Source organism: Mycobacterium sp. DL440, from assembly GCF_011745145.1.
Lineage (GTDB): Bacteria > Actinomycetota > Actinomycetes > Mycobacteriales > Mycobacteriaceae > Mycobacterium.
Map to the genome: position 1 here is coordinate 115,070 of NZ_CP050191.1, position 57,671 is coordinate 172,740.

Below are 57,671 nucleotides of genomic sequence, written 5' to 3' on the forward strand. Positions count from 1 at the left end.
TGTCGCTCCGATCGCGCCGCCGGCCGAGGCGCAGCTCGACTACGATGCGGTTGGTGAGTAGTAACTTTTGCCGTTTGGATGCCCTGCCATGAAGCGGGACGTGCGCGCACAGCTCGACATCGACATCGACGTGCCGACGACATTGGAATTCCAGATCGCCGTTGCGCCACATCCGAACACCGAGGTGTCCGAGTCGCTGTCGTTTGTCCTTGATGGAAAACAATTGCAGTCCTTGGAGATCAGCGGTACCCACGGCAACCGCATCCACAAGTTCGATGCCGAGGTGGGCAATCTCCGCGTCGACTACACCGCGACGATCATCGGCCGGACCGATCCGGCACCGGTCACCGAATACGACCTGTCGATGTACCTACGGCCGAGCCGTTATGCCGAGGCCGACAAGTTCTATGGTTTCGCATCAACGGAATTCGGGCGCTACGTCAACTCGGCGACGCTGCTGGAGAAGGTGTCCACCTGGGTGGGCAACCGGCTTGCTTATGTCCCGGGTTCCAGTGATCCGATCGATGGCGCGGTGGACACCCTGCTCGCCGGCACCGGTGTGTGCCGAGACTTCGTGCACCTGGTCGTGGCACTGCTACGGGCAGTGAATGTGCCCGCGCGCGCCGTTTCGGTGTATGCGCCGGGTTTGAGTCCGATGGATTTCCATGCCGTCGCCGAGGCGTTCGTCGACGGGCACTGGCGGGTGGTCGACGGGACGCTGTTGGCGCCCCGGCAGAGCCTCGTGCGCATCGCCACCGGTCGCGATGCAGCCGATATCGCATTTCTCGACAACCACAAGGGTGCGATCACCTTGAACACTATGGAAGTGACCGCAGTCGTCGACGGTCAGCTGCCGGTCGATTCGGTGGACCAGCTGGTGTCGATCGGCTGATCGGGATGTCATCGGGTGCCTTCCATGAGTGACGACAGGTCGACGGCGGAGCCGCAGAATCCCGGGCGGGCTGATGCGGAGGACGCCGACCTGCGGTCCGGGATCGAAGACCTCGCGGGTCTGGTCGCGGGTAGTCAGGCGTTGCCCGAGGTATTGGCGGAGGTCGCGTCGTTCGCGGTGCGCGCGATACCGGGCGCCGACGGCGCGGGGGTGACGTTGTTGCGGACCGACCGGACGGACAACAGGATCGCCGCATCGGCGGCCAGCGATCCGTTTGTCGCCCGGATCGACGAGATCCAGTTCACGACGCTCGAGGAAGGGCCGTGCATCACGGCGGTTCTGGAACGCCGGACGGTGCGGTCCGGTTCGCTGGGTGGAGAGATGAGGTGGCCGCGCTTCGGCCCGCGGGTGGGCCGATTGGGTGTGCACAGCGTCCTGTCGCTGCCGCTGCTGGTGGCCGATCAGGTGGTCGGGGCGATCACCCTGTACGCACACCGCAAAGACATTTTCGATGACCGTGCAGTCGAACTCGGGGAACTGTTCGCCAAACCGGCGGCCGTCGCAGTGCACAACGCACTGATTCTCTCCGACGCGATTGCCTTGACCGCCCAGTTGCAGGCGGCACTGTCGACGCGCCCGGCGATCGATCAAGCAATCGGACTCATCCGTGGACGCACCGGGCGCAGCGTCGAGGAAGCATTCGCCCACCTGCGCATGATCAGCCAGACCGAACAGCGCAAACTTTCCGAAGTGGCACAGCGCCTCGTGGACGAGGCCGCTCGCCGTGCTCGGGTGCGACACAACCGGGCGGACTGACCCGGGCGCTGCTCGCACGCCGACCGGCCTCACCGCGCCGGCACCTGACCGCGGGTGTAGCGTCAAGGGTGTTGGGAATCCAGCCAGTCCGGGATGAGTCAGCTGTCCGCCGTTGATCTCACCGAGCAACCTGCTCGCGCCGGACACTCCGGTGACAAACCGTAAGTCGGGATCACCTTGTACGCTCCATCCGTTTTTGACCTCGCACCGTTCCCCGTTATGCGGCCGAGAGTCCCGGAGCCGTTGAATTTCGGATTTCTCAGCACCTACCCACCCACCCCGTGCGGTCTGGCCACGTTCAGCGTCGCCCTTGCGCGCGGCCTCGCCGCCGACGGCGCCTGGGTGAACGTCGTGCGGGTTGCCGATGGATCCACATCCACCAGCGGACACGTCGTCGGCGAACTGACCAGCGGTTCGGCGGCGTCGGTCGCGTCATCCGCAGATCTGCTCAACCAGAACCACATCGCGGTGATCCAACACGAGTACGGCATCTACGGCGGTGCCGACGGCGATGAAGTCGTGGATATTATTGGCAGACTGGATATTCCGTCGATCGTAGTTCTGCACACGGTTCTCGCCGCACCGACCCGACATCAGCGCCAGGTCCTCGAAGCGGTTGTGGCGCTGGCGGATCGGGTGATCGTGATGTCCGAGGCGGCCAAATCACGCCTGTGCGCGAACTTCTTCGTCGACCGGCGCAAGGTCCTCACCGTCCCGCACGGTGCAACCATTCCGACCCAGGCAGCGCCAAAACGCGGAGGTAGGCCAACATTGTTGACCTGGGGACTGCTGGGCCCGGGCAAGGGCCTCGAACGGGTCATCGACGCGATGGACGGCCTGCACACGCTCAACGGCAGGCCGCAGTATCTCATCGCCGGGCGGACACATCCCAAGGTTCTTGCCGCCGACGGGGAGTCATACCGCGACACTCTGGTCGAACAGGCGCGGAGCCTGGGCGTGGCGGATGCGGTGTTCTTCGACGCTGCGTATCGCGCGGTGCCCTCGCTGAACGCGCTGGTGCAGTCCGCGGCCGTGGTGGTGCTGCCGTATGACTCCACCGACCAGGTCACCTCCGGCGTACTGGTCGATGCGGTGGCCAACGGGCGACCCGTCGTCGCCACAGCGTTCCCGCACGCCGTCGAACTGCTCGGTAGCGGGGCCGGCATTGTCGTCGACCACGACGACCCGGACGCACTCATGTCCGCACTGCGCCGCGTCATCACCCAGCCACGGTTGGCCGGTGCCATGGCGGCCGAGGCCCGCCGACTCGCCCCGACGATGGCCTGGTCTGTGATCGCCGACGCGTACAAGACTGTCGCGCAGGAGATCTTGTCCGAGCGGGTGGCGTGAGGATGACGGACACTCCATCACCCCGATACGACCATCTGTTGCGGATGACCGACGGTCGCGGCACGTTCGAACATGCCCTGCTGGTAGAGCCGCGAATCGAGAATGGTTACTGCACAGATGATATGGCCCGGGTATTGGTTGTCGCCGCCCGCGAACCCGGAGCCGGTTCGGCCGTGCACCGATTGGCCGGTGTGGCGGTGCGGTTCTTGAATGAGGCGCAATCCCTCGACGGTGCCTGCCGGAACCGGATGGACAGCGCCGGCAACTGGGTCGACGAGCCGACGGTGGAAGACTGTTGGGGGCGTTGCCTGTGGGGGCTGGGAACCGCTGCGGCCCATAGCAATGTCGTCGCAGTCCGCGCCATGGCGGCCATCCAGTTCGAGCGGGCAGCCCAGCGACGGTCGCAGTGGCCGCGGGCGATGGCGTTCGCCGTACTCGGCGCCGCCGAGCTGCTCACCGTCCAGCCCGGACATGCTCTGGCCCGCGCATTGATCGACGATTACGTCTCGGGCCTGTCCGCACCGAACGGAGACCCGGCTTGGCCGTGGCCCGAGCCGCGCCTCTCGTACGCGAATGCGGTTCTGCCCGAGGCGATGATCGCCGCGGGTGTCGCGCTCGAAGACAGCGCGTTGTGCAACCGGGGTGTGGAGTTGCTGGGCTGGCTGGTGGACTGCGAGACCGGGGACGGTCATCTGTCGCCGACACCGGCGGCAGGCTGGACAACCGGTGAGCCACGGCCCGGATTCGACCAGCAGCCGATCGAAGTCGCGTCGCTCGCCGACGCGTGCGCCCGCGCCGGCGCCATCGACCCGGGTGCGATCTGGCCGGACACCGTGCGGGCCGCCGCAGCCTGGTTCCAGGGCGACAATGACGCCGGGGAGTTGATGTGGGATCCCGAGACGGGTGGGGGATTCGACGGCTTGCGCGCCGACGGGGTGAACCGCAATCAGGGCGCGGAGTCGACGCTGGCCGCGCTCTCGACGTTCCAGCAGGCTCGACGATTGCCGTAGGTAGCCAATGACATCGGTTCGAGCCGCCCTCGTCACCCGCAGCCCGCAGCGCCTGGCCGCCGACCCCGCCCGCGTCGTCTCGCGGCTGTTCGTGCCGGGCCAGGAGGGTTTCGAGATTCACGAGTCCCGGGCCGGCGCCGTCTTGGCGCGGCTCCTCGATCTGGGCGAGGCCGAGGTGCGTTCGACTCTCGACGACATCATCGCCAGGCACGGTGGGCGCCATCGCGACCTCGTCGGCACATTTCGTCGTCATGCCGCAGAACTCGCCGATCGACTGAATCCCGGTCGCGAACTTTCCGAATCGCGAATGCTGTTGCTCGGCGCGATGTTCACCAACGAGTACGCCGTTGAGGGAGCAGCGCTGTGTAACCCCAGCATCGTCGCGCACCCGGACCAGTCGGGAACCGCGGCGGGCAGCCTGAGGTTCGTGATGAGTGTGCGGGCCATCGGGGAGGGGCATCGGTCGACGATCGGGTTCCGCACCGGCACTGTCGATGCGGCCGGTGACGCGGTGATCGACGATGCGGCACCATTCGCCACGGTGGGGGTGACCGTGCCGACTCTGCTCGACGCGGCGGTGTTCCGCAGCGAGCTGGTCGGGCTGGGTGATGCGGGTGAGTCCGCCGAGTACGTCCTCGGCCGGCTCGAAGACCGTTTCACCCGCGGTGAACTGGAGACGCAACTCGACCACTTGCTGGGGCATCGCAGCACACGACGGCGCGCCCAGGAGGCCATTGCGTTGATGCGGCGAATTGCGGACCGGTCCTACGCGGTCGAATTCCCCAGGGATACAGTACTGTCCGAGCAGATACTGTGGCCTGCCACCGAATCCGAAGCGGCGGGGATGGAGGACGCGCGATTCGTCCGCTTCGTCGACGACGACGGTTCGGTCGCCTACCACGCCACGTATACGGCGTACAGCGGTTCCCGTATCAGTCAACAGATGTTGACGACCAACGACTTTCGCTCATTCACCTCGGCACCGATGGTGGGCCGGGCCGCAGCCAACAAGGGCCTGGCGTTGTTCCCGCGGCGGATCCGCGGCCGGTTCGCGGCGATGTCGAGATCCGACCGAGAGTCCAATACCGTGGCCTACAGCGACCACTTGGCGGTGTGGCCGAATTCGGTGCCATGCCAACAGCCGGTAACGGCCTGGGAAGCACTACAACTGGGAAACTGCGGTTCACCGATCGAGACCGAGGCCGGGTGGCTGGTGCTCACGCATGGTGTCGGCCCGATGCGCACCTACCGTATCGGGGCAGTCCTGCTCGACCTTGAGGATCCGACCCGGATCCTCGGCCGGCTCACCGAGCCGCTGCTGAGTCCCGGTCCGGACGAGCAGTTCGGCTATGTCCCCAACGTGGTCTACTCGTGTGGTGCGCTGGTGCACGCAGGAACTTTGGTGCTGCCATACGGGATCGGCGATGCGGCAATAGGCATTGCCACCGTTCCGCTGGCCGAGCTCATCGCCGCGTTGCTCGATGGCGAGCCGCTGGCCGCGGGTGGGTAACGGGCGGTAGCCGATCTCTGTCAACAATGTTGACGTACACTGTGGGCCCGTGCTGCGTTCTGGCGTAGGCCGGTCACTTGGAGGTTTTGCCACGATGGTCAGACAGGTATCCGCCCCCCGGCGTGGTGCGGACGGGCAGGTCAACCGATCGGTGATCCTGCAGTCCGCCCTGCGGCTGGTGGATCGTGACGGTGTCGATGGTCTGTCGATGCGCCGCCTCAGTGAGGAGGTCGGCCGGGACCCCGCGGTCCTCTACCGGCATGTGCCCAACAAGGCCGCGTTGCTCGACGGGGTCACCGAGATGGTGATCGGCCAGTTGCGCGTGGACACCGCGGATCCAGACTGGGCCACCCAGCTACGCACGGTGGCGCATGACTTTCGCCGGCTGGCTTTGGCGCACCCGAACATCGTGCCGCTGATGGTGACTCGCCCGTTGGCCACCCCGCTGGGGCAGCGTCCGCCGGGGATGCTGCGGCCACTGGAAGACGTGCTGGCGCTCCTGACAACCGCCGGCTTCTCCGGGCGTGATGCCCTGCACATCTACCGGATGTTGTTCGGCTATCTGCACGGGCACATCCTCACCGAGTTGCAGGAGGTCGTCGAACGGCCGGAGGAGTCCGACGATGTGCTGCGGCTGGGTCTGCACCGGCTGTCCGTCACCGAGTTCCCGCAGGTGCGCGCACTGGCATCCGCGCTGGGGTCCTACGACGGCGCAACTGAACTGGACCGCGGGCTCGACGTGTTGTTCATCGGGTTGGAGGCCACCATCGGCAGGAGTTCCCGAACGTCCGGCTGATCTCCAGGTAGGCGTGCCAAGCTGGGGTCATGGCTGCGAAACGCTCCCCGCACCGTGCCGATCTTGTGCTTTCCGGCGGCGGGGTCAAGGGCATCGGCCTGGTGGGCGCCGTCGTCGCGCTCAAGGAGGCCGGGTACGCGATCGAACGGATCTCCGGAACCTCGGCCGGTTCACTGGTCGGCGCCGTGGTGGCCGCGGCTGAGCAACGCCACGAGCTGACCAATGCGCAGCTGCACGAACTGGCATTGAATGTGCCCTACCGCAAGTTCCGCGACAGCGGGCCCATCGAGCGCATCCCGGTGCTGGGTACGGCGTGGGGACTGCTGCGCGAGACCGGTATCTATCGCGGCGATTTCGCCTACGACTGGATTTGCAGCGAGCTGAAGAACCTGGGCGTCAAGACCTTTGGCGATCTGGCGATCACCGATGATCACCTGCTTCCTGAACGGCGCTACCGGTTCGTCGCCACGGTGACCGATGTGACGACCGGGCAACTGGTGCGCCTGCCCTGGGATTACCGGCGTGTCTATGGCCTGGATCCCGACGAGCAACTCGTCGCCGACGCCGTGCGGGCCTCGATGGCGATCCCGTTCCTGTTCCATCCGGTCACCCTGAAAACCGCTGACGGGCAGCCGTGCACGTTGGTGGACGGTGGGGTGTTGTCGAACTTCCCGATCGACTCGTTCGACCGACCCGACGGTGACGAGCCGCGCTGGCCCACCTTCGGGGTGACGGTGGTGCCCTATCTGCCCGCGCCGTCGGCCGAGGAGCTCATCCCCGGATTGGGGATGCTGCGCTGCGGCGCGCCGACCTTCCTGGAAAGCCTGCTCACCACCATGCTGGTCGGTCACGACCAGGCCCATCTGAGTCTGCCGTGGGTGAAGGTGCGTGCGATCCAGGTGGATTCGACCGACGTCGGTGTGCTGGACTTCGACATCACCCGCAACGAGGCCGAGTGCCTGTACGACAAGGGTTACGCGGCGACGGCGGAGTTCCTGTCCACCTGGGACTGGCCGGCGTATCTGGATCGCTTCCGCCGGGCACATCGGGTGGATCTGTCGTAGTGACCGGGACGACACCATGACGATCAGATACTCCGCCCCGGGCCGGATCAACCTGATCGGCGAGCACACCGATTACAACTTGGGCTTTGCGTTGCCGATTGCCTTGCCGCAGCGCACCTTTGTGAGCTTTGATCCGGACTCGTCAGGTGTGCTGTCCGTGTCGAGTGCGTTGGGTGGCGGGCCCGTGCGGATCAGTCTGGACACCGTGCCGGGCGAGGTGACAGGCTGGGCGGCGTACGTCGCCGGGGTGGTGTGGGCGCTGCTGAATGCCGGGATCGCGGTGCCGGGCGGGACGATGGCGATCACCAGTGAGGTTGAGGCCGGGTCGGGACTGTCGTCGTCGGCGGCGTTGGAATGCGCGGTGCTCGGCGCGCTGCTCACCGCCGTGGGTGCCGATCTCGATCGCGTCGAGCAGGCCCGGATCGCTCAGCAGGCGGAGAACGAGTATGTCGGCGCGCCAACGGGACTGCTCGATCAACTGGCGTCGTTGTTCGGTGAGCGCGGGCAGGCGATGTTGATCGACTTCCGCGACGTCACTGTGCGGTCGGTGCGTTTCGATCCCGAGGCGGTCGGGGTGGCGCTGCTGTTGATCGACTCACGGGCCAGGCATGCGCATGCCGGTGGCGAGTATGCGGCCCGGCGGGCATCATGCGAGCGGGCTGCCGCCGATCTCGGGGTGGCCTCGCTTCGTGAGGTTTCTACCGCGTCAGCGCTCACGGCGGTGAAAGATCCGATCGATGCCCGGCGCGCACGACACGTGCTGACCGAGAACCAGCGGGTGCTCGATTGTGTTGCGGCGCTGGCATCTGCGGATTTCGCGGCGGCTGGCGCGCTGTGGACCGCATCGCATGCCTCGATGCGCGACGACTTCGAGATCACCACCCCGCACCTCGATCTGATTGTGGCGGCGGCCGTGCAGGCCGGTGCGCTCGGGGCGCGGATGACCGGCGGCGGGTTCGGCGGCTGTGTCATCGCGCTGGTGCCGGACGAGCGGGTGAACGCCGTCGGCGAGGCGGTGGTCCGGGCGGTGTGCGAGGCCGGATATCCGGAGCCGGGCATCACCGAAACCCATGCTAGTGACGGCGCGGGGCCGGTTACCGCAGCTTGACCATGCGCGTCGTCGAACTCTCATCGAGCTCGACCACATCGGACCGCGACCGCAGAAAGTCGCTGAACGACTTGAAGCCCAACGATTTCTCGCTGAACGACGGGTCCATTCGTTTCATCTGCCTCTTGACCGCGGAGTTGTGCAGCCACTCGACATCGTCCTTCTCCAGGCCGATCTGAAGGGCGCGGGTGAGCAGCGCTGTCGCCTCAGCCTGTGGGTCGGGTTCTTCCGTCTTACGGGTACGCCTCTGCTGTCTGGGTTCGGGCTCGGGTGTGATCGTGGGGATGCCGGGTAGCGCGTCGTAGACAACGAACTCGTCGCACGCGGCGGCCAGCATTCGGCTCGAGGAGCCGGCCACTCCGATGCCGACAACGTAGCGGCCCAGCCTTTTACAACGCTGAGCGAGCGGGATGTAGTCGGAGTCGCCGGCCACGATCACCACGTGGGTGAGGTCGGGCAGACGGAACATGTCCTCGACTGTGTCGACGGCCAGGCGGATGTCGGCGCCGTTCTTGCTGTACGCGGCGGTGGGGAAGAGCTGCACCAGGTCGACGGCGCGACCGACGAGCTGCTCGCGGTATCCGGCGTTGAGGTCGGCCGACCAGTCCGCGTAGGCGCGGGTGAGGACCAGCGTGCCGAACGACGAGGCGAAGTCGAGGATGGCACCGAGGTCGACGGTGGCCTTGGTGAGCTTGTCGGGTTCCAGGCCCTTGGCCTTGTCTTTCTGAAATGAGTTTCGGCCGTTGACCTGGTCGTAGCGGGAGATGACGATGTTGTCGAAGTCGAGGTAGACCGCGACGCGGGTGTCGAGTTCGGTCATGAGTCCTCGGATTCGGGTTGCCCGATCAGGTTGCGGGCGCCGGTGGGGCCCAGCAGTTCGCGGAACGCCTGCACAGTGTAGCCGACGACGGTGGCGTCGGTTTTCGCTCGCGCGGTGGCGGATCGGGGCAGGCTGAACAAGGGACCCATCTCTCCGAAGTAGTCGCCGGGGCCGACGACCTTGATGACTTCCTCACCGCCGCTGGCCAATTCGCGGGCCAGTTCGATCTCACCCTCGGTGATGATGTAGATCAGGTCGCCCATCTCGCCCTGGGAGAACAGCACCTCGCCGGCCTCGATGGTGACGGTCTCGGTGTTCTGATGCTCGACGGCGACGTGCGGCACGAGCTCCACCACGTGGTCGGCCAGCGGCAGGATGCGGGTGTCGTGGGTGGCGACGACGACGACGTGCTCGCCGCTGGCGAGCTCACGGATGAGCCGGAGCACTTCCTCGACCTGGATGAAATCCAGATGTGCGGTCGGCTCGTCGGCCAGAATCAGCGGCGGATCGAGGGCGATGGCGCGGGCCACCGCGACGCGCTGTTGCTGCCCGCCGCTGAGATCGCCGGGGCGATGATGCAATCGGCTCTCAAGGTTGACGCGCGTGAGCAATTCGGTGGCCCGTTCGCGGGCCTCATGCCGTGTCCTGCCCGCGGCGCGCAGGGGCACCATCACGTTTTCCAGCGCGGTCAGGCTGGGCACGAGGTTGAAGGCCTGGAACACGATGCCGACGGTGTCGCGTCGGTAATCCGAGAGCGCTTTCTTGTCCAGTGTCGTCACGTCGATGTCGCCGAACTCGATGCGGCCCGCGGTCGGTTTGAGGATCCCGCCCAGGCACGACAGGAGGGTCGTCTTCCCGCAACCACTGGGGCCCAACAGGATTGACAGCGATCCGGCGGGGACCTCGAGATCGAGGCCGTCGATCGGGCGTACCGCGTAGCCGCCGCTGGAGTACTCCACGACGAGGTCTTTGACGAGTAAGTCGGCCATGTCAGGGACCTCGGAATGCCAGTGCGGGGTCGACGTTCACGGCGCGGCGCAGCCCGGCCACGCTGGCCAGCAGGCCGACCACGACAGCGACGATCGGCAGCGCGACGAATGCCACGGTGGGCACGTCGCAGCGCATCGGGAAGAGCGGTCCGAGCAGCAATGACAGCCCCGCGCCCAGCACCGCGGCCAGCAGCGCGACCGTCACGGCCTGCATCGCCAGGCCGGCCATGATGGATCGGCTGGCCACGCCGACGGCCTTGAACACCGCGAAATCGCGGGTGCGTTCCAGCGCCGACAGATAGATCACCGAGCCGACGATCAACACCGCGACCGCCCACAGCAGGCCGGCCATCAGACTCATCGCCTGGTTGGCGCCCCGCAGTGCGCGGACCATGTCGTCGATGGCGCCCGACCGGTCCACGATGCGGAATTCCGGTGGCGGCGGTCCCGGGGTGCCGACGATGCCGACCGAGGAGATCAGCTTCTGCCCCGAGAACAGCAGCTGCTGGGCGCCGGGCACCGTCAGGTAGATGTTGTCCTGGGCGGCCAGGGCGGTGAGGTCATCGACGAGGCCGACGACGCGCAGCGTCGCCGCCCCGACCGGGACATCGGAGCCGATCGGCTGGTCCATCGTCGTCGACACCACGACCTCGTCGGGGGCGTGCGCGGCCCGGCCGTCCTTCAGAGCCGGTGCTCCCGGGCCCGTATCGGGCACGCCGAACACATTCACGTTGCGTGGGGTGCCGTTGTTGGGGATCGTCGACGAGCCGTAGACGAGCGGGACGGCGGTGGTGACGCCGGGCAGGCGCGCGGCACGCTGGACGTCGGTGACGGGCAACGGTGCCGAACCGAGGAATGGGCCCGCCGCCCCGGCCTTGATCATGTAGGCGTCCAGGCCCAACGCGTCGACACTGCGTTCGGCCTCGACGCGGAAACCATGGGCCAGGCCCGTCAACACCAACGTCATGGCGAAGACCAAGCCGGTGCCGACGGCGGCGATCAGGAATCGCCGTCGCCGCCACTGCAGATCGCGTAACGCCGCCATCAACACGTCAGTGCCCGCCGCATCTCTGCCGACGTTACCGAGATGGGTGTGGCGGGTGGCGGTTATTGGGGCATTTGGTGTGTGGGGTGTGGGGCCTGCCGATCACAGCAGTCACACCGGTCACGGATTTTCGGAGGGAGGGTCGCGGTGCCCGCCTGTGAGCGACTTTTCAGCGACAACCGCCACTGATACAACACCTGCCTCGCACGCCCCTTTGTCGCTGAGCATTTTCGCCCATCCAGTACCGCTGGACCCATCGGTCTCACCTGTCCAGTGCCCGGTTATCAGCGACACGGTTCGCTGATAACCGGGCGTCCCGAAATCTGATGCACATGAGACTGCTGATGCCTGTCGTGATGCAAGTGTTGATCGACTACGTGACCACAGATGCTCACGGTACTTATGAGGCGATTGTCGCTGAAAAGTCGCTCGCAGCCGGGCAAGTCGGCACATGTTTCCCGCCCGCGACAAGCCGCTACCGCTGACCCAGGCGCGCCGGAGTCCCAGCAGGCCTACCGCGCCGCTGGGTGCCCGAAGCAGTGGGCGGCGCATATTCGACGTCGGAAAGGCTCCGCGCTTGATGGGGTGGAGAACGGAGTCGGTGGTGGCGTACGAGGACATCGTGCGGACCATCCGGCCAGCCTCACCCGGGCCTGGGACGGCGATCAGGCCCGCCACAACGAGCCCCGCTGGGCGGGCAGCGTCGACTGTGCGGATGCCGCTGAATCGGATCGGCTGGGCGCGAAGGAATTTGGCTTCGTTCCCACTCTCACTATATGGCGGGAGGTGGGGCTTGCGGCAAGGCCCCTGACGTGCTGCACAATCTTTCGATCCGTGACGAGATGGGGGATGTTGTGACGAGCACGCCGAAACCGTTTGAAGTGCACGAGTCGGGTGCGCTCCTGCACGGCACCAAGGCCGACCTGGCGGTGGGGGATTGCCTGGTGCCCGGGCGCGAGTCGAATTACGAGGCAGGACGGATCATGAACCACGTGTACGTCACCCGAACGTTGGACGCCGCGGTGTGGGGAGCCGAGATGGCAGTAGGCGAGGGTCGGGGCCGCATCTACATCGTCGAACCCGAAGGTCCGCTGGAGGACGACCCGAACGTGACCGACAAGAAGCTTCCCGGAAACCCGACCCGCTCCTACCGAACCCGCGGGCCGGTGAAAATCGTCGGTGAGATCACCGACTGGGTGGGGCATTCACCCGAGCAGCTTCAAGGCATGCGGGACACCTTGGCTGACCTTCGGCGGCGCGGGCTGGACGTCATCTACGACTGATACTTCACGGGCCTTAGGTGCCGAGGCGTGTCACGCTCAGTCAGACCAATGTGACGGCGGCCGGGACGGTGCGATTTCCTCGCGGTGGCCGCATCTCTGCCGACGGGCGCACAGTCGGAGGCGGGGCGCATGGCTGGGCGGATCATTGAGCACGTCGCCGGTACCTGGAAGCCCAACGTGCATCGCTGATCGCGCTACGGCAATTGCGGGTGGGCGTCGTGCCATGCCCGCCAGATGTCGGCGAGCGACAGTCACCTCCAGAAGGTCCACATCGCCGTTCTCGGCTCTCGGTCCATAGCGGCATCACGAGACGGCGGTCAGTTGAACGCCGTGCTGCCGGACACGGCGTGCGTCGTGCTGATGAGCTTGGCGTAGCAGTGATTCCGATCGAAGCCGTGGTCGCTGCACCAGGCCAAGGCGCCGCTCGCATTGGGATAGGTGATCGGCGCGATGGTGACCCAGAAGTTCGGTGCGTCGAACGTCGACCAGTCACCCGACCACAGCAGTTTGGCGCCGTACTCCTGGCGCAGTCGCAGGTGCTCCTCCAACGTCAACGCGTTGTCCCAGACGACGCCCTGGTCGACGACTCCCGGTCGCTTGGAACTCAATTGCGGCACCCACCGGTCGGATCCCTGGGTACTCACGACGGTGTGGTCGCCCAGAGCGATCTGGCGTAGCTGCGAGGAACTCGACGCTTCGGGGTTGCGGGCCGCAGTCGGGGTGTACGACGGAGCGGGAGGCGTCGTCGGGGCCGGCGCCGTCTTGTATACGGTCGGCCCGGCGACGGTCACGCTCGGCGGCGGAGCGAGCGCCGATGTCTGCGCTGGCGTCGAAGTATCAGTCTGCCCAGAGTTTTTCGACAGCAGCAGACCGATGACCAGACCCACCGCGCCCAGCAGCAACGCACACACCAGCCCGACCGCCGCCAGCGGCACCATCGATTGCCGCGGCGGCGGGCCTGGATCGACGGTGCTGGACGCGAAGTGCGCGACGACCGGTGGTGCGCCGAGCGCGGGCGGTGAAACATAGGGCGCCATCATGGTTTCGGCGCTGGCCGCGATCCGCTCGTCCGTGGTGTGCAGCGCGCGTTGCGCGGCGCGGCCCAATGCGCCGGCGCTGCCGTAGCGGTCGTCGGGCTCCTTGGCCATGCCGCGCGCGATGACGGTATCCAGGGACGTGGGGATTCCCGACTGGGCGGTACTGGGTCGCGGTGGCGGGCTGGAGATGTGTGCGGCGATCAGGTGTTCGTGGCTGTGGGCGGGGAAGGGAGCGTCGGCGGTCAGCGCCTCGTAGAGCACGCAGGCCAGCGCGTAGGTGTCGGCGGCGGGCGTGCACGGCGCCTCGCCGAACCGTTCCGGGGCCATGTAGCTGAACGAGCCGATCCGCACGTCGGCTTGGGTGAGGGACGAATCGCCTTGGGCCTGAGCAATACCGAAGTCCAGCAGGTAGGCGAAGTCCGCGGAGGTGACGATGATGTTCTGCGGCTTGACGTCTCGGTGGATCAGCCCGCGAGTGTGAGCGGCGTCCAAGGCTGCGGCGATCTGCTCGACGATGGCTACCGCGCGGCGCGGCTCGAGCGGGCCGGTGTTGATGAGGTCGTGCAGGGTCTCGCCGCGGACCAGCCGCATGTCGATGTAGAGGTTGCCGTCGATCTCGCCCCAGTCGTGGATCGGCACGACGTGAGGCTCCTCCAGACCTGCCGCCGCCTGCGACTCGCGGAGAAATCGGGTCCGGAACTGCTCGTCGTGCGCAAACTCCGCGCGGAGGATCTTTAGCGCGACGGCCCGGCCCTTGTCGGTGTCGACAGCCTCGTACACCTCGCCCATGCCGCCACGGCCGAGCAGCGCGGTCAGCTCGTACTTGCCGAACCGGGCGCCCACGCGCGGGTAGTTCTCGACCATCCTGTGCCTCCTCGACTGGCGAACAGGCGAACGTAGCGCGGGACGCCGACAAGTTCGGTCGTGATTGGCGCCCCGCTGGGCCCGGCGTCGGCCGTAGGCTCGTGAGCATGCGATTCGCCCCCGTCGTCGGCGCGCTGTTCGTGGCGGTGATGGTTGGCGTGAGCGGCTGCACCGGTGCGCCCGACCGTGAAGAGGAAGCCAGCGACATCCGGAATCACATCGCGGCGATGCCGGGGGTCTCCGAGGTCGACCTGATCTATGACAACGGCATCCTCGAGGGCACCCGGTTCGAACTCGAGGTTTCGATGGACCAGGCCACCGATCAGCAGGTCGGCGCGGTGGCTGCGCAACTCGACGGGCTGCGCGGCGAGGACTTCGCGAAGTTCGACCAGCGGATGAAGATCATTGTGGCCAAACAGACCTCGCTCGTCGGCAGCGCCGATCTGCCCGACGACGTCGAGCACGTGACCGGTCTGGTACGCCGTCTTCGTGCCGACGTTCCGGCCGGGGAAATCCGGTGGTTCGGTGGTGCCGGGCCTGACGCATCACGGCTAGAGATCCGGGATGCCGAGGAGCCTGACGCTGCGGTTGACGCGATTCTGCGTATCTTCGCCGGCCGGCCACCGAGCGATATCGAAGTCGCCCCCGCCGACCGGGTCGGCGATGCGCACTGGAAGATCTTCACCCGGTTGTCACCGGCCGACAAGCAACGCGTCGACCGGCAACTGGCCGCGGCGGCGCCCGCCGACCCTGGGTGGATCAGCGTCCGGGACGGGCGGGTCGAGCACCTGACGTTCGGCGTGCCGACACGGGCGACGGCTTACGACGACATCGTGCGGACCATCCACGCGATCGAGGCCGGCCCGGACCATCCCGCCAGCCTCACCTGGGTCTGGGCCGGCGATCAGTCCCACTACAACGAGCCACGCTGGGCGGGCAGCGCCCAGATCGGCAAGTGCGACTACGTCAATGGCGACCGCACCAAGAGTGAGCCGCTCGTACCCGAGGCATTGGCGCTGCAGCAGCGCATCCGCGATGAGTTCGATACCTGCCTCAAGTAGCAGCTGATTCCGGTCAGAGCTGGCCGGCCGGGGTCAGCTTGATGGCGGCGAGGTGTTCGCGGTCGACCGCCTCGGTGATTCAGTGAGCACGGCCAGAGGCACCGGTTGGACCGGCCGTCCAGCAAATCCACAGGCTACGTCCAGGATGAGCCTGAGATGATTGCTGTGAGTGCGGCGGGGCCAGCATGGCTCTCGAAGAATTGTGCATCTTGGGGGAGAAATGGCTGATCTGAGGGTGACACCGGAGGTGTTGCTTCAGGTATCGACGGAATTCGGGACTGCAGAACAGCGGCTACGTGACGGCCTCGGCGTGCTGGATAGCGAGGTCTCCCAGATGCTGGGGTCGAGCTGGATCGGGGGTGCGGCATCGGCATACGACGCAGTGTGGCGCGAGTGGCATGAGGGCTCGTCGAAGGTGCTGCGGGGCCTGACGGCCATGTCGAACTTGTTGAGCTCAGCCGCCGCGCGGTATACGGGCACGGATGGAGACGGCGGGGCAGCCATCGCAGGATCGGGGATGTGACGGCATGGACGCATTCAAGGTAGATCCGGCGATGTTGTTGGCGGCTGCCGACCGGATGTCGCAATTCGAGCAGCACATGGAGCAGACGCTGGCGCAATTGGCGGCAGTCGAGCATCAACTGGGCACGTCCTGGGACGGCGAGGGCGGGCAGGCGCAAGCCGCTGCCCAGCAGCAGTGGACCGAGGGCGTGGCCGAGATGCGACAGGCACTGGCCGATTTGCGGTTGGTCGCCGAGGGCGCACACGAGAACTATCACAGTGCAGCGCAATTGAACTTGCGTAACTGGGGCTAGTCGGTGGGCGGGTACGAGGTCGATCCGGCTCAGTTGGCTGCATCCGGGAAAACTGTTGGTGAGCAGGGGGATGCACTGATAGCGGCGCTGAATGCGCTGGAATCGGCATTGTCGGGATCTGGATTGATGTGCGGCACCGACGGATCGGGCATGTCATTCTTCAGCGACTACCGCAAGGGTGGGCAGTCGGTGATCTCGGCAGCCGAGTCGGCGGTGAATGCTTTTCGCAATGTCGGCTACGGCGTCGAGGTGTCCGCGCACAACTACGCGATCAGCGATGCGGCGTCCACTCTCGGGGGCGGCCGTGAATCGATTCCGGTGCCAGCCGAACCAACCAAGTACACGGCATCCGGGGTTCCCGGCCAATCGGGGCCGGAAATCCCCGAACCCAGCTTGTGGTCGTTGGTCCAGCCGTTTACCGGCGGGGCTTGGCCGAATGGCAATCCGGACACTATGGCAGCCGTCGCGGACGCGTGGCGTGCTCTTGGTACGGCGATATCGACAGCATCGGGCGATGCCGGTGACTGTGTATCGAGTGTGTCCGGTCATGACATTCCCGAATTGGTGCATATCACCGATGCGCTGAACACGTTGACCAGTAGCAGCAATGAGCTGGCCGGCAAATGCAGTTTGACTGCTGAAAAGCTGGATTCGTTTGCCGCCCAGGTGCAAAGCTCGCAGGACGCCATCCGCGATCTGCTGCACCGGCTCAGTGCGTCCGGGATTCTCAGCGAGATCGGGAAGATCTTCTCCGGCCACAACCCGATGGATGACCTCAGAGCGATCGGCCACGACATCTCGGAGGTCCTGCACACCCTCAGCCGTGAGTTGGACGTCTGCGCCTCGGGCTTCCAGATGCTGATCGACGGTATGGATGGATTGCTCCGCAAATTCGAAGAGTGGGACCGCAAGGAGTTCACCCGGTTCTTCGGCAACGACGTTGGCAATGCGCTGGCTGGTGCTGTCAATGTGCACACGCAAATCGCTGAGGGCGTGGTGAAGTCGGGGCTTGAAGTCGGGCAGTCGGTTCCGGCGATGCTCGCCCACCCGGAGGAAACCGCGAAGGGCATCTGGGACATCGACAAGAATTTGGCGGAGTTCTTCAATCCGGTCGATGTGGTCCTCGATCCGGAAGGGCATCAGAAGGCCGGCGATCATCTTATCGATACTGTCAAAGCTGTTGTAGATACCAAGGATTGGTCCAGCGACCGTCCGCTGGTCGGGCTAGGCGACAATCTCGGAAATATCGCGCAAGTATTGCTCCCCGGGGTGGGAGAAGCCAAGGCCGGCGTCACAGCCGGGAAGGTAGGGGAGGAAAGCGCCCAAGTAGCCCGCGCCGAGGGTGCTACAGCACGCGGAAGCCTGAGGGCGCTCGGTGAAACCAGTGGCAAGGAGATCGCCGACCAGGCCGGCAAGATCGGCAAGGATCTCGACGGGCTGGGTGCCAGACCCGTCGATGCGCCCAAGGCTCCTGAACCTGCGGCGCGGCGGGCGGAATCGGGACCTGCAGCGGGGGCGAAGCCGGCCGATGACGGTGCAGCAGCGGGGAACACGGGTGCGGGAAAGGCCCCTGTCGACGCCGCAGCACGACCGGGCGGGGATCCTGCGCCCACCTCGCATGGGCAGGGGACATCACCAACTGGCGGTGAAGCAAACGCGGGTGCACCGCACAGCGAGGGAACCACGCCACACGGTTCCGGTGCCGAACCGGCGATAAGCGGGCACGGGCCCGGAGAGCCTGCGGCGGGTGCAGTCAACGGAAATGGCTCACATGCGCCAGCGCCCTGGCATGCGTCGACCGATGCACTGCCGGAAGGTGCAACGCACCCTTCAAACCATGGGGATTCCCAACTGGGTGACCACCATCCAAGTGACGTTCCTGGCCACAGCGAGCCTAACAACGGTGAATCAGTCCATCCAGGAGACGATCCGAACGGGAACGGACCCAAAAATGAGGTGAATAATCCTCCGCACACAGGATTGCATGATCCACCCATGAATCATGGTATGCCGGGCGATAACTTACCGGACCTCACCGGCGTGAACCAGGAGTATCGGCTTCCCGATGGCGAGGTCGATCCGGCTAGATTCGGAGAATGGGCGCAGGAGGTATCGGATGCATATCCTTCACTCACCAAGGATGGCGTTGAAGGAGTGTATGACTATACAACCGAGAACTACGACGGAATGAATCCGTACCTCCGTAATATGGATCCATTGGAGACCCATCAGCAGGATATTCTTGATGTGGACGCCATTGGTAATATGACGGACGAGCAAAAGGCGGCGTGGGAAGCGAGAATTACCCACACAGACGATGGTCTTTCGGGTCTACCACCTTACCGTGCCGATCCCGATGACGCGATTTCGGAAACATGGCGCGGATTGCGTGCCCCAGACTCGTTGCTGGATCAGTTCGTGGAAGGGCAGTTATTCAGCGATCCTGCGTATCTGAGCACCTCGACGGACTCGCATGTCGCTGAGGTATTCGCCAGAGGTGCGGGTGAAAATCAGACGCCTACCTTATTGAAGGTAGAGGGCTACGATGGAGTCGATGTCAGGCAATTGTCGCGATACATGGGAGAATCCGAAATACTCTTTCCGCGGGGCGCGGAGTTCGAGGTGGTCTCTAAAATAATGGGAGATGATGGCATCTTGCGAATAGTCCTGAGGCAGATGCCTCGATGACTACGACATTGACTAGTGCCGCCGCTGTTGCTGACGCAATACATCGGTGCATGCGCGTGGGCGAGGGCCTGTCGGTGCCCTATGCGCGCAAGTGGTCGATTGGCGGGTGTGAACCACGGCATTCGTTATGGAGTTACCCGCACGACTCGATTCTGGATTTCTCTACTGGGCTATTCGAGCTAGCTTTCCCCATACTGACGACCGATGATTCGATAGTGATCGACATGGGGGTGGCAACAATCTGGGTTGCGGCGAATGGTAATTCGCGAGGTGCAGATAAAGCATCGGCTTTTCTAATTGGGCGCCAGGATGAAACGTTGCCTGTCGCTATTGTTAATTCGCCGGAAGTTGCAGTCGGGTTGCTCGGTGAGCTTTCAGCCCCGGTTGAGTCGTGCCCAGATGACGAGCTCATACAAATTGGGTTTCCTGGGATCCGCCTAGAGGATCGCGTATACGTCGGCAGCTGGCAATGGAATGTTCATGCAGAGGTGCGCGGGGAGGAATTTGTATGCCGCACGGCGCACGCAACTTTGGCTGCAATTCGGTCGAAAGAAGCTGAGCATGACAGGTGATATCGCAGAGACGCTCGCGAAACTGCCCGCAGCGCCGGGCATTACCTACCGCGGCATGTCCGGGATGCCAGCGACATCTGCGTTCACCCTGGCGACCGTCATGCCGACGTCGAGGGATCCCCGCATCGCCACCGAGAACTTCACCGCAGAACGTGTGGCCGCCATTGTGACAGTCACCGGTCGGTTTATCGGTCCGTTGTCACGGCATCCTGAGGAGCTGGAAGTGGCGATACTGCCCGCGACGTTGTTACTGCCAGTTGGTTCAGTCGTAGTTGCTGGACTGGAGAACGAGGTCGTATTGCTCGCAGAGGCGGGTACGGCACCTGGGCTCCCTGACGATTTGTCAGAGCTCAAAAGCATAGTCGAGAAACAGGTTAAGGATGCTCTCCAGCGTGAGCCCGTAGCGGTCCGGTCCCCCGGGCGGTTTACTCCATTGCGCCGTAGCCCTCCGAACTAAAGAGAGAGCGGCGCTTCTGGCTAGCGCATGCGAAAGCTTCTCAGCAGCGCGCTCGCGATGAGTTCGACTCCCGCCCCAAGCAGCTGATCCCAGTTCTCGTCAGGGTCGGTCGCGGCGAGGTGATCGCGGTCGATTGCCTCGGTGATTTGTGGCAACAGTCCGATGGATTCGGTCGAGTAGATAGATTGGCCGGAGAGAGGAGTGTGATGAAATTCGAGAACACCTTTCTATCTCGAGAGAACAGATATTGGTTGGGAATTGAAAAGGATTCGGGGCGGCACTACGCTGCAATCCCGGTAGCGAACGGCATGGTCGACTTCGTGGAAAGCTATTGGATAACGGACGACCAGTATCAGATATTTTTGAATGATCATGCCACTGCATTGCACTTTATTGAGAGCTGCCGCAGAAGTGAGCACGATGACTTGCTCATTTTCAAACCGGGAACCGATCGCGGTGTGCCGGTCTAGACGGGTCTTCCGGGGGAAGTTGTGGATGACATGGCAGTGACTGGTGCGCTAGCCGAGTACTGCGGAAGGCGTCTTCGCATCTTGTTCAGTGGTGACGACTGGGTAGCGCTGCGTGTCGAATCTGCTGTCGAGTTCCCGGATGCGTTCGACTGGGGAGAAGCTCCCGCGGGGTTAGGGCACTACGAACCGTGGGTCAAGGTGCCGAGATCGACTCTGGATGCTGTCGTGCAAGTGCGTGTCAACGGAACACTGAAGGGACACAACGTATCTCTGCAGCAACAGTTGCCAGACGGGCGGATCAGTGTCGAGTTCGTTGGTCCTCCTGCCGTAGCTCGTGAGCTCGGCCTGAACGGCGACCAATACATGGGATGGACTGGTCTGATACTTCCGGATGAGTTGAAAGACATCCAAATCGAGGAGACACGTAGGGTCTGAGCACCTCTTTGTGGATGATCCGACACTCCTCCTACAGGTAAGTCGGCAATTATATCTTCAAAGGAAAGCTAGGTGGTTAGATGGCTGGTGATGAAATAGATATCAATGAAGCCATTACTCTGTATTTGAAACACTATCCCGGCAGAAACGACGAAGAGTTCGCTTCACATTTTGGCCCAGTTGCGGTCGGAGCGGCCAAGGATCGGGTCCGACTGATCTTGGACGAAGCAATGGGCATCAAGCCTGACTGGAACTCGATGAGCCTCAGCGACGCCGGTGATTACGTTGAGGCAGTGATGCGTGACCGTCATCCTGAGCTGTCGGGGGAATCCCTTGAATGTATCGGCAACTACTTCACATATTTGATGCGTTAGTTCGACCGCCATCGTCATCGCCGCGACGAGTTCGATGCTTGCCTCAAGTGGCTGATCCTGGTCTGGGTTGGCTGGCCGGGATCAGCTCGATAGGGGCGGGGTGCTCTCGGTCGACGGCCTCGGCACTCCTCCAGCGTGGGGATCCGCATGATGAGAGACGGGGCTGAGACGTGGGAGGTACTCGACGATGGCACCGAACGTCTTGTCGCGGTGCTAGATGGACGGCACTGGATTCCGCAGGGGAACTGATGATTGACATTCCGATCACTTCCGCCATAGCGGAGTATCGCGGGCGTCGGCTCCGGATCGTGTTCAGCGGTGACGATTGGGTCGCATTGCACGCCGCACCCGGAACCGATATTCCGGATGGTTTCGCAAGCGGAGATGCACCCATTGGGCGCGGATACTACGAATCGTGGGTGAAGGTCCCAAGGTCTGCATTGGACGGTGTGGTGCATGTACGCGTGAGTGGAAGTCTTTCCGGACACGTGGTTGCGCTGCAGACTCGATATCCTGACGGTCTGATTGGGGTGGAATTCGTTGGTCCGCCAGCGGTCGCTCGGGAACTCGGCCTCGACGGAGACCAATACATGGGATGGACGGGTCTCGTCTCACCCGGCAGTCTGACTGACATCCAAGTGGAAGAGACTCGGCGTGCCTGACGCACTCGTTTTGCAGAAGCTGCTCACGGGTCGCGCCGCGGCCGCCATCGTGGAGTTAGGAGAGGATCAGGTCGGCGGCTTCGTGGCGGAAGCAGGGGCGGCAACCAGTCTCCGGACCCCCGCAGAGCTATTGGCCGCGTACGGCATTGATGCGAACCCTGAATTCGCGGACGTCGTACGTTCCGAACAGCCCCGGCTGGCCGCGTGCAGTAACCCGCCCTCAAGTAGCTGATTCCGGTCAGGGCTGGCCGGCCGGGGTCAGCTTGATAGCGGCGAGGTGTTCTCGGTCGACCGCTTCGGTGAACTCTTCCAGCGTGGGGATGCGTGGTTCGTGGAACGTCAACCCCATCATCCGTTGCGCACGTTTGACGCCGTAGGACTCGGCGCAACGCCGGAACAGGTCGGCGACGGTGGCGCGGTCCGTGATGAGTTCGCCGTGCATGGTCGTCGTCTGCCCGTCGTGCAGGACCTCGGCGGTGGCGCCGTCGCGGAAGTTGTGCTTCCATGCCGCGTCGGTCAGCGCATAGAGGGTGTGGTCGATGTGGTGGGCGCTCAACGGAATCGCATACTGCCGGCCGGTCTTTCGACCGCGGACGGTCAGCACCATGAACTGCCTGCGCGCGGCGCCGGCGAGTGGCGTGCGAAGCATGAACCGCAGGGCCGGATTGACGACGCGCAGCATCGCCTTCGGCGGGTGGGCCACGGTGACCATGGGCGATTGCTCTGTCATGTCCTCACGCTAGGCCCAAATTGGGCAGGTGGGCCCCAGATACTTGTCTACGCCGGCAGGGTGCGCCGTCAATCGGCGTCCTGGCATGTGCCAGATGTCGGGGCGGTCCGGACTGCGCCGCGATCAGCCGGGCCAAGCGCGACGCCCGCACCGACCTGACCGGGCGCAGTGGTCTGCTCACCGGTGGGCGCGCCAGGGATCGCGGCCCGCGTAGGCTGAGCAGATCGATACTCCCGCGCGAGTCGAGGCCCGCGCCCCCATCCGCGTAGCCGTGTTGTCGCCCATCGCGTGGCGCACACCGCCCCGTCACTACGGGCCGTGGGAGCAGTTCGCGTCGTTACTCACCGAGGGGTTGGTGGCTGCCGGGCACGACGTCACCCTGTTCGCCACTGCCGACTCGATCACCACGGCGTCCTTGCACTCGACAGCTGCGCGTGGCTGGTCTGAGGACGAGTCGATCGACGCCAAGGTCGCCGAATGCCTACACATCGCTTCGGTGTTCGAGCGTGCCGACGAATTCGACGTGATCCACAACGGATTCGACTTTCTGCCGCTCACCTACAGCGATCTGGTCAGCACCCCGGTGGTGACCACGATCCACGGTTTCTCGTCGAGCCGGATCGTTCCGGTCTACCAGCGCTACAACGGCGCAGGCGCTTACGTGTCGATCAGTGACGCGGACCGGCATCCGGACCTGCACTACGCCGCGACCATTCACCACGGCATCGATGTCGAGGAGTTCGCGGTCCATCCGGATCCCGGCGAGCATCTGCTGTTCTTCGGCCGGATTCATCCGGACAAGGGCACCGCGCAGGCGATCGAGGTCGCCCGCCGGTGTGGGCGCCGGCTCGACATCGCCGGGATCATTCAGGACCAGCAGTACTTTCGCGACGCGGTTGAGCCGTTCATCGACGGCGAGCAGGTGCGCTACCTCGGTGCCGTCGACACGTCGGCGCGCGCCGAGGTGCTGGGCAGCGCGCACGCCCTGCTGCACCTGATCGGCTTCGACGAACCGTTCGGCTACAGCGTGGTCGAGGCAATGGCTTGTGGCACACCGGTTATCGCCAACAACAGAGGCTCGATGGGTGAGCTGATCAGGCACGGTGTCACCGGGTTTCTGGTCGAGGACACCGATGCCGCGGTGACTGCTGTCGGGGCGGTCGGCACGCTCGATCGTCCGAAGATCGCTGCGCTCACCGCGGAGCGCTTCACGGTAGCGGCGATGGTCGACAAGTACGTGGCCGTGTACCGCGAGGTCATCGGGACATGACCGACACGATGTGGTGGAAATCGGCTGTCGTCTATCAGATCTATCCACGCAGCTTCGCCGACTCGAACGGCGACGGGGTCGGTGATCTGGGCGGAATCCTTGAGCGCCTTGACTATTTGTCCGAGCTCGGCGTTGACGTGATCTGGTTGTCGCCGATCTACCGTTCACCGCACGCCGACAACGGTTACGACATCAGTGACTACCGCGACATCGACCCGCTGTTCGGGACGTTGGGCGATGTCGACGAGCTGATCGCTCAGCTACACGCCCGCGGGATGAAGCTGGTGATGGACCTGGTGGTCAACCACACCTCCGACGAGCACCCGTGGTTCGTCGAATCGCGTTCATCACGGGACAACCCCAAGCGGGATTGGTACATCTGGCGCGATGCCCGCGACGGTGTTGAACCGAACAACTGGGGCTCGTTCTTCAGCGGACCGGCGTGGACCTGGGAGCCGGACACCGGCCAGTACTACCTGCACCTGTTCGACCGAAAGCAACCCGACCTGAACTGGGAGAACGCCCAGGTCCGAAAAGCCGTCCAGGACATCATGGTGTGGTGGTTGGACCGCGGGGTCGACGGCTTCCGCATGGACGTCATCAATTTCATCTCCAAGGCCGACGGGCTCCCCGATGTGCCCGCTGATCCGCTGCAGCGGTACGTCATCGCCTACGACGGATTCGTCGACGGACCGCGCGTGCATGCCTACCTTGCCGAGATGACCCGCAACGTGTTTGGTGACCGTGACGGCGAGTTCCTCACCGTCGGTGAGATGCCGGGCGTGACGCCCGAGCAAGCCCGGCTCTACACCGATCCGGCCCGGGGTGAGTTGGACATGGTCTTTCAGTTCGAGCATGTGTCCGTCGACCAGGGACCTGCGGGCAAGTTCGACCCTCGCGGACTCGACCTGATCGCCCTGAAGACCACGCTGCACCGCTGGCAGGCCGCGCTGGCCGAAACCGGGTGGAACAGCCTGTACTGGAACAACCACGATCAGCCCCGCGTGGTGTCCCGGTTCGGCGACGACGACCCCGCGTACCGGGCTGCCTCGGCCAAGGCGCTCGCCACCGTGCTGCACGGCATGCGCGGTACCCCGTTCGTCTATCAAGGCGAAGAACTCGGCATGACGAACTATCCATTCCGAAATCCGCAGGACCACAAAGACCTTGAGGCCGTCAACTACTACAACGGCGTGGTCGATCTGGGTGGCGATGCGGCGGCGGCGCTGGCCGGGCTGGCAAAGATGAGCCGCGACAACGCCCGCACGCCCATGCAATGGGATGGGGGACCGGGTGCCGGATTCAGCACCGGTGAGCCGTGGCTGCCGGTCAACCCCAACCACAGCTGGCTGAACGCCGAGGCCCAAACCGGTGCAGCGGATTCGGTGTTCGCGCACTATCGAGCTCTTATTCGGCTGCGCCACGAAATGCCCGTCTTCGCCGATGGCGACTTCACGCCGCTGATGGCAGACGACCCGCAGATCTGGGCCTACACCCGGATTACAGCGGATAGCAGGCTCCTGGTGATCGCCAATTGCAGCCGCGAGCCGCGGACAGTCGACATCGGACCGGACTGGACCTCGGCCGAGCTGTTGCTCGGTAACCTTCCCGGGACTGGCGTCGCGTCGACGTCACTCGAGCTTCTCGGGTGGGACGCACGGATCTACTCTGTTGGGGAGTAAGTGCTTTTGCCCCTCGGCTCTCCAGCGTCCTTGCCATAACACTGCAGTCACATCGGCCACATCGGCACCGGGAAGGGGGACGGCCAGTGGATTCGAATCGTGATATCACCGGCGATACCACTGTTATAGATCGCGGTCACGAGCCATCTGCCTAGCGTCGGCATCTCGACGCCGATGCAACTCAGGCCGGCTACCACGTCCCGTCGGCGACCGCGTCGGGGCTATCGCCGCCGAGTGTGATCACCGTGGCTTGGTCGACGGGCACAAACGGGTTCTCCTCGGTGCCAAGCATTTTGCCGACACTCTTGACGCGTGCCAAGGCCTCGGACGGGGCGAGGTCGCTCGCGTCGGCGTGGTAAAAATCGAACCACGGCAGACCTGCGCGTACGTAAGCCTCCCGGTCGATCGGTGTCGGTGGCGGTAGCTCTCCGGTGATGGCGGTCCACTGGGCGGCCGAGCACAAGTGGACGAAGACCCGCGGGGCGCTGCTCTCGTCGTAGTCGGACAGTGGGCGGTCATCGGCGTAGACCTCCTGCCGCATCCGCCCGCCGGCCCCCAGTCCCATGCTCGCCGACGGAGCGGGGAGCATTCCATCCCCCAGCGTTGCCGGCCCACACTCCACCCGCAGCGTCTGCGCGGCATGCCACTCGTCAAGGGCCTGCGGTATCAGACCGACGGCCCGTAGTTGGACTCCGCCATGCGTCTCCTCCCCAGTGACCTGTCCTTCGACAGTGGCGCCTGAGCCTAGGGGGGCGGCAACAAACTGGCGAATGAATCCGTCGCCCGCGTTGATGCCGTCGAGCCACGGCTGATCGGGTAGCGCTACATAATTCTGCGGATCGCCGACGAGGTGATCGATCCAGGGCAAACCGCTGACCGCGCAGACCTTGCCGATACCGACCTGCAAAGCCGCGGGTTGGGACGCGTCGAACGACAGCCACATCGCCTCGCGCTGGTAGATCGGCAGCATGACACCGCCCCGTGAAAGCCACTCGGCTGGTGCGGTGTCGGGGTAGTCCGCGACCCGGCGCAGCGGAAACCGGCCCAGACCGGGAGGCAGCGGATGCAGCCCGGTCTCGGGGATTCGTAGGGTCCGCTGAAACTGCACGGTCACCGGACCCAGCACCAACCGGTCCCCGATGATCTCTACCGGTGCCTTACGCGTCATGACTACCCCTATCTCGGATTGCTGCCGATATGAATAGCACCGGGCACCGACACGCTTGAGCGCGAACATCAGCCTGGAACAGTGGCGGATCCTGCCGACGCTGATGGACTTCTTGACCAACTCTGATCGGCGGTACCCCGGCTACAACGAGCGACAGACTTGTCGGTGCCTGGTGCGACGATCTCCGGTTGCTTTGAACCAGGAGAGAAACATGATCAGGTCCTTGGCTGTGTCCGCGGCTGCCGTAGCCGCCGCTGTGTCGATGGTGTTCGCGCCGGCCGCGAGTGCGACGCCGGGTTGCGAGTCCGTCCCGTGGGGATTCTTGGGTAGCCAGCTACGCACACTGTGTGACGGGCCAATGCTGGCCGACGGCAGCTGGATGCGGGCCAGAGTGATCTGGGTTCCTGCGCATCAGGTGCCGTTCCGCTGCACCTACAGCACCTATAGCAGCTCCTGCTCCGGCGGCTACTTCGTCGACGATTCGGTGGTCAGTGCGGAGCAGTACCCGGTGCGGCCCGAGACCGTGCTGCCCGACGAGCCGGGCTACCTCGGGCCGGCGGCACCGGTGCAGAACCTGGGTACGCCCTTGTACTGAGCGTCAGATCAGCCGTGCTGCACGAGTACCACCGACACCGAACGCATGGGTGTGACGCGACAAGCCGTGGGGAATTAGATTCGCGGCGAACGGCTTTGAGTGGTTCCGTTTCCGGCGCCGGCGCATCTGGCCGCCGGTGGGCTGTGGCTGTGGGATGACGTCGTCGACTGGTGTCGCGTGAGCGAGTACGTGGGCGAGGATAGTGGCTTGGACTACCCGTCGATGGAGGATCACCCCGCGATCGGGCGACGCACCTCCAGTTGCGCAAGGTCTGCTGCAATACGTCCGGCCGCCCATCCAGCGCCGCTGGAGGCCAACATTTCACGGGGAACAGTCGCTGGGAAGAGCCGGTCGGTGAGTTCATCGGTAGCCTGGCTGCGCGCTGCCAGCACGGGAAGCAGCGTTCCGCGTTCCACTTCCGTGGCGACCGTCGCTGAGGTCGCGGTAAGGCGTTCACCGACGCGTGTGGCATAGGAGAGAAGAAATGATTGACGAAACGACCGCGTCCGGGCCTGTCCGTTGCGGGTTTCTCGTCCAGCGGTCAGCATCGCCCGGTTGGCTTGTACCAATAGTGAAGTAGACAGCAGCTCAACGAATTCCAGGTCGCAGTCGGCGCCGATGACTGCGACGAACCCGATCTTCTCCGCGCACACCATGCGGCACCGGTTGGCTGTCGCCACGGACTGCACCAGTGCCGCCTTGGCGCTGACGTAGGGGCTGTCGATCCAGATCCGCCGAGCGATGGCCTCCGCCGTGCGACCACGTTCATGATCGCGAATCGCGTGGTGCAACGAGTACCTGCTCATCAGTTCTTGCGCCTTGGCGGACAGAGCTTCAGCTTCTTCGGGGAACTGGGTGGCCTCGGCCTTGGCCAGCAGCGCGCGCACCCGGCTGAGCGCTTTCGCGTCAGATGGATTCACTGCGACCGACGAATGTTGGTGCGCGCCGGGCAACGGCAGCAACGGTTCCAGGATCGGAAGGGTTCCCAGGAGTCGCAGCACCTTCAGCACGACCGTTATAGCGGCCTGATCGTCGACAGCATGCCGATCAGCCCAGTCCCACATCTGCGGAGTGCTGTGGTCGGTCCTCGCGGACAACGCGGTGAGCTCGGCGCGCCATCGCGGGTGCAGTGCGGTGACGGGATAGCGCCGGGACTCGAGGACGATAGCCTCGTCCAGATAGCTGGTAGCCGATGCGTCGAGACGGCGACGAGCGAACTCGTGGAGGTCATTCGGTGACCAACCCGCCTGCCACGCCTTGTTGATGGCGCCGGTCATGGCACCGTCGGCGGCCAGGTCGAGATCGTGCGCATTTCCGCGACAGTCGTCGAGCAGTTCGGCGGCGTGGGATTCCGCGTCGTGGTCGGGACACATCGCGCAGTGGTACAGCCGTGCAATGAGCTGGTCGAGTATGGCGACGCGGTCGTACTCGGGATCGGGGTTCCAGCGTTGTTGTTGGGACGACGTGCGCCGGCGGTTCTTCTGCTTGGCGGCGCGCTTTTGGCGGTTGCGGCGGCTCATGCCCGGATACTGCCGGACGGCTGCGACACGTTCGGCCGACTGGCCCCCGGGCGACGCCGCCGTGCACGATGTCGACACCAGCGAGTCCCGGCTGTCGAAAACAACGAGCAGAAGCGATTCAAGTCTGTCGAAAATGCAGGTTCAGGTCATGCTCGTCCATCGTGTCCACGTTACGGACGCCGGGCTGGCAGACCGACAGGGCGGCGCAGAGTCTTCGTGATTTCGCGACCGAAGTGGACAGTCCGAAGCACGGCAACCCTTCCGCACTGGCTGTGGTGACGGCCACCGGTGGTGGCGGAAAACGAACCGACGACCTGTGTCTGTGGGCCGAGGACTCGGCCCTCCCGGTGAAGAGCGCCAGCCCGGCACCGCCGATATCGCGGACTTCGCGCGAAAGTTGGTGGCGCGTGGACGGATTCTGCCGGCACTCGGTGTCGACGAGGGCCAGCCCGTCGCGTTCTGGCGGCCAGTCATCCAGGGCGCCGAAGTGATGGAACTGAACGCGATCATCGCGGCCATGCCGCCGGTGTGCCGGGCGGAATCGGATGCTCCACGAGCACCGGATTTCGCTTTCGTCACGGTCTGGGCCTACGCCGAGCTCAACGACTTCGTGGACGCTGACTCAGGTGTGTGAGGCCCCGACCACCTCCACGTCTGAGGTCCAATTCGCTATTCCGCGTCGTATTGCGGCGTAGTTTGGGCTGCCATAGTCAGGCGGTGCTGTCCCTTCAAGCCCGTTTATCCGTACAGAGTACAGCGATGCCGAATTGGTGGTGATTGACAACGAACCACCCGGAGACGTCTTTAATTCAAGCGTGAAGTCTGATTCTGTACGCAGTGGAGTTGAGCTGATAATCGTCCAGGCGGTCCTCTCTCCTCGGCGGTCAGTTTGATTCCATGAGTAGTGGATCACGTTGCGTGCCACCAGTAGTGCGGTGCTTGTCTCTGTAATTCTCTCCGCAAGACGCATCTCTAAAGCAACCCCGAGTACGGACCGAATTCCGTCGTACCTTACTTCAAGAATCTGCGCCTCAAGGAGTGCATCTTCTTCCGACAACGGATCAGGTGTGACGGTGCCGTTGGTCACTAGCGGCTCAAGGAAGAATAAATCATCCAACGTCGGCATACTTCAGTCCTAACCTAAAGGGATGTGCCAGTACGGGTCTGCGCGGCTGATTGTCTGGCCTGTGATCGGATTGACTGCCTGGCCTGCGCTATTTTCGTAGGATACGTATCCGTTCGGATACTGGTAGTTGCCAGTGGTTACTGGGTCCATGACGCGAACTCGGACCACTCGTGGGTCTAATACCCGACTCCCGGGAGGGATGTCATAGACCATGCCTTTGCCGTTATCAGTGACTGTTCCCGCGGCTCCCGGTGGGACAGCGGGCAAGGACTCATTTCCGGGACCCGCAACAGTCTCAGGCCTCGGATGTCCTGAGTTTCCGGGAAGCGCGCCATCGGGGTAGATGCCGAAGTCGGCGAGTCTAGCTCGTAGCGCGGCTTGCTGAATGTCGAGGGATTCTCTCTCGGCGAGGCAGGCGTTGTATTGGGGTACTGGGAGTGGCCCGACGATTGCTACGGAACACCTGCCGTTGTAGGAAGCGATGTCGAGGTTCAGCTTGTCCCACGCCGCTAGTGCCTGTTCCTTGGTCATGAGTCGCGGGTCGTCGGGAGCAGGTGCGGTCTTGAAGGTGACCGCCTGCACCGTGCCGTTTTCGTGGAACGTGAGTTCGTCTAGTGGGGCGAGTGCGGTGGTGATTTTGGCGGCGACCTCACCGTCGATGTTCACGAGTTTCTGTACTCGGGAGGTGATTTCAGTCGCGAAGGCGGTGGCTCGGGCCTGTCGGGCCTCGAATCCGCGCATCAGCGGACTCCATGACCGGTCGGTGACCGAGAAATCCTGCTCCACAGTGAACCCGGCCATCTGAGCTTCTTCGATGGCGTCGAGGACCTGGGCTTTAGCCCAGACGATTTCACCGGCGCCATGACGGGCGGCGGAAGCGGCGGTTTGCAGGCAGTCGACCGCAGAACGCACCTTGACCACATCGCCCCACGCGCGGTCGGCTGCGGCGTCCGCTCCATCTCCTGTCCATGCAGTGCCGCCAGGCGAGAGGGTCTGGGTGTGCAGGGACTCGAAAGTGGATTCCCAGAGTTTCGCTGTTGTGGTCCAGTGGGTGTCGGCGGACTCCAGGTGCGGGACGTCGAAGGCTTCGATATCCGTGCGCGTCGGACTAGTGAACCCGTTGAGGGCGGGCATGTCAGACCTGTACGGTCTGGCCGATGTCGGCGATGCGCAGTGCCGAGTTACCGTCGGTGCTGACGTAGGAATCGGCGGCGGTACGCACTTTTGCCCCGGTCGCCCTCGTGCGGGTGGCCAGGATGGATGCGGCGGCGGTGATCAGGCCGTGGCCCTGCTCGACCGCTATCGTGCTGGCCGAGACGGACGATCTGGTAGCTGGGGGAGCGGTGGTGCCGGTCAGGACGGTTGCTGCGGTGTCTTGTGCGTCGGCGAGCTGGTGCAACCCAGCGTCGTCAACTTTGATGGCTTCCCCCACGGAGGACACTGTAGGACAGCGGGGTGCTGGTTAGGGCTATCTGCTGTCCCGATGGTCTGGGCGTATTTGACGAGGAAGTACGGTGGTCCGGCACTGACTGCGGCGACCGCGGTGGCATCGCACTGGTCGCGGGTGCCGCTGGCGGTGGCGGGGGGGCTGGGCTATGGCAGAAGGAGGTGCGGCGTTGGGCCTCATGACGGGTCCGTTTGCGCCAGTTGCCGTCCCGGTATTCGCCGCTGCAGGTGGCCTTGCCGGAGGTTTCGGTGGGATCGAAATGGGCGAGTTTGTCGGGGAGGCTTTGTGTCCGAACTGAACCTCCCCGAACCAGCGAACTGGGCCAAAGCCGGCAAGCACGCGTGGTGGGCGGGACTGGTCGTGTCTGTGGGGATGGCCTACTTCGTTGTCCGGGGGATCCTTGCCGGCCTGCGCGGCAACTACTTGACGACGGTTTTGATTTTCGGATTCGTCACGTTTCCAGTCCTGATGATGGCGGCGCTGTTGCTGGCGGCGGCGGGCCAGACGCGGACGCGGACCTCCAGCGACGCAACCGGGTTCACCGTGTGGCCGGATAAGCGGTTCAGCATGCTGTATCTGACAGGCCTCGCGGTGATCAGCCCGTCGGCACTGCTGCTCGCGTTCTTCATCCCGCGTGGCGCGATCGACATTCCCATGTCGCGAGGGCTCCAAATCTTCTCGCCTGCGCTGTTCATAGCAGTTGTCGTGTTCGCGGTCATCGGCCTCATCAGCTGGGTGCGGCGCGGAGGAGTCGGATACCTCAAATTCAGCCCGGCAATGATTGAGATCGCCGATGTCATCAAGACCAGGGCGGTGGAATGGGATGACATTGTCGACATCAAGGATCATTCGGAGACCAAGGATGGCAAGACGGCCGGCAGGTCGGTGGTGCTGTGCCTACGCGATGGCAGCGAGAAGGTCATCGGTGGCCTGAGCATCTATGTCCCGACGGGCGTGCCGCTCTACTGGATGGTGCGGCACTACTGGCGACACCCAGCAGACCGCGCGGAGCTGATGGACTCGCGGGCGTCAGAGCGGTTGCGCGACGGACAGTTCGATCTCAAGTAGCGCTACCACCCTGGCTGTCCGTGGGGATGACGGGTATGGGTTCCCAAAGTGGGTGACTGAGCTGGATGTGTCGATCGACTCAGATCGGACGGTCGGTCGCGTGGCGAATGATGCCGGCGGGGTGGACCTGGCGCTCTCTGCTGTCACCCCACATCAGTCGAAGTATGCGACGGGGGAGCGGGTTTCGACCCTCACGTCCTACACATCCATGGGCGGTGCCTGGCACTCCACGCTGAGGCACACCAACGTGCTGTCGGCCGGGACGGCACGGTTCCCTCGCGGTGTGGACCTACAGGTCGGGCAGGGGCGCATGGCTGATGACGTGCGGGCACTCAAACCGCTCAAGACCATCCAGCTCGATGTCGTCACCGAAGGCCAACTCAGCCTGCACATGCCGGTACCAGTGTCGGTGCGAGACTGATCGGTCCGAGGTGGGCACCTGGTATGGGCTTTTGACGCTCGTCAAAGTTCTTGACGATGTCGGACCACCGACGTGACGTCGGGAAACTCGCCGCGTTACAGGTGACCTTGCGCGGGTTCCATTGTCGATCATTTGTGATCGACAATGGAGGAGGACTGGTTGGCACATGCGCCCTCTGGCTGCCCGTGTTTGGCGTGCATCGCTGGTGCACTGTCAAAGGCGATCGGTTCATTGGGCACTGCGACATCTACGGCCCCCACCTGACGCGCTGACGGAGCCAATGGATGTTGCGTCGAAAGGTATGCAGCAAGCGATTTCTCGTCGGACAAACCCATTCTCCGCAAGACCGCAACCAGGTCTCTGCCTGTAATGAAGACGATTGGGTGCTGGTCCTCTCGTACTTCTTGGTAGGCCTGAGCGGCAATGAAGGCTGTGGTGACAAAGACCCCGAATTCTCGATGCTTAATCCGCGCGATCAGCCGACTCACCAACTTGACGCCGACACCGCCACCGTCGGGGTCGTAGCACTTCGCCTCAAGGGCGAACTGCAGCCGGACCGGATCCTCATCCGGGCCAATGCGGAATTCTCCGATGGCGTCCCGCCCGCCGTCGCGACTGGGCCGTGTCACTTCGACTGATGCAACATGCGGATCGGAGTTGAGCCACATGTCTGCCGCGAAGTGTTCAAACTCGACTGGGGCCTCGGCGAAGTACTGGTGGACTGCGCGCATCAACCACACGTCACCAGATTTTGGCTGTTGTTCTTGTTTACTGCGCACCACGAGGTTTCGTGGCGCTTCGAGGGCCTGGTAGATCCGGGCCTTGACCCAGGACCGCCACTCGACGGGGCATGCGGCCCCGAGTGGATTTCCCGCGACGATCTCATTGATCCATTCGCGGCGGACGATCGGTGTCTGGAGCACGGTGAAGTGGGAACGATAATTCTGGAACCGGAGGTCACGCGTGGTGCGCCATACGGCAACGAGTTCTTCGTCACTCGTCAATCGTGGAGACCCAGGCGCTAGCAGTCCACGGAACATAACGTCGCGGCCACTGACTTTTTCAAATAGGAACACGGGCGGCACTTTGAGTCGTTCATCTGCACCAGCACGGGATGCGGCGAAAATGTTCCGCAGCAACAGGTTTCCACCTCGCGGAGTTTCGTGAAGATCCTTAACCGGTTTCCGGTTATCGCCGTAGTAGGTGAAATCGCCCGTCGTTGGCTCGATGTGGTCGGGCCAGTCAACTTCGGCCCCGGAGGTGTTATAGCACCACAAGCCGCACGGCCCCATTCACGACGCTTCCTTTGAAGCGAAACCCGCCTTGGTTGCCAACGGGCAGGAGCTTTCCGATCGCATCGTCTCCGGCGTGGCCCTGAGTACCTCCTGAATAGACACGGTCCAAGACGAGGTCAGCCGCCGCAAGTTCACCGAATGGAACTTTCTCGGACACAAAGCCACCTCCGACGCTGGTAGTTGGGTTCTACCTCAACATAAGTTAGGCGCTCGTTGGCCGGCACATAACGGTATGTCTCGCGGTGTCGGACCAAGCATTGGCAATTCTTGAGGCAGGACGGAACGTGCCCAGTTGCCAGAGTGCTCCATACCTCGTGTATGAATCACCCCGGCGCTGGACGGCACTCCGGCCTGCCTAGCGCTTCTCAAGCGCTACGCGCCACCATTGAGCTTCGAGACTTGGCTCGCCGCCCAAAAAGTGCTCGGGCGATACTCTGGCCGACGGCCGCAGCAACGGGCGGCGGGAATGCATTGCCAATTTGCCTGTATGCGGCGGTCTTTCGGCCGTAGAACATCCAATCCCTCGGGAACCCCTGGATGGCCGCAGCCATTTCAAGAGTTAACCGCGGAACGTGATGCAACGGTGTGGTGGCGTCGGGCCCGACGTTCGCTAGGCCTCTGCCGTCGACGCCGAGCGCCAGCCACGCCGCACGCGCCCGAGTCGGGCCCAGGTCTGGCCCGCCATGTTTCCGCGAACCCCCCACAATCGTCGGGCCCACATCGTTAGCCTTCTTCGCCCAGGCGGCCGCGCCGGGCCAGCCGTCACGTGCCATCAGTGGTTTGAGAATTTCGCCGACAGTCGTGGTCTTGGCAAGCGGCGTGGGCCAATGGAAGCTCTCGAAGTAGTTATCCTTGACTGCAACGAGGATAAATCGTGGCCGCAGCTGAGGGACGCCAAAGTCGCTTGCGTTCAGCACTTGCCAATCTGCGCGGTACCCCATCGAAGCCAACTTGTCCAGGACCGATTGGCGGTAGCCGTCAAATTTTGCAGTAGACAGGCCCCGAACATTCTCAAGCATTACAGCAGTTGGCTTAGCTTCGGAGACCAGCCGCAGGGCTTCCGGGAAAAGGTCTCGCTCGTCGTCCTTGCCGAGTTGCTTGCCCGCGATCGAGAACGGTGGGCAGGGCACGCCGCCCGCGAGTAGGTCGATGCCACGGTACGGAAGGCCGTCTATCTCGCGTACGTCTCCCTCGTGGACCTTCCACTGCGGCCGGTTGATCCGCAGGGTTTCGCACGGTTCAGGCTCGATCTCTACCGCTAGTTCGTGTGCGAAACCGGCTCGCTCTAAGCCAAGGGACTGTCCGCCGGCTCCTGCGCAGATTTCTAGGCAGCTGAGTGTATTCGTCATCGGTTACCTCCGTCAGGTATCGAATCTATGTTCGATTTGACTCGATCATGACTCACGCCACCGACAAGTGCTAGCACCGTCGTAGATTAGTCGCGTGATGGCCAAAGGTGGCGCACCCACGCCGACGCGGCCCGGTTACACGACATCGCCGGGCCGGTCACGCAACATGGCGGCCATACGTCGTGTTGATACCAAGCCAGAGATCGCCCTGCGGTCGGAGCTCCATCGCCTTGGCTACCGATTCCGCAAGGATTTCCCGGTCCGCATCGACGGGCGGCTCATCCGACCCGACATCGTCTTCACAAAACGCAAAGTCGCTGTCTTCGTGGACGGATGTTTCTGGCATTGCTGCCCAGAGCACGGTCAACGGCCGAAAGTGAATGGTGAATATTGGTCGCCGAAGCTGGAGCGCAACGTCAAACGGGATCGTGAACAGACCGGAGCGCTGGAGTCCGCGGGCTGGATGGTCCTCCGGTTTTGGGCGCACGACCCTGCTGACGCGGTGGCCGACGCCGTCAGTCAAATACTGTCGGGGTGAACTCGTCGGTTATGGGACTATTCCTCCCTCACACCTCGCTCGGGCAATATGGGTGCCTCGCATTGTGGGTCATTGGGGATTGCTCGTCTCCAGTGGCATCCCTGGATCAGCGGATCTTTGCCGCTTCCGGCCGTCACGCGAACCGAAATGTAGTGCTTATCGTCTGGCTCCGGAACGCCGAGCGCCCTGGCCAGGTGAGCATGGTAGCTGCTCAAGATGATGTAGCCCTCCGGCTTTAACGCACTGCGGGCGCCGCCGTTCGTGCGCACCCGCTTCTGATCGTCCAGCTGCATCGCCACGGTCCGAACGGTGTTGCGGTGAACGAGTCGGCCTTCGGTTGCGCGGAACAATCGATTAACTCGTTGTGTGCCATAACGGTTGTCGAAGATGTGTGCCACCACGTCGTCTGGCAGTTGCAACAATATGCTTGCTGGCATGGGAGCGTCCCGCCACAGCCATTTGATTGCTTGGCGCCCAATAGGATTCAACGAGCTCTTCTTGTCACGGTTGGACCCTTCGCGTCGATACGCCTCGGCGACACGAATGAGCCCGAGTGAGAATCGTGCGTCGGGGTCGCTCCCGGTAGCGACCAATGCGATCTCATCGAAGACCTCCGGTGGGAGCATCCAGCCACCATCGGTTTGACTCCACTTAGCGTCGACTTGATGACCTGCGATGCGGTAGTCGGTCGTTTTGCCATCGTTGAAGCCGAACTCACGCTGGGCATTGATCTCGAAGACGGTGCCGAAATGTGTCCTCTCGGTCTTCGCCAGCTCTGACCAGCGAAATCTTCCCGTTTCAGGGCCGTTGTAGATCATGTCGTAGGTATGCCGCAGGACTGCTCCCCATCGAGCTCCGGTTGGGTCGAGGCGCAGGATCTCTGCTGCAACTTCTTCAACTGCCGAATCGACATGCGAATCCTCGGTCACCCGCGGGAATCTACCGGAGGTGTCGGGACACGGGCGATCTCTGCCCAGTCCTCCACTCCCACCAATCGCGTTCCTCCGTGGACTGATAGCCAGGTTGCTCCAGGCAGCTGGCCAATTTTCATTCGCCGCGCGCCGGTCAGTATTCACTTGCAGCCAGCAAGTCAGCCAGGGCGGCCGCCAAACTCTCCAGAAGAGCTGTTTCTGTCGGTGGTGTGCCTTAACATCGGCCGCAGTAGCAGGATTCGAGAACCACGATGCTGGGGGTAAACGCAACCGTGCCGGTTGATGACCGACGTCCGAAAGTGATGCTGGGGATTGCTGACAGCGCTAGCGAGGCTCCCGGCTGCGATGCGTTTATCGGTGCACTCATAAGTCTCGGTTCGTTGCTCCGGCGTTATCTTGGCAAGCTCGACGGCCGTCAGCTAGTTGTCGCGATCTCATTGCCTCGCCGAGATTACGCTGCCGCGCTTGTTGGTGCGGGATGGATGCTGTCTGCGCCAGCGCCAAACCTCACAGAACCGATCACTACCTTTCGCAGCACCGAGCAAGGCGCGTTTCTCAGAGCTGTTACCCACGACAAAGTAGTCTCCGGCAGATTCACCTCGCTTAATGAGTCCCGCACGCCTGCCCGTGTGATTACCGGCGGCAGAACACTGGTGCTGTCGTCTGTCGAAGCCGTAGCTGAGATACCCGGCATCTGCGAATCGGTCATCGGCGACGTGCCGACACCTGGGTACCTGGCGCAATTGACGGCGGCCGTGGACACCTGGAGACAACGAATAGCCTCGCCTCCAACGGATCTAGCGATAGTCGGTACTACGAAGTGGCTACTTGATGACTTCGCTGCATTGATTGGCAGTAGTAGCGCCGCCGATGATATTGCGCCGCTGTCGAATTACGTGCTGCCAAACGTCCCAAAGGCCGCGACTTGGGCTACGACCGTGATCTCCTCTGCTCGACTGCGTGAGATCGACCCGATCCCACCCGATTGCCTAGCAGTCATTCTCGATCGCTATGGAGCAATTAAGTATCTTGACGAGATCACGGTGCCGATAGTTGTATGCATCATCGACCGATCAGTAGCGGACGATTCAGCGGCCGAGCTGGTCGTTCAGGCTCGCGTAGCGAATAGCCAGCCTGTAGATGTGAGCGCTTTCCGTTGGCAATCGCCGCCTGGTGTCGAAGCACTAGCCTTCACCGTCGCGCTATGAGTCGAATTCACCGGGTGATCAGTCGATATGCTGCATGCCGTGCTGTGCTTCGGGGCGGCGTCGACATTTTTTCTGTCGGCGACCCAGCCGGTGCGCAGCTCAACGCCGCGGTGCGTAAAGCGCAGGTGACTATTGACGATGCCTACAGCGATATTTGGCAACCACTGCTACGAGCAGCCAATGCTGTTCGCTGGCGCCGTCTCTTGCAGCCGCAACCGAACGCGCTCAGTCCCGGTCTTCGGGAGATTGTCGACGCTGTTCAGCGTGAAGCCGATGGGCTGCGAAACGTAGTGAATGACACTGCATTAGTCATCGAAATCGCAAACGCCGCAGTCCATGTGGGCGAGACTGATTCGCCTGTGGGCGCGGTGCTGTTGCAGTCAATACACGAAGTAGGCGTCGACAGATGTGTTGTCGTTACAAACAAGCGATCTACGCGTGCCGCTGTCGCTGAGTGGCTCCACGGCCATGATGTCGCGATTGTGGCGCCAGGTGAGTACGACCGCATTGCCGATGAGGTGGAACAGACGTATGTGGTCGGTCCCCCCAACTGCTTCCCTGCCGCCATCATCTCCGCGCCGGCCACAGAAGCGGTCACATTCATGATGCCCGCGTGGTATTCGAACACCGCTCTTCCGGCCTCGGCACTCACTGGCTATACCGGCCAATCGAGAATCCGTACAAGAGTGCGTCCGGTTGGCGATATCGAACAACCCACAGAATCGACGGACACCGATCCACCACTTGTGGACAACTTCTTTCCAGCACCCGTGTGGGGTTCGCGTCAGTCTGAGGACCGCGAGCCTGCAAGCGACGAGGTCGAGGCCCGAAAGATTCTCCTCTGTGGCGGATTTCGCCTCTGGCTCGATGACGGCGAACGGATCCGCTCTCTCGACCCTTGCCAACCCGAAGGGGATCGAGTCAGTTACGAGGCGGTTGGCGGGGTTCGGCCCGGCACCTACCTCGTACTTCGTGAAGGCGCGACTGAGCGCGGTGCCATGTATGACGCTGCAGTCGCAGGTGCGGGTGACCGGGCCGCTGGCATGCTGACTACGCAGCTGGAATGGAAGCACGCGCTCGCACAACGCTTGGAAAGGGATGGAGCTGACCGAGTCGCATCTGCACTGAGATCCCGCGGCATAAAGGAAGCCAGCAGGGTGCGCGCTTGGATCGACCCGACACTGATCTGTCCAAAGCGTGAGGCAAGCCTCAGTGTCGTGCTGGATTGGCTTGGAATACCACAAGAGCCGACGTTCACTAACGCCGTCACACTCCGGCGAGGGCTCTATCGTGCGATCGCAGACCTTCGTAAGGAACTTGAGAGCGCAGCCAGCCAGTCCGATCTGAACGCGTTGGAGCGAGATGGCTTCCTACGACTCGACCTACACCGTGAGGGCTTTCGCAGCATGATAGTCACTCGGGTTATCGCCCGAGCACCGTTCACTGAGATCGTTCTCCGCAGTCAGACCAGGATCCCGTTCCCCGACGAAGGTGCGAAATGGCTCGAATGATCCCCGCGTATTTTCCCGACGACGCACCCCCTGGTGAGAAGGCCCTTTACCGCGCGCTCGCGGAGAGTGGTGACACAGGTGACTGGATCGTGCTGCACTCCGTCGGGATTGCACACCACGTCAAGAACCCCGAAGGTGAGGCTGACTTTGTCATCATCGCCCCTGAGTTGGGAGTCCTCGTCATCGAGGTCAAGTCGCATGAGTACATACACTTCGATGATGGAGTCTGGCATCTCGGAAACAAGTCCGAAACACGGGGCCCAATCAAGCAGGCAAGCCAGGCCAAGCATTCGATCCGTAACTTCCTGGCGCGCAAGCAAGTCGAGCTTCGATCATTACCTGTAGTGAGCGCGGCGTGGTTCACGGCGGTGCGTGCTCGGTCGACACTGCCTAGCTCAGCCGAATGGCACGATTGGGAGATTCTCGATTCTGAGGATCTCAAGCGGAGCCCAATCGCAGCCATTCGCCGCACGCTTGCGGCGGGCACAGCGCATCTCGACGAGAAGTTTCACGGCTTCAGCTACGGCGGCGTAGGCCCCGACATCGAAACGGCTAAGCGGATCGCGATGTTGCTTCGACCGAGTTTCGAAGTCGGAGTGGTCGCCGGCGATATGCGCAATGCCCGCGAGAAGGACTTGATCCGTTTCGTCGAGGAGCAATATCAAGCTCTCGACTCCATGGCGGACAACAAACGCGTGCTCTTCACTGGACCAGCGGGCTCAGGCAAGACGCTGCTGGCGATGGAGGCAGCTCGACGCGAGATCGCCATGGGCAACCGGGGCAGGCTCCTCTGCTTCAACCGATTCCTCGGTCAACGCCTGAAGGCAGACATGCCTGATGATGCAGCGTTGACAGTAGGCACCTTTCACAGTCAATTGCTCGACCTCGCGGGTATTTCAGCTCCGACCGAACCAGATGCTGATTTCTGGACTCACTTCCTGCCCGCGCAAGCACTCGAATCCCTGATCAACGCAGGCGATGAAGCTCAAGGTGATTTCCTCATCATCGACGAGGTTCAGGATGTGCTGAACGATTCTTACCTCGATGTGCTTGACCTGATGGTCAAGGGAGGGCTCCGGGCCGGGCGCGTGTTGATGTTTGGCGATTTCGAGCGCCAAGCAATATTCGATGGAGGGACCGGCCGCGCCCTCGTGGATGCGCGAATACCGCATCTTCCGACAAACAGGCTTGTAATGAACTGCCGGAATCTCCCGCGCATCGGCTATAGCGTCAACATCTTCAGCGGGTTGAAGCCTGGCTACCAACACTTTCGGCGCGATGACGATGGATTCAATCCGGTGTGGTTGAAGTACCGGCGTGGCGATGATCAGTCGCAGCGACTCCGCGAGGCAGTACAAGCGCTGCGGGGCGACAACTACGAGCTGAACGAGATTGTGGTGTTAAGCCCGCTTGGAAGCGAATCGGTCGCGGCGTCAACAACTGACACCTGGTTGCGTCAAGTGCTCAAGCCGACTGATGGGCGATCGAGTAATCGGGGTGAGCTCCGTTACTCGACGATCCATGCCTTCAAAGGCCTTGAAGCGCCGGCGGTTATCGTCACGGACCTCGATCGCGACTCAGTGCCAAACTTCGAATCGCTTCTCTATGTGGGGCTAACGCGTGCAACCGACAGGCTCTACGGTTTGGTCGAGGCAAGTACCGGATTAGCAGGCTTGGAGGGCAAACTGTGAGCGGTGTAGGGGCGCGGGCGACTGTAGAGGCCGCAGTGCGTCGTGAGCTGTTTGGCCCAGCTCCAGGAGATGAGCCGGCCGGCAAGCCCGTTGATTGCGCCAACCTTGCCCTTCAATTTCAATCGAAGGAAGAATGTGAGGGGCAGTTCCATGATCGTGACACGGCGGAGGAGATACTCACCCGCTCCGATCCATTGCGCAGGTACGGCGTTGGCGTTCTCTATAGCGGCGGAACCCCTGATTCTGGGTCAGCAAGTGAGCCTCTCATCATCCCCGGGGTCTCGGCTAACGAGGGCGATATCGACCACCCCCCGCCAGAGGAGAAGGTCCGTGGCGGACACACGTATGCCGATTCCGACGACTTCGACCTATCTGATGCGAACCGGCGTCGTCCGTCCGCCATGGCGATCTCGTTCAAAGTCCGAGTGCCCGAAGGCAGCTCGTTGAAGGTACTTGTGACCGGCGCTTACTACGACAAAGTTTCAGTAACTGCGCCCGAAAAGCCTCCAATGAACTGGCATGTGCGACGCCCATTTGCAATCGAGGGGTCGGTCTCGGCAGATGCGCTGCTTCAGGATAAGAAGCGGACGGCCCCGACTATGACTCCCGTGGTTCTAGAACCGAAGATTCCGCCGCGGATTCAGCCGTCGGTGACAGCCTTTACCCGTACCGTCCCAAATGAATCGGACCCCGATCTGCGGCTCGTGACACTTGCGGTCGTTAACAACGTCCTGGGCACCGGGCCCAATTCTGCATTCTTCCAGGTGGCGTTCACAGCTACGGCGGAAAATGGCCTGCGGATCGAGCCCTATCCGGATATCGAGCAGGCCGATAGCGATATCGAAGAAAATTCCATTGCACTCCTCTACCGGTATCAGCGTACATTCGCGATCGGGCATGGCTGTGCAGCTGAGTGGGATTCCGTTGTCGACTCCGGCACCACTTCGCCGTTTGTTCAACGCGTCGCAGCAGAATCATTGCCTGCTTATGAGGTTGTCAGTCTGACCCCGGATGTCTATGACGATCGAAACGGCGCGCGCACGCCAGTCAGCGTCAGCATGGAAGAGCTCGCGGCGGGATCAGATACCGGACGGGAGCAGATCGAGACAGTGCTGTCGCTCTACCGGCAGTGGATCGTCGATCGTCGATCGTCGGTCACGGACCTTCCTGAGCGGTATCACGCCGCCGCAACGCGACATATGGATCTTTGCGATACAGCGCTCGATCGAATGGAAGAAGGCTGGCAGCTCGTAGGCTCCAACCCACTTGCAACTCGCGCATTCCGGCTAGCTAATCAGGCGATGCTCTACCAACAACTCAGATCGCGGTTGCCGCTCAGGGCCCTTATCTTCGGTAAGGACAAGGTGTACCGTCCGGAAGGCGCGCATCCCGACCCCCAGCCCGATGAAAGATCAGGACGCTGGCGCGCGTTTCAGATCGCTTTCGTCCTGGCGAGTCTGCCGGAGTTGATCGACCCAAGTCATCACCGTCGCACCCTCGTCGATCTGATTTTCTTCCCTACGGGCGGCGGAAAAACCGAGGCATATCTTGGTGCTTCGGCAATCTCGCTGCTCGCCAGGCGATTACGCGATAAGGCCGACGCGGGCACGGACACACTCATGCGGTACACCCTCCGCCTACTGACAGCGCAGCAGTTCATTCGCGCATCCTCACTGATTTGTGTCTTGGAGGATATGCGATCCAAACTTGAAAATGAGCTTGGGACAGCGCCTTTCGGGATCGGTGTATGGCTAGGCGGTGAGTCGACACCAAATAGATGGACTGCCGCCGACAAAAGTCTCAAGACGCTACAGCGCGACTACTACGCGCCAAACCAGTTCCTCCTCCTCAAATGCCCGTGGTGTGGCACCAAGATGGGGCCAGTCCGAAAGGCGAAAGGGCAAGACACTCCCGGTTACGTCAGGAGTGGGAACAAGATTGTCTTTCGCTGTATCGACGATCTCTGCCGATACGGTGGGGGCAAGAAGAGCCTGCCTGTGCACGTCGTCGACGAAGATATCTACGATACCCGGCCATCGATAGTGATTGGTACCGTCGATAAGTTCGCAACAATGGCGTGGCAGCCAGACGCTGGATCGCTCTTTGGTCTGAATAGCCATGGCGAAAGGGTTTTTTCCCCTCCTGGTTTGATTATCCAGGATGAGCTACACCTGATCTCGGGACCACTCGGCTCGATGGTAGGGCTGTACGAACCCGTCATCGACGATCTCACAACGGACCGGCGCGACGGAGTGACGCTGCCCGCAAAGATCATCGCGTCGACCGCTACGGCGCGACGATACGAAGACCAGATCATGGGATTGTTCGGCCGCAACGAAGTCGCATTGTTTCCGCCCCATGGACTGGAAGAGGGCCACTCATTCTTCGCCGAACCAGCAACACTGCCAGATGGCACACGTGCCCCAGGGCGCCGTTACGTCGGCGTAATGAGCTCATCACTGGGCTCCACGCAAACCGTCCAGGTTCGAGTTGCATGCGCCACTTTGCAAGCTGCGCAGACGATTCCAGATCCCGCGGATCGAGACGGTTACTGGACCAACCTCAACTTCCTGAATAGCCTGCGCGAGCTTGGTAATACGGTTTCGCTGCTGGCTTCAGATATTCCAGACTATTTAGTCGGAGTGCAGCGACGTGATGGGATCACACCACGCTGGCCCAGCAACACGATGGAGCTCACGTCTCGCCGGAGGAGTGATGAGATTCCGAAAGCGATTGAAGAGCTTGAGGTCACTCTCCCCAGTGCCGACTGCATTGATATCTGCCTTGCATCCAACATCATTGAGGTCGGCGTGGACATCGACCGCTTGGGGTTGATGACAATCGTCGGTCAACCCAAGACGACTGCGCAGTACATTCAAGTCAGTGGTCGCGTCGGACGCAACCCCAAGGCGCCTGGGCTTGTGCTAACCATCTACGGTGCCAACAAGCCCCGCGACCGAAGCCACTATGAACGCTTCCGCACATACCATCAACGCCTCTACGCTCAAGTCGAACCGACGTCGGTGACCTCGTTCGCTGAGCCGGTGCTTAAGCGAGCGCTACATGCAGCGGCAATCTCGCGGATGCGCCAGGTATCGCCGAACTTAACGCCAGACCCTTTCCCGCAGAAAGCCTTCGACGAAGCGATAGCCTTACTGAGGATGCGAGCCGAACTCGTTGATCCAGAGGAACTTCCGATATTCGATCACTGGGTTAAACAACGCTCAAGAGAGTGGCGAACTGGCGAGCGGACTGCTTGGGCCGCAACCAAGTACTTCAACGGTGACCCTCTTAACGGGCTCATGCGCCCAGCAGGCGAGCTAGCCGATCCCAACAACAAGACGGTGACCTGGGATACGCCGATGAGTATGCGCAGTGTGGACGCCGAATGCCAAGTGCGGGTTACGTACGCGTACATCGATGACAATCGAGAGGCGGTGCCTAACGATGACTAGCGGGAACATGAGGCGGGCTCAGCTCGTGACTCCATTCGGCGTGGGCGCAATGAGTGTCCTCGTCGACGGAACGTCCGTAATCACAGCCGGCCTTGACCATTGGTTTCCCCGCGACAACCAGGACCTCGTCCTTCAGGATTTCGTAGTCCACGACTGGCGGCTCGAATCGCGCCTGAAGGTCAAGGAATTCCGGTTGCCGCCCGACTACAGGCCTGGCTTTGGCGACGATCGACGCAATACTAAACTCTCGGTACCTGCCTTGCGCTTTCCCCGCTACGCATTCTGCATGTACTGCAAGAGACTGAAGACAGTACCGCTTAGTTTCCAAGATGCGGTGCGATGCGAAGACCCAGCCCATATCGGCGGTAAGGGCAAGGGGCCGAAGATGTCCCAGGTGCCGTTTGTCGCAATTTGCGAGGCTGGACACCTTGATGACTTTCCGTTTCGGGAGTGGGTGCATCGCACTGCAACTCCCAATTGCAGCGGTACGTTGCGGTTGGTGTCAACTGGGGCTGGAGGCCTGGAGGGCCAAGTAGTCCGTTGTGGCTACGATGCCAAGAACCAAAGGGACGAGCGGCAAGGCTGTGGCGCGACTCGCACGCTGATGGGAGTCACGATGGCTGGCCGCCGGGACAAAGATGGTAATGAGTCCACAGTTCTCACTCAGGAGCTCGATAAGAGTGCGCCGTATTTTTGCACCGGTGCACGCCCCTGGTTGCATGAATTGAGCGGGACCTGCGACCAGCCGGTACGAGGTGCGCTCCGTGCGGCAGGGAACGTCTACTTCCCGCGGGTGGAATCGTCAATCTTCCTGCCTCAGAAGATCGGTGCGGTTAGCGGTGCGATGCGGACGCTTCTTGAGCGCCCGGATGTGAGTCCCGTACTTGACGCCGTACATGCCTTCGTTGGTGCTGACGCCACAGCAGCGCAGATTCGTATGCAGTTGCCTGGCGAACTGTTCGACTCTCATTCCGACGCCGAACTGGTTGACGCCTATAGAGACCGGTACGGGATCGGGGAAGTGAACGCGACTGAAGGCGATGAAGACTCGGAAGATCTCGATATCTGGAGGTATCCCGAGTTCAAGATGATCCGCGAGACGCCTGACGACGACGCTCTTCGCGCGTCAGACCCGGGCGTTCCCCCGGACCTTCGTTCGCACGTCGAGCGTGTCCGCAGTGTGACGGTCCTGCAAGAAACTCGTGCCATGCGCGGGTTCACGCGCGGTCGCGACAGCGATCTCAAGGTTCCGGTCGGAAAGGCGCTCCTGCGTCGCCACCCCCTCGAACCGGATAGGGACTGGCTGCCGGCGTACGTAGTCAGGGGTGAAGGCATCTATCTCGAGCTGGACGCAGACAACCTCATTCGTTGGGAGTCCCGAGGGGATGTTCAGCAACGGGTTGATCAAATCGGAGCTCAATACGGGAAGGTGATATCTGACCGTGGAGGGCGACCCCGCGACATCAGCCCGCGCATGGTTATGCTGCATACGCTGGCTCACCTGCTAATTAACGAACTTGTCTTCACATGCGGCTACAGCTCGGCGTCACTTCGTGAACGCCTATATGTATCGCGCGACGCCCCACGCACGATGGCGGGGCTGCTGATCTACACGGCTGCTGGCGATTCTGAAGGCACAATGGGCGGGCTCGTTCGAATGGCTCGGAGAGATCATCTTCGGCCGATTTTCACTGCAGCGCTCAACGACGCACGTTGGTGTTCGACCGACCCAGTCTGTATGGACGCAGGCCAAAGGGGCCAGGGACCGGATTCATGCAACCTCGCCGCGTGCCATGGATGCTCACTGTTGCCCGAAACCAGTTGCGAGGAATTCAACCGGTTTCTGGATCGCGGGCTGGTTATTGGAACGTTTGATGATCCGACGCTCGGATACTTCTCGGACTTCAGCTAGCTGCGGGCGGCTGCCGCACGTGCCGAGAATCGCGAGTAGTCTTTGCCGGGCGTCGATTTGGGGATCGCGTGCAGTGGTGGGTTTGGACGCTGAGGAGGTGGTGAGTGCCCGTTGTTGAGTCCACCCGGTCTTAGAGTCGGGTTTGTTTGATCCGGATTCAGTTGATCTCGCAGGCCACCGGGGTGCGGGAGCACCTGCATGCCGCGGCGTACTCGGCGGGTGTTCGGCAGCCCGGTGCTGAGTGACGGTGTCGGTGGTTGTGCTCGTGCTTGAAGTCACCTCAGCCCAGCAGAGTTCGCCTGGGCGGAGCGGGGTTGGTTGGCGACAGGCTCCCCTCAAGGTCACCTATTCGGCCATTGACCATCAAGTTCGGCGAATCGTTTCCGCACCTGCCCCGCGTGCTTGGCGTTCACGGCTTGACGGCTCTCGGCTCCCGCTTCGCGACCCCCGGCAGATCATGCCGATGGCGCGCGGAAGAGGCGTTTACGACGGCGTCGCGGTAGTCCTTCATGGCTGTGCCAAATTCGAAGATCGCTGCGCTATCTAGCTGTGGTAGTCCAACGGTGTAGCGACTGCAGATTAGTTTTGCAGGGAGGCTGCCACACGTTAGTACGGCCTGGGTACCGGCAACCATCTTGTCGAGATAGTTGATCCTGTTGCGAAAGAACTTTTCATGAGGATCGAACATTGCCAATCGTTCAACCGGCAATACGTAGCCAGGTGGAGGTTCGTGCAGCTTTGACCACCCGTATTCGGCGTACGACTGCAACTGCGACGGCACCTGGGCTTCGCGAAAGAGTGCCATGCTCGTCCGCTGCAGTGTGCGCTGTACCTCCGACGACTGGCGGTCTGTGAGCGGAGACAACCACGACGGTAGCCAAATCAGGTTTGGCATGAACGAGTACAGCCACGGGTCTGCACCAGCAAGTGTTCTGTCGGGCATGTCCCGCCAGATATGGCAGGCGGTGAATCCGCGCCACGGCTTGCGATCGCGATAGGGATGGTCGAGCGGGGCTGACACTACGCACGTGAGCGGAAGCTTCTTGATGATCGAGTTGTCGTCCCGAAGGTAGCCGTCGTCGCGGGGCGCGCCCCACGACTCTGGACCTTGGTCGTATCTGCAGGAGCGGTCCCGGACACACCAAGGCACGATTACCGGTAACTGGCTGTAGCCCTGTGGTGACCACCAGATGCCGAGTTTCTCGATAAGCCTGTTGGTGATATCCATGAACTCGTGGCTGGGCGCTCCAGAGACGTCGCCGCCCTCCTGCATACCGCGGGCTAGGTAGGCATACAGCGCTTTGGATCGCGGTGCGTGTTCCGCGACAACACTGCTCTGGCTGAGCCGGTCGAGTTCATGCGCGATCTCGACTGACCCATCAATCCCCGTCACAGCCAGAATCGTAGGCTGTCGCTCCATGACAGCCGTCACGCCGTCGTCTCATCCTGTTCCCGTGGACGCGAGTGCACAGGTACAGAACGAAACAAACTCCTGGATCGGCGGTGGCCCCGATCGAATTCGAAGCACCGCACCGGCCAGTCAGGTCGCATGACCGGAACTGTCACCTGATCGTGCAGCAGACCCGAACTTGCCGAGGAGTTGTTGTTATTCCAAGAATCTGGATGTCACGCAAGCGGCTATCAGACCTCTGGGGGTCTGTTGGTGCTTGCCGGTTCTAAAGGTCGCTCTGCGCTCCGTCCGTCGGCTCGGGCCGGCCTCGCGGCGCATCGAGACGTCCTGCTACAGGAGGGCATTATCAAGATTGGGGGCGAGGAAATCGTTTTCCTGAAAGACCATCTGTTGTCCAGCCCGTCAGCCGCAGGTTCTGTGCTGGTTGGTGGCGATACCAACGGACGCGCCAACTGGCGTGATGGCCAGGGTCGATCCATAAACGATCTCGAACAAATGGCCCTGTCGGCGGCGGAAGAGACACACCTCAACGAATCTTCACAGTAGGATGCCGCGGCGCGCGCAGTCGGGGGTACGAAATACCGGTGCTTGACATCGATTTCAACCAACTGGCGAGGTGATCAGCGAGGTGATCGGCGGCGCTTTCCGGATCGGGCTCGTCGGTGTTCCAGTTGATGCCGCGGATATCCACTGGCCCGATGCCGACCCGCTCGCCGACTTCCTCACTGCTGAACCCGATGACGACTGCGGCATTGACTCCATACCCTGTCGCGAATGTCGTAATCTGATTCAGATCGGCACGACCGATTGATCCGTCAGGGGAGATTTTGTACTTGATATCTCCGACTGCGGCCGAGTCCCCAAACACCAGATCTGGGTTGAGTTTCCGCTTCCTGTCGCCGGTCACAACGATCCCTCGTTTGGTGATGTTCCAGTGCGTTCCTAGGCGCTGAGACAAGCTGTTTCGCACACCGGCCTCGACTGCGTCGGGCGTTCTACACAGGAATGTCCACATGCTGTGGGCACCTTGCTGTATCGCGACACTGCTTCCTTTTAGGATCAGAAGTGCTAAGGGGAGGGCATCCTTGTAGATGCGCGTGAGCGCGTCGAGGCGCACCATCGTGTCCCAATATTCGAGGTCACCGACGTCACTTAGCCGGTATTGAATCCGTCGGCATCGCGCGTGCAGGTCATCGGACAGGCCAGGCCACCCCTGCAGTCGAAGCGAGGCGGCTTTCAAGACCCGGTTCAAACTTGTGTCATCGCTTCGTAGGTCGTAGTCGCAGCGGATTACGGGTCGACCCACGAGAACCGAACGCGCGGTCTTCACTGTATGAATGCGTGCACGTGCGCATGCGAGATCTCCAGTAACACGGGTGTAGTCGCTTACCAAGCCATGCCGGAGCAGCTCTTCACAAGATTGAACAAACCACATTGCGATGACGTTGAAGAAGCTTGGATCGGAGCCGAGCTGAGTTCGCTCGAGCAGGTGGCGAGGGAATTGCTCTGATGCTGCGAACAGATACAACAGGTGCGCAAGCGCGATCTTGGGCTCGACGATGATCTGAGTGTGTTCAAGTCCGATCACACCGATTGCATCTGACACCCGAACCCGATATTCGGAGCCGGCGACCCCGTGGCAGCGCACTACGGTCCTCGGCGACTGTTCTTCGTTAGATTCGTCGCTGCCCCACCATCGCCTCTGCGATGCGAGCCTCTCGCCGATGTGCTGGAGGCTGGTTACTTCCTCGTTCGTCAGCATCACCGTTGTGTCGGATGACTCAGTGAGTCGCACGGTTCTCATGTCGCACGCTGGCTGGGCCACAGTTCATCGAACGAGAACTCATCGACCAATGCTGGTTGATCGAAGAAATACTCACTCAAGAGGGGAAGGATTTGGCGGTACCACGTACGGCGTAGATCGTTTGCGGTGTAGGTGCTGCGCATAAAGAAGCTGTGTCCGATAGTGTGGTGATCATCGATGTGGTCGCTTAACTTGTGATTTAGTATCTGAAAACCATCGACCAGATCGTCGACATCCGAAAGATTCTCTTCACGGTCGTAGTACCGTTCCAGGATCTCGGCGCGGGGTGCGCAGTCGAAAATATCGAAGCGCCGCCGCAACGCTGTGTCGACGCTACGGATGCTTCGGTCCGCGGTATTCATGGTGCCGATGATGTAGAGGTTGCTAGGCAACGAGAAACTCTCTCGATGAAGAAGCTGGATCTCTTTGCCGCGGTATTCCAAAAGGTATAGCAGTTCGCCGAACACGCTCGGTAGATTTGCCCGGTTGATCTCATCGATCACCAAGACGAAGCTTTGATCGGGAGCGCTACGTGCCCGGTCCGCCATCGTGATGAGCTTGCCCTCTACGACTTTGAAGGACACTTGCCCGTTCTCGGACACTGGACGGAGACCTTCCACGAAGTCCTCATACGCGAAGCTGGGATGAAACTGGATGACCTGTACAGCATCTGGCGTTCCGCCTGTCAGATACTTGGCTACTTTCTCGGCCACGTACGTCTTTCCAGTTCCGGGTGGGCCTGCCAAGATCACCTGCGGTCGACGGGTGCGCAATGTCTCGACGAGATCATCGACTTCATCTTTGTTCCAGTAGATCTCGCCGATTAGCCAGTCGTGGTCGAGCGCGCCTCCGGCACTATCGATGCCATCCGTGCGGTCCAAATGTTTCCGCAACATTTCCCACTGATGATTCGTGACCGCGAAATTTGTGCCGCTCGGCTGCTTGATGATTCGCAGCTCTTTCAAGATTGGATCGGTGACAAGATTCTCCCGCTTCACTGGGTGGTCGAGCAGACTGCGGTCGAGACGGTATCCGATCGCGAGGCTCTCGGCGGGGGCGCCGTCGGCCTCCCATTCTTCGCGTGGGCGAACGAAGCTATCTCCGACGACCGTGCCCGTCGCGTAGATGCCGGCGTCAGGACCGGACACCCACAGCAGGACAGTATCGCCATCGGCGACGTCATCGACATGCTGACGTAACAACCAACTGTCAGTGGTTCCTGGTCCGATGTCTGGCTTTTTGAGATACTCCCGCAGGTCATAGTATTTAGGGTTCGACTGAAATATCCACACCCTTCGCTCTCGCTGTTGGGGTTTCCTCCAACGCTTTTCGTACCGCGGATCACGATAGAAATCGATGGGCCCTGATGCCGCCTTCGTCAGTTGTGCATATATCCGGTGGAGATCGATGTCGACATCGTCTGTAGCGCCATCGGGAAGGCATTCGTCTGCGAACGCATCGCGAATCTGCTGGCGCTGGGTAGGGATGATTGTTGGAAGGTAGAACCATGGAAACGCCAAATAGAGAAGTGATTGGCGTTGGGCGGCCTCGGTGCCGCCGGGGGCATTGCGGACAAACTCCCGGAATGAAAGCGGGTCACTCAAAGCGGTACGGCGAGAGTCTTCGGACTGTCCACATGCGTAGTGGGCGAAGGTGATAAGCCACCGTAGCCGCGCGAACCGACCACTCTTGAATCCGATGCCACCCCGAAACATGCCGTGAGATAGCGCCGCATCGATATCAGCGGGCGTCGCTACAGGGGGATCAAGCTGCTCTATCGGGAGCTGGATCAGTTCGCGTTTCCGGACTGCGCCGTAGTCTCCGAGGGGTAACAGGTTGAGCAAGATCAGGTCGGCGAAAAGTAGACAGGCTTCTCGGGAGATCGTGCTGACTTGCTTGCGCAGCTTGTTGTCAAAGCTGTCGCTCGACGTGTCGGGGCTATCGACGTAGACCGCGATCAGCTCCTCCGCTGTGGGTACGGTCCAAACATGCTCGCTAGGGGAGAGTGCCGAACGGCCGTCGAGAATGCCGTCATTGATGATCCGTGGACCGAGGGTCTCGATGAACGGCGTACCTTCCCGCCCCATGCCGCTGTACGCCTTGGTGCCCAGGTCATTAATTGCCGACATTTTTGCTCCTTGTACTCCACGGACGACCCTATCCGAGGTGGCCCCCACACAGCGTCGGCTTGGGGATAGAGCGGGACCGCGATCTCGACCGCAGTTCAACCAATCGGACAAGTATGAGGTCAGGCACTGACAGAGGATTGTCGGACGCGCGCAGGTGCGGTCGGCCCTGCGACAGCACGTGAACCCGGAACTTCGCCTGATGCCAGGGTCGAAGCAGGAAACACAACCGTCACGGTTCTGTCGTCGCCCGGATCCACCCCGGCACGAAAGCGATGTCCAGCCGCGCACTCGACTTGTATCCGGACCACGTCGCGATCCCCGGCGGCTGGCTGGCATAGATCCCGCGGGCCGCTGCCACGACCCGGTTGTGCTCAGTGGGCCAACGGATTTCGTGGGCGATCTGCTCCAGCACCGCCCGATCGCGCGCCAGCACCTCGGTGACGATCTCGACCGCAGGCAGCGCGTGCCGCTTGTCGGTGTTGCAGCGCGAGCAGGCCAGCACCAGGTTGGCCAGCCCGTCGATACCGACCAGCGACCACGGCAGCACATGATCGATCGGGTTGTCCGCCGGCAGATGCGCGTTGCAGTAGAAGCAGTGCGGGGTGAACGCCTCTTTGAACGGTCCGCGCACGGCGGCCAGCGCGGTGCGGTCCCGGCCGAACAAATGGCCCGCGATATCCGGCACCTCGGCGGTGAGGAACTTGTTCATCCGTCGCACATCGTCGACCCACATGATCTCCAGGGCGGGTTTGAGCAGTCCGGCCAGCCGAGCCAGGCCGGTCGCAACCCCAGGCATCAACTGGATCGCGTTACCGTGTGCACGCAGCGTTCGGCGGGAGACGTTGGAATGCAGAAAGCTGTCGTCGTAGAGAAACGGCGCGCTGGTGTCGGCGCCGGGCAGGCGCTGCAGCCGGTACAATGGCTGTTGCGCCAGGCAAAGGCCGATGTCGTCGACGGACGCTTGGTAGATCTCCGGTGCCGTTGTCATCGCGACACTCAGCGATGAGCTGGCCCCCGCCGAGCGTAATACCCTGACGGCGCGAGGAATTCGTTCGCGTTCACCGGTGGACTGCCGAAGATCATGGCCCTCGAACGGGCGCACCTGGCGCCAGTACAGTTCCAGCACTCGGTGCGCGAGGTCGGAGATGGGCACCGTCAACGGATCCGACGGATGCTCCGGAAGGTTCTCGATACACTGGTCGATGAGCGCCACCAGGGTGGCCAGCTTGTACGTCGCCACCCGGGCACCGGTCTCGAGGATCGCCACCACGCGCTGACCGAGCAGCAGGGGATCGAAGGCGTCGGGCACGAATCCTTGTTACCACGGCGCGCGGGCATTCAGACGCGTGGACGCGATCGTCGAAACCGGACAACCCCGCCTAACTCCACATCTGCGGCCGGCGCGGCCGTTGGTAGTCGTCGCGCGCTTCGAGGAGGTTGCCGTCGTCGTCTTCGGCCCACCACCGCTCGAACGTGCCACCCCGCTGCGTGATCACTCGGTGCAGCTGCACGAGGACATATTCCTTGGTGCGGGCAACAGCCTCTTGAGGTGTCGCTCCGCGCTCATTGCCGTGCACCGCGAGGTCAACGGTCTCCATGTCGGAGCTCATGTAGAACGTCACGCGAACACGATGCGGTGCAGGGGTTTGCGATCCACAGATGATGCTCATCGGCCACTGGGTACGCGGTCCACATCTCGACATCGGCGCTGATCCTCTTTACTACTCGAACGAGGCAACAAGCCCCGAGTGGTCGGTCTCGCCGGCAATCCGCGGTGCATGGTCGAATTCGCACGACCTGACGCGTTGTGCGAAATCAGGCGTGGCATACACATGGTCGAGGCGAAACCCGTTATTGCCGGGGCGACTGAACCATGAGTACTCGCGCGCGGTCGGATGCAGCGACCGCCACACATCGGTGTACCCGGTGGCGATCAGGCGGCCGGGCATCTCCGGCCCGACGAAGTTGGTGCCCTTGGGATCTTTGTCGAGATCGTTGTTGCCCGTGTTGAAGTCGCCGATGAGCAGGTCGATGCCGCTGCGGCGGGCTCGGTCGATCAGCGCTTCCCAGTAGGGGAGTTTCGCCTGGGCCTGCGGCAGGTAGACACCGCAGATGATGGTCCCGTCGAACTCGGCGCACCACAGGTGCCGGGCGGGCAGATCCCGGGTGAACGGTGCCGCCCGGTCGATGGGGGTGCGGGAGGCGATGAGCACGCCGTTCTGCTTCGGATCGGCCACGGGATGGGTGGTCGTGTATCCAGCGTGTTCGAGTTGGGCGACCAGGGCAATGCCCGCGTCATTGGCCCGGAATTCGGTCACCACGAGCAGATCGGCGTCATAGCTGAGCAGCCGGGCCGTGAGTGCCTCACCGAACTTGCGGCCACCGTGGCGGATGTTCAGTGTGGCGATGCTGGTCGTCATGCCGATGTCCTCTCGCTCGGCATGGAATCTCCAGCGAGCCGAACAGTATGAACGGGGGCACCGACAACTCGGTCGAGCCCGGCTCGCGCACCGATGCCATGTCAGTGCCTGCCTCTACTGTCGCCCCAACGAAACCCGCGGGAGGTGAGAGATGGTTCAGGTGCCTCAGGCGCGACCCAGGCGCATCGACCTGGTGTACGCACACCCGCGCCCGGCCGAGTCGATTGCGATCGCGGTGTCCGAGATGGCGTTTGGGTACAGGTACGCCGCGGTCGGAGAGTCGTGGTCGTGCTCAGGAGTGGCGGCGGCACCCACCCCCGAGGTAGCCGTGCTGGACGCCATCGACGCGCTCCGTGCCGGGCGCCCGGGATCGGAGCGGATCCGATTCGTCGTGAACCTGACCAGCGGCAGCCCGCTGTGGCGCTATGCCGGTCAGATCTCGGATGCGGCAGGGGATTGGTGGATCGAGCGTCCCGACCATGCCGATCAATCACTGCTGGAAGCTGCCGCCGCCCGCGCACAGAAAGCCGGCTCGGGGCAGCCGGGTCCGCCGTCACCACGAGCGATCTATGGCGGGCCCGTCACCGTCGCCACCGACGGCTCGGTGCGCCAGCGGCACGCCGGGTTCGGCTGGCTCGCCTCGTCCGGAGACTACGGGGTGGCCGGGTACCGGTCGTCGTCGCGCCGGGTCGGTACTCAACCGGTGCTCGTTGCCGAGCTGCGTGCGATCGGCGCGGCCGTGTCCGCGTTGCCCCGCCACCACCTGACGGTGTTGTCCGACAGCCGGCTCGCCATCGCCATGGTGAACCGGTGGAAGCGCGGTGAGCCGGCCATGCCCGCCGATTACCCGGCGGAGATCCCTGATCGCGATCACTGCCTGCACGCCGCCCGGCGTCGCATCTATCTCGAGCGCAGCAGGTTCGAATTACGCTGGGTTCCCGGCCATTCCGGGGATCCGTTGAATGAAGGGGCCGATGCGTTGGCGCGGTTGGGTTCCCGGTATCGACGCGGGGATGCGGACCTGGACGACGACGAGTACCACCGCCGCGCCGCGGGCATCGCGCAGGCGTTCGCCGCGGAGTTCCGTCGGGCGGCCAGCGTGTCGGCGTAGCTGACACGCAAGCGCGCTCGCTCGATCCGACGCATACGGATGTCGGGAGCGATCGAGGGTGTCGACGCGCCCGGGTTACGTCATGCAACCGACGTTCATGAAAGCCCTGGACGCAAAGGGTCTGTGGCAACCCCTCGTGCTGGATGCACCCGACCTGCTACGCGCATTCATCCCATACGCCCACGCGCAGAGCGGGATTCGCGACGAGCTGACGGCGCGAACGATCGCTGCGATCGACGGCCTGAGGTCTCGCGACAAGCGGGAGATCCTGAGGCAGGCGGAGCGCTGGGATCTCGACGATGCGGGCTAGAAAGGATGACGCCCCGAGGTGCTAGCAAAATGCTAGCGCAGTGCAAGCAATATGCGTACGCTGGGACGGTGCGAACTCTGCATCTGCGTAACGTCCCCGACGAGGTCATGGATCGACTCGAACGGATGGCGCGCGCGGCGAGCACGTCGGTGACTGCCGTCGCGATCCGTGAACTCGATGCTGCGACTCGCCGAGTCGACAATGCTGCCTTGGTCGCCACGTTGCCGGATCTCGACATTCCTACAGAAACGATCGTCGAGCAGTTGGAATCCGAACGCAGGTGATTGTCCTCGACGCGTCGGCGGCAATCTCGGCGCTGTTGAATGATGGCCCGGCGCGGCGATTACTTGCTGTCGAAACAGTCCATGCGCCGCACCTGGTGGACGCGGAAGTCGTCAGCGTGCTGCGGCGGCAGGTCGCAGCCAACCTACTGCGGGCAGAGGATGCGCATCGGGCGCTCTATGTCTGGCGAAAGCTGGGGCTGATTCGTTACGCCGCTGCACCACTCCTGGAACGTGTCTGGGAACTGCGAGCCGCTGTAACGACATACGACGCAATGTATGTCGCGCTTGCCGAAAACCTAGATTGCGCCCTGGTCACGGCGGATGCCCGGTTGTCTGGGGCAAATGGACCTCGATGCACCTTCACTGTCGTGCCTCGGTGAGCTACGCAGTCACATAAGGCCGCGGATTGCTGCTGATACTGACAGTAATCCGACACGGAGAGCAGGCCGGCCGACCCGGAAGCACCGGGCGTCAGCACCGATACCGGGCTTCAGATCGACTTTGCCGCCGAAGCGCGCAGACCAGGCCCAGAAATCGTCTGTGTCCGCTTGTAGCGTGGCTCCATGTCGAAATCGAACCGCCCACGCCGCGCCACCAAGCATCGCAACGTGCGCCGGGAGGGCCGTTCGATGCACCATCAGCGGGCCGAGCCGGATCTGCTCGACGTAGTAGGCACGGCCATGGCCGATCCGGATCCGCTGCATCTGCTCAGCTATGTCAGCAGCTTGCTGACCGCAGTCGACCCGCGAGGCAGAAACCATCCATTCGCCCAAGCCGAGTCAGCTCCGGATGCGCCGACCCGCGAAGAGCTCGCCGCGACGTTCATCGACGTGCCGACACCGGAAACCACGGCACTGCTGGCGGTGATCGCCGCGCTGGCCGATCACGACCATCTCCTGCGTGCACGCATCCACCGTGAACTGGTCACCCGTCCCGCTGCTGGACCCCAGTGGCTGAGCGGGCTGGCCGAGACGTCGGCCACCCGGGCCGTGCGGATGGGTCACATCCTGGGCGACGGCGACAACATCATCATCGGGGTGCGGCTGGCGGACAGCCACGAGCTCACCCTCGTCGTCTACGTCGACCACAACATGGGCCAGCTGGTCAAGGATGCCTTCGTGCTGTCCGAGCCGATGGCCGACGTCCTCGCCCAGTACGAGCGCATC

54 protein-coding genes and 1 pseudogene (2 of these 55 running past the window's edge) are annotated in these 57,671 nt (G+C 62.6%); 36 read left to right on the plus strand and 19 right to left on the minus strand.

Going from position 1 to position 57,671, the window contains the following annotated elements; genetic code table 11:
• The 9 genes from HBE63_RS00515 to HBE63_RS00555 all read left to right on the plus strand — a co-directional run.
• A protein-coding gene (locus tag HBE63_RS00515; protein ID WP_166902368.1) for a hypothetical protein crosses the window boundary here: on the plus strand, positions 1-61 show its 3' end. It extends 206 nt beyond the left edge of the window; 61 of the gene's 267 nt are visible here — the last part of the coding sequence; the start codon falls outside the window, past its left edge; it ends in the stop codon at positions 59-61.
• Between the two features lie 27 nt (positions 62-88).
• Positions 89-892, plus strand: coding sequence for a transglutaminase family protein (locus HBE63_RS00520; RefSeq protein ID WP_208301266.1), 804 nt, complete (start codon positions 89-91; stop codon positions 890-892).
• A gap of 24 nt (positions 893-916) precedes the next feature.
• Entirely contained in the window at positions 917-1,708 is a 792-nt protein-coding gene (locus tag HBE63_RS00525; protein WP_166902370.1) for a GAF and ANTAR domain-containing protein, read from the plus strand.
• A 219-nt stretch (positions 1,709-1,927) separates the two neighbouring features.
• Positions 1,928-3,058 (plus strand): glycosyltransferase, encoded by a 1,131-nt coding sequence (locus HBE63_RS00530; protein ID WP_166902372.1) that lies wholly within the window; start codon positions 1,928-1,930, stop codon positions 3,056-3,058.
• Positions 3,059-3,060: 2 nt separating this feature from the next.
• Complete coding sequence (locus HBE63_RS00535; protein WP_166902374.1) at positions 3,061-4,068, plus strand: glycosyltransferase; 1,008 nt, start codon at positions 3,061-3,063, stop codon at positions 4,066-4,068.
• A gap of 7 nt (positions 4,069-4,075) precedes the next feature.
• Positions 4,076-5,578, plus strand: a complete 1,503-nt coding sequence (locus HBE63_RS00540; RefSeq protein ID WP_166902376.1) for a glycoside hydrolase family 130 protein — start codon at positions 4,076-4,078, stop codon at positions 5,576-5,578.
• Between the two features lie 94 nt (positions 5,579-5,672).
• Positions 5,673-6,374, plus strand: coding sequence for a TetR/AcrR family transcriptional regulator C-terminal domain-containing protein (locus tag HBE63_RS00545; protein ID WP_166902378.1), 702 nt, complete (start codon positions 5,673-5,675; stop codon positions 6,372-6,374).
• A 29-nt stretch (positions 6,375-6,403) separates the two neighbouring features.
• Positions 6,404-7,438 (plus strand): patatin-like phospholipase family protein, encoded by a 1,035-nt coding sequence (locus HBE63_RS00550; protein WP_166902380.1) that lies wholly within the window; start codon positions 6,404-6,406, stop codon positions 7,436-7,438.
• Positions 7,439-7,454: 16 nt separating this feature from the next.
• Positions 7,455-8,546, plus strand: coding sequence for a galactokinase (locus HBE63_RS00555; RefSeq protein ID WP_166902382.1), 1,092 nt, complete (start codon positions 7,455-7,457; stop codon positions 8,544-8,546).
• On the opposite strand, the gene HBE63_RS00560 is transcribed toward HBE63_RS00555, so the two are convergent.
• From HBE63_RS00560 to HBE63_RS00570, 3 genes are read right to left on the minus strand one after another with little or no spacing between them, the layout of a single operon-like run.
• On the minus strand, positions 8,533-9,366 hold the full coding sequence (locus HBE63_RS00560) for an NYN domain-containing protein (RefSeq protein WP_166902384.1): 834 nt from the start codon (positions 9,364-9,366) through the stop codon (positions 8,533-8,535). The genes HBE63_RS00555 and HBE63_RS00560 overlap by 14 nt on opposite strands.
• Positions 9,363-10,355, minus strand: a complete 993-nt coding sequence (locus tag HBE63_RS00565) for an ATP-binding cassette domain-containing protein (protein WP_166902385.1) — start codon at positions 10,353-10,355, stop codon at positions 9,363-9,365. Before HBE63_RS00565 ends, HBE63_RS00560 begins: the two co-directional genes overlap by 4 nt.
• A gap of 1 nt (position 10,356) precedes the next feature.
• Positions 10,357-11,406, minus strand: a complete 1,050-nt coding sequence (locus tag HBE63_RS00570; protein ID WP_166902387.1) for an ABC transporter permease — start codon at positions 11,404-11,406, stop codon at positions 10,357-10,359.
• An 836-nt stretch (positions 11,407-12,242) separates the two neighbouring features.
• Here HBE63_RS00570 and arr point away from each other — a divergent pair.
• Entirely contained in the window at positions 12,243-12,683 is a 441-nt protein-coding gene (arr, locus tag HBE63_RS00575) for an NAD(+)--rifampin ADP-ribosyltransferase (protein ID WP_208301385.1), read from the plus strand.
• A 317-nt stretch (positions 12,684-13,000) separates the two neighbouring features.
• Here arr and HBE63_RS00580 read toward each other — a convergent pair whose 3' ends face one another.
• Positions 13,001-14,584, minus strand: a complete 1,584-nt coding sequence (locus tag HBE63_RS00580; protein ID WP_166902389.1) for a serine/threonine-protein kinase — start codon at positions 14,582-14,584, stop codon at positions 13,001-13,003.
• Between the two features lie 107 nt (positions 14,585-14,691).
• Between HBE63_RS00580 and HBE63_RS00585 the strand changes: the two genes are divergently transcribed.
• From HBE63_RS00585 to HBE63_RS00620, 8 genes are all read left to right on the plus strand, one after another.
• The gene (locus tag HBE63_RS00585) at positions 14,692-15,645 is read left to right on the plus strand and encodes a hypothetical protein (RefSeq protein WP_166902391.1); all 954 of its coding nucleotides are present in this window, start codon (positions 14,692-14,694) and stop codon (positions 15,643-15,645) included.
• A 220-nt stretch (positions 15,646-15,865) separates the two neighbouring features.
• A complete protein-coding gene (locus HBE63_RS00590) occupies positions 15,866-16,168 on the plus strand; it encodes a WXG100 family type VII secretion target (RefSeq protein ID WP_166902393.1) in 303 nt (100 codons plus the stop codon).
• 4 nt (positions 16,169-16,172) lie between these two features.
• Positions 16,173-16,460, plus strand: a complete 288-nt coding sequence (locus tag HBE63_RS00595) for a WXG100 family type VII secretion target (RefSeq protein WP_166902395.1) — start codon at positions 16,173-16,175, stop codon at positions 16,458-16,460.
• Positions 16,461-16,463: 3 nt separating this feature from the next.
• A complete protein-coding gene (locus HBE63_RS00600) occupies positions 16,464-19,148 on the plus strand; it encodes an ADP-ribosyltransferase (protein WP_166902397.1) in 2,685 nt (894 codons plus the stop codon).
• A gap of 56 nt (positions 19,149-19,204) precedes the next feature.
• Positions 19,205-19,720 (plus strand): hypothetical protein, encoded by a 516-nt coding sequence (locus HBE63_RS00605; protein ID WP_166902399.1) that lies wholly within the window; start codon positions 19,205-19,207, stop codon positions 19,718-19,720.
• The gene (locus HBE63_RS00610; protein ID WP_166902401.1) at positions 19,710-20,177 is read left to right on the plus strand and encodes a hypothetical protein; all 468 of its coding nucleotides are present in this window, start codon (positions 19,710-19,712) and stop codon (positions 20,175-20,177) included. The genes HBE63_RS00605 and HBE63_RS00610 overlap by 11 nt, the downstream gene beginning before the upstream one ends.
• Positions 20,178-20,383: 206 nt before the next feature.
• Positions 20,384-20,647 (plus strand): hypothetical protein, encoded by a 264-nt coding sequence (locus HBE63_RS00615; protein WP_166902402.1) that lies wholly within the window; start codon positions 20,384-20,386, stop codon positions 20,645-20,647.
• Between the two features lie 515 nt (positions 20,648-21,162).
• A complete protein-coding gene (locus HBE63_RS00620; RefSeq protein WP_166902404.1) occupies positions 21,163-21,456 on the plus strand; it encodes a hypothetical protein in 294 nt (97 codons plus the stop codon).
• A gap of 900 nt (positions 21,457-22,356) precedes the next feature.
• On the opposite strand, the gene HBE63_RS00625 is transcribed toward HBE63_RS00620, so the two are convergent.
• Entirely contained in the window at positions 22,357-22,848 is a 492-nt protein-coding gene (locus HBE63_RS00625; protein WP_166902406.1) for a hypothetical protein, read from the minus strand.
• Positions 22,849-23,119: 271 nt separating this feature from the next.
• On the opposite strand from HBE63_RS00625, the gene HBE63_RS00630 reads away from it, so the two are divergent.
• A complete protein-coding gene (locus tag HBE63_RS00630; protein ID WP_208301267.1) occupies positions 23,120-24,118 on the plus strand; it encodes a glycosyltransferase family 4 protein in 999 nt (332 codons plus the stop codon).
• Entirely contained in the window at positions 24,115-25,800 is a 1,686-nt protein-coding gene (locus HBE63_RS00635) for an alpha-glucosidase (RefSeq protein ID WP_166902408.1), read from the plus strand. Before HBE63_RS00630 ends, HBE63_RS00635 begins: the two co-directional genes overlap by 4 nt.
• Positions 25,801-25,990: 190 nt before the next feature.
• Here HBE63_RS00635 and HBE63_RS00640 read toward each other — a convergent pair whose 3' ends face one another.
• Positions 25,991-26,968 (minus strand): hypothetical protein, encoded by a 978-nt coding sequence (locus HBE63_RS00640; RefSeq protein ID WP_166902409.1) that lies wholly within the window; start codon positions 26,966-26,968, stop codon positions 25,991-25,993.
• A gap of 211 nt (positions 26,969-27,179) precedes the next feature.
• On the opposite strand from HBE63_RS00640, the gene HBE63_RS00645 reads away from it, so the two are divergent.
• On the plus strand, positions 27,180-27,563 hold the full coding sequence (locus HBE63_RS00645; protein ID WP_166902411.1) for a hypothetical protein: 384 nt from the start codon (positions 27,180-27,182) through the stop codon (positions 27,561-27,563).
• A 230-nt stretch (positions 27,564-27,793) separates the two neighbouring features.
• On the opposite strand, the gene HBE63_RS00650 is transcribed toward HBE63_RS00645, so the two are convergent.
• Positions 27,794-29,083, minus strand: coding sequence for a DUF2786 domain-containing protein (locus HBE63_RS00650; RefSeq protein ID WP_166902412.1), 1,290 nt, complete (start codon positions 29,081-29,083; stop codon positions 27,794-27,796).
• A gap of 316 nt (positions 29,084-29,399) precedes the next feature.
• Between HBE63_RS00650 and HBE63_RS00655 the strand changes: the two genes are divergently transcribed.
• A complete protein-coding gene (locus tag HBE63_RS00655; RefSeq protein ID WP_166902414.1) occupies positions 29,400-29,717 on the plus strand; it encodes a hypothetical protein in 318 nt (105 codons plus the stop codon).
• On the opposite strand, the gene HBE63_RS00660 is transcribed toward HBE63_RS00655, so the two are convergent.
• Genes HBE63_RS00660 through HBE63_RS00670 form a run of 3 tightly spaced genes read right to left on the minus strand, consistent with a single transcriptional unit; the run spans position 29,706 to position 31,641 of the window.
• Positions 29,706-30,200, minus strand: coding sequence for a hypothetical protein (locus HBE63_RS00660; protein WP_166902416.1), 495 nt, complete (start codon positions 30,198-30,200; stop codon positions 29,706-29,708). The genes HBE63_RS00655 and HBE63_RS00660 overlap by 12 nt on opposite strands.
• 18 nt (positions 30,201-30,218) lie before the next feature.
• On the minus strand, positions 30,219-31,343 hold the full coding sequence (locus HBE63_RS00665; protein WP_166902418.1) for a hypothetical protein: 1,125 nt from the start codon (positions 31,341-31,343) through the stop codon (positions 30,219-30,221).
• Between the two features lies 1 nt (position 31,344).
• Positions 31,345-31,641 (minus strand): hypothetical protein, encoded by a 297-nt coding sequence (locus HBE63_RS00670; protein ID WP_166902420.1) that lies wholly within the window; start codon positions 31,639-31,641, stop codon positions 31,345-31,347.
• Positions 31,642-31,941: 300 nt separating this feature from the next.
• Here HBE63_RS00670 and HBE63_RS00675 point away from each other — a divergent pair, with 300 nt between their 5' ends.
• Together HBE63_RS00675 and HBE63_RS00680 are read left to right on the plus strand one after the other, a co-directional pair.
• Positions 31,942-32,724, plus strand: coding sequence for a hypothetical protein (locus HBE63_RS00675; protein ID WP_243858412.1), 783 nt, complete (start codon positions 31,942-31,944; stop codon positions 32,722-32,724).
• Between the two features lie 16 nt (positions 32,725-32,740).
• Positions 32,741-33,145, plus strand: a pseudogene (locus HBE63_RS00680) (acetoacetate decarboxylase); the annotation flags it as partial.
• 128 nt (positions 33,146-33,273) lie between these two features.
• Here the strand turns inward: HBE63_RS00680 and HBE63_RS00685 are convergent.
• Positions 33,274-34,437: a restriction endonuclease gene (locus HBE63_RS00685; protein ID WP_208301269.1), complete on the minus strand. Its 1,164-nt coding sequence runs from the start codon at positions 34,435-34,437 to the stop codon at positions 33,274-33,276.
• Positions 34,438-34,805: 368 nt separating this feature from the next.
• A complete protein-coding gene (locus tag HBE63_RS00690) occupies positions 34,806-35,789 on the minus strand; it encodes a DNA cytosine methyltransferase (RefSeq protein ID WP_166902422.1) in 984 nt (327 codons plus the stop codon).
• 166 nt (positions 35,790-35,955) lie between these two features.
• Between HBE63_RS00690 and HBE63_RS00695 the strand changes: the two genes are divergently transcribed.
• The gene (locus HBE63_RS00695) at positions 35,956-36,327 is read left to right on the plus strand and encodes a very short patch repair endonuclease (RefSeq protein ID WP_243858807.1); all 372 of its coding nucleotides are present in this window, start codon (positions 35,956-35,958) and stop codon (positions 36,325-36,327) included.
• A 17-nt stretch (positions 36,328-36,344) separates the two neighbouring features.
• Here HBE63_RS00695 and HBE63_RS00700 read toward each other — a convergent pair whose 3' ends face one another.
• Positions 36,345-37,256 (minus strand): NaeI family type II restriction endonuclease, encoded by a 912-nt coding sequence (locus tag HBE63_RS00700; protein WP_166902424.1) that lies wholly within the window; start codon positions 37,254-37,256, stop codon positions 36,345-36,347.
• A 275-nt stretch (positions 37,257-37,531) separates the two neighbouring features.
• On the opposite strand from HBE63_RS00700, the gene HBE63_RS00705 reads away from it, so the two are divergent.
• From HBE63_RS00705 to drmB, 5 genes are read left to right on the plus strand one after another with little or no spacing between them, the layout of a single operon-like run.
• Complete coding sequence (locus tag HBE63_RS00705; RefSeq protein WP_243858414.1) at positions 37,532-38,467, plus strand: hypothetical protein; 936 nt, start codon at positions 37,532-37,534, stop codon at positions 38,465-38,467.
• Positions 38,464-39,978, plus strand: a complete 1,515-nt coding sequence (locus HBE63_RS00710; protein ID WP_166902426.1) for a hypothetical protein — start codon at positions 38,464-38,466, stop codon at positions 39,976-39,978. Before HBE63_RS00705 ends, HBE63_RS00710 begins: the two co-directional genes overlap by 4 nt.
• Positions 39,966-41,669 carry a nuclease-related domain-containing DEAD/DEAH box helicase gene (locus HBE63_RS00715; RefSeq protein WP_208301270.1) on the plus strand — a complete coding sequence of 568 codons (1,704 nt, stop codon included), beginning with the start codon at positions 39,966-39,968 and terminating at the stop codon, positions 41,667-41,669. The genes HBE63_RS00710 and HBE63_RS00715 overlap by 13 nt, the downstream gene beginning before the upstream one ends.
• Positions 41,670-41,704: 35 nt before the next feature.
• On the plus strand, positions 41,705-45,124 hold the full coding sequence (locus HBE63_RS00720; RefSeq protein ID WP_243858416.1) for a helicase-related protein: 3,420 nt from the start codon (positions 41,705-41,707) through the stop codon (positions 45,122-45,124).
• A 49-nt stretch (positions 45,125-45,173) separates the two neighbouring features.
• Entirely contained in the window at positions 45,174-47,036 is a 1,863-nt protein-coding gene (gene drmB / locus HBE63_RS00725) for a DUF1998 domain-containing protein (RefSeq protein WP_243858418.1), read from the plus strand.
• Between the two features lie 409 nt (positions 47,037-47,445).
• On the opposite strand, the gene HBE63_RS00730 is transcribed toward drmB, so the two are convergent.
• Positions 47,446-48,429, minus strand: a complete 984-nt coding sequence (locus tag HBE63_RS00730; RefSeq protein WP_166902433.1) for a hypothetical protein — start codon at positions 48,427-48,429, stop codon at positions 47,446-47,448.
• Between the two features lie 270 nt (positions 48,430-48,699).
• Here HBE63_RS00730 and HBE63_RS00735 point away from each other — a divergent pair, with 270 nt between their 5' ends.
• The gene (locus tag HBE63_RS00735) at positions 48,700-48,993 is read left to right on the plus strand and encodes a DUF4357 domain-containing protein (RefSeq protein WP_243858420.1); all 294 of its coding nucleotides are present in this window, start codon (positions 48,700-48,702) and stop codon (positions 48,991-48,993) included.
• On the opposite strand, the gene HBE63_RS00740 is transcribed toward HBE63_RS00735, so the two are convergent.
• From HBE63_RS00740 to HBE63_RS00760, 5 genes are all read right to left on the minus strand, one after another.
• The gene (locus tag HBE63_RS00740; protein ID WP_166902437.1) at positions 48,974-50,209 is read right to left on the minus strand and encodes an McrC family protein; all 1,236 of its coding nucleotides are present in this window, start codon (positions 50,207-50,209) and stop codon (positions 48,974-48,976) included. The genes HBE63_RS00735 and HBE63_RS00740 overlap by 20 nt on opposite strands.
• A 38-nt stretch (positions 50,210-50,247) precedes the next feature.
• The gene (locus HBE63_RS00745; RefSeq protein ID WP_166902439.1) at positions 50,248-52,380 is read right to left on the minus strand and encodes an AAA family ATPase; all 2,133 of its coding nucleotides are present in this window, start codon (positions 52,378-52,380) and stop codon (positions 50,248-50,250) included.
• A 229-nt stretch (positions 52,381-52,609) separates the two neighbouring features.
• Positions 52,610-53,689: an HNH endonuclease gene (locus HBE63_RS00750; protein WP_166902441.1), complete on the minus strand. Its 1,080-nt coding sequence runs from the start codon at positions 53,687-53,689 to the stop codon at positions 52,610-52,612.
• 70 nt (positions 53,690-53,759) lie between these two features.
• Positions 53,760-54,002, minus strand: coding sequence for a hypothetical protein (locus tag HBE63_RS00755; protein ID WP_166902443.1), 243 nt, complete (start codon positions 54,000-54,002; stop codon positions 53,760-53,762).
• 99 nt (positions 54,003-54,101) lie between these two features.
• Entirely contained in the window at positions 54,102-54,800 is a 699-nt protein-coding gene (locus HBE63_RS00760; protein WP_166902445.1) for an endonuclease/exonuclease/phosphatase family protein, read from the minus strand.
• Positions 54,801-54,960: 160 nt separating this feature from the next.
• On the opposite strand from HBE63_RS00760, the gene HBE63_RS00765 reads away from it, so the two are divergent.
• From HBE63_RS00765 to HBE63_RS00785, 5 genes are all read left to right on the plus strand, one after another.
• A complete protein-coding gene (locus HBE63_RS00765; protein ID WP_208301271.1) occupies positions 54,961-55,911 on the plus strand; it encodes a ribonuclease H family protein in 951 nt (316 codons plus the stop codon).
• 82 nt (positions 55,912-55,993) lie between these two features.
• Positions 55,994-56,221 (plus strand): hypothetical protein, encoded by a 228-nt coding sequence (locus tag HBE63_RS00770; RefSeq protein ID WP_166902183.1) that lies wholly within the window; start codon positions 55,994-55,996, stop codon positions 56,219-56,221.
• Between the two features lie 68 nt (positions 56,222-56,289).
• Positions 56,290-56,505, plus strand: a complete 216-nt coding sequence (locus HBE63_RS00775; protein WP_163664374.1) for an antitoxin — start codon at positions 56,290-56,292, stop codon at positions 56,503-56,505.
• On the plus strand, positions 56,502-56,885 hold the full coding sequence (locus tag HBE63_RS00780) for a type II toxin-antitoxin system VapC family toxin (RefSeq protein ID WP_166902449.1): 384 nt from the start codon (positions 56,502-56,504) through the stop codon (positions 56,883-56,885). The genes HBE63_RS00775 and HBE63_RS00780 overlap by 4 nt, the downstream gene beginning before the upstream one ends.
• A gap of 183 nt (positions 56,886-57,068) precedes the next feature.
• Positions 57,069-57,671, plus strand: the 5' portion of a protein-coding gene (locus HBE63_RS00785; RefSeq protein ID WP_166902451.1) for a DUF6398 domain-containing protein. 1,176 nt of this gene lie beyond the right edge of the window; 603 of the gene's 1,779 nt are visible here — the first part of the coding sequence; its start codon is at positions 57,069-57,071; its stop codon lies off the right edge, out of view.

What these genes read in the sequence shown, in the direction of transcription:
- drmB (WP_243858418.1), top strand. Translation starts at nt 45,174, where the DNA reads ATGAGTGTCCTCGTCGACGGAACGTCCGTAATCACAGCCGGCCTTGAC.
- HBE63_RS00520 (WP_208301266.1), top strand. Translation starts at nt 89, where the DNA reads ATGAAGCGGGACGTGCGCGCACAGCTCGACATCGACATCGACGTGCCG.
- arr (WP_208301385.1), top strand. Translation starts at nt 12,243, where the DNA reads ATGGGGGATGTTGTGACGAGCACGCCGAAACCGTTTGAAGTGCACGAG.
- HBE63_RS00640 (WP_166902409.1), bottom strand. Translation starts at nt 26,968, where the DNA reads ATGACGCGTAAGGCACCGGTAGAGATCATCGGGGACCGGTTGGTGCTG.
- HBE63_RS00615 (WP_166902402.1), top strand. Translation starts at nt 20,384, where the DNA reads ATGAAATTCGAGAACACCTTTCTATCTCGAGAGAACAGATATTGGTTG.
- HBE63_RS00635 (WP_166902408.1), top strand. Translation starts at nt 24,115, where the DNA reads ATGACCGACACGATGTGGTGGAAATCGGCTGTCGTCTATCAGATCTAT.
- HBE63_RS00645 (WP_166902411.1), top strand. Translation starts at nt 27,180, where the DNA reads ATGATCAGGTCCTTGGCTGTGTCCGCGGCTGCCGTAGCCGCCGCTGTG.
- HBE63_RS00595 (WP_166902395.1), top strand. Translation starts at nt 16,173, where the DNA reads ATGGACGCATTCAAGGTAGATCCGGCGATGTTGTTGGCGGCTGCCGAC.
- HBE63_RS00760 (WP_166902445.1), bottom strand. Translation starts at nt 54,800, where the DNA reads ATGACGACCAGCATCGCCACACTGAACATCCGCCACGGTGGCCGCAAG.
- HBE63_RS00665 (WP_166902418.1), bottom strand. Translation starts at nt 31,343, where the DNA reads ATGCCCGCCCTCAACGGGTTCACTAGTCCGACGCGCACGGATATCGAA.
- HBE63_RS00590 (WP_166902393.1), top strand. Translation starts at nt 15,866, where the DNA reads ATGGCTGATCTGAGGGTGACACCGGAGGTGTTGCTTCAGGTATCGACG.
- HBE63_RS00620 (WP_166902404.1), top strand. Translation starts at nt 21,163, where the DNA reads ATGGCTGGTGATGAAATAGATATCAATGAAGCCATTACTCTGTATTTG.
- HBE63_RS00740 (WP_166902437.1), bottom strand. Translation starts at nt 50,209, where the DNA reads ATGCTGACGAACGAGGAAGTAACCAGCCTCCAGCACATCGGCGAGAGG.
- HBE63_RS00530 (WP_166902372.1), top strand. Translation starts at nt 1,928, where the DNA reads ATGCGGCCGAGAGTCCCGGAGCCGTTGAATTTCGGATTTCTCAGCACC.
- HBE63_RS00585 (WP_166902391.1), top strand. Translation starts at nt 14,692, where the DNA reads ATGCGATTCGCCCCCGTCGTCGGCGCGCTGTTCGTGGCGGTGATGGTT.
- HBE63_RS00535 (WP_166902374.1), top strand. Translation starts at nt 3,061, where the DNA reads ATGACGGACACTCCATCACCCCGATACGACCATCTGTTGCGGATGACC.
- HBE63_RS00550 (WP_166902380.1), top strand. Translation starts at nt 6,404, where the DNA reads ATGGCTGCGAAACGCTCCCCGCACCGTGCCGATCTTGTGCTTTCCGGC.
- HBE63_RS00685 (WP_208301269.1), bottom strand. Translation starts at nt 34,437, where the DNA reads ATGGGGCCGTGCGGCTTGTGGTGCTATAACACCTCCGGGGCCGAAGTT.
- HBE63_RS00580 (WP_166902389.1), bottom strand. Translation starts at nt 14,584, where the DNA reads ATGGTCGAGAACTACCCGCGCGTGGGCGCCCGGTTCGGCAAGTACGAG.
- HBE63_RS00555 (WP_166902382.1), top strand. Translation starts at nt 7,455, where the DNA reads ATGACGATCAGATACTCCGCCCCGGGCCGGATCAACCTGATCGGCGAG.
- HBE63_RS00560 (WP_166902384.1), bottom strand. Translation starts at nt 9,366, where the DNA reads ATGACCGAACTCGACACCCGCGTCGCGGTCTACCTCGACTTCGACAAC.
- HBE63_RS00540 (WP_166902376.1), top strand. Translation starts at nt 4,076, where the DNA reads ATGACATCGGTTCGAGCCGCCCTCGTCACCCGCAGCCCGCAGCGCCTG.
- HBE63_RS00710 (WP_166902426.1), top strand. Translation starts at nt 38,464, where the DNA reads ATGAGTCGAATTCACCGGGTGATCAGTCGATATGCTGCATGCCGTGCT.
- HBE63_RS00625 (WP_166902406.1), bottom strand. Translation starts at nt 22,848, where the DNA reads ATGACAGAGCAATCGCCCATGGTCACCGTGGCCCACCCGCCGAAGGCG.
- HBE63_RS00545 (WP_166902378.1), top strand. Translation starts at nt 5,673, where the DNA reads ATGGTCAGACAGGTATCCGCCCCCCGGCGTGGTGCGGACGGGCAGGTC.
- HBE63_RS00695 (WP_243858807.1), top strand. Translation starts at nt 35,956, where the DNA reads ATGGCGGCCATACGTCGTGTTGATACCAAGCCAGAGATCGCCCTGCGG.
- HBE63_RS00745 (WP_166902439.1), bottom strand. Translation starts at nt 52,380, where the DNA reads ATGTCGGCAATTAATGACCTGGGCACCAAGGCGTACAGCGGCATGGGG.
- HBE63_RS00565 (WP_166902385.1), bottom strand. Translation starts at nt 10,355, where the DNA reads ATGGCCGACTTACTCGTCAAAGACCTCGTCGTGGAGTACTCCAGCGGC.
- HBE63_RS00525 (WP_166902370.1), top strand. Translation starts at nt 917, where the DNA reads ATGAGTGACGACAGGTCGACGGCGGAGCCGCAGAATCCCGGGCGGGCT.
- HBE63_RS00690 (WP_166902422.1), bottom strand. Translation starts at nt 35,789, where the DNA reads ATGACGAATACACTCAGCTGCCTAGAAATCTGCGCAGGAGCCGGCGGA.
- HBE63_RS00770 (WP_166902183.1), top strand. Translation starts at nt 55,994, where the DNA reads ATGCAACCGACGTTCATGAAAGCCCTGGACGCAAAGGGTCTGTGGCAA.
- HBE63_RS00715 (WP_208301270.1), top strand. Translation starts at nt 39,966, where the DNA reads ATGGCTCGAATGATCCCCGCGTATTTTCCCGACGACGCACCCCCTGGT.
- HBE63_RS00650 (WP_166902412.1), bottom strand. Translation starts at nt 29,083, where the DNA reads ATGAGCCGCCGCAACCGCCAAAAGCGCGCCGCCAAGCAGAAGAACCGC.
- HBE63_RS00610 (WP_166902401.1), top strand. Translation starts at nt 19,710, where the DNA reads ATGACAGGTGATATCGCAGAGACGCTCGCGAAACTGCCCGCAGCGCCG.